The organism is Alcanivorax sp. VBW004 (assembly GCF_009718865.1).
In the GTDB taxonomy this organism is placed as follows: domain Bacteria; phylum Pseudomonadota; class Gammaproteobacteria; order Pseudomonadales; family Alcanivoracaceae; genus Alcanivorax.
Genome location: NZ_WNHC01000001.1, coordinates 1075327 through 1132997, shown reverse-complemented (window position 1 = coordinate 1132997; position 57671 = coordinate 1075327). Strand labels below are relative to the sequence as shown.

Annotated in this window: 54 protein-coding genes (2 of these 54 only partly in view); 24 read left to right on the top strand and 30 right to left on the bottom strand. The window is 59.0% G+C overall.

The genetic code is table 11. The features are described from left to right. Both speD and F1529_RS05070 read right to left on the bottom strand, forming a co-directional pair. Positions 1–705: the 5' portion of an adenosylmethionine decarboxylase gene (gene speD, locus F1529_RS05075; protein WP_007149942.1), read on the bottom strand. Its footprint begins 126 nt before the window's first position; only the first 705 of its 831 coding nucleotides appear in the window; its start codon is at positions 703–705; its stop codon lies off the left edge, out of view. A 124-nt stretch (positions 706–829) separates the two neighbouring features. Next, positions 830–1246 (bottom strand): OsmC family protein, encoded by a 417-nt coding sequence (locus F1529_RS05070; RefSeq protein WP_155132652.1) that lies wholly within the window; start codon positions 1244–1246, stop codon positions 830–832. A 325-nt stretch (positions 1247–1571) separates the two neighbouring features. On the opposite strand from F1529_RS05070, the gene crp reads away from it, so the two are divergent. Next, a complete protein-coding gene (crp, locus tag F1529_RS05065) occupies positions 1572–2201 on the top strand; it encodes a cAMP-activated global transcriptional regulator CRP (RefSeq protein WP_007151459.1) in 630 nt (209 codons plus the stop codon). Between the two features lie 262 nt (positions 2202–2463). Here crp and trpC read toward each other — a convergent pair whose 3' ends face one another. From trpC to trpE, 4 genes are read right to left on the bottom strand one after another with little or no spacing between them, the layout of a single operon-like run. After that, positions 2464–3258, bottom strand: coding sequence for an indole-3-glycerol phosphate synthase TrpC (gene trpC / locus F1529_RS05060; RefSeq protein ID WP_007148915.1), 795 nt, complete (start codon positions 3256–3258; stop codon positions 2464–2466). Positions 3259–3269: 11 nt separating this feature from the next. After that, entirely contained in the window at positions 3270–4322 is a 1053-nt protein-coding gene (gene trpD / locus F1529_RS05055) for an anthranilate phosphoribosyltransferase (RefSeq protein ID WP_155132649.1), read from the bottom strand. Then, positions 4319–4921 carry an aminodeoxychorismate/anthranilate synthase component II gene (locus F1529_RS05050; RefSeq protein WP_230457711.1) on the bottom strand — a complete coding sequence of 201 codons (603 nt, stop codon included), beginning with the start codon at positions 4919–4921 and terminating at the stop codon, positions 4319–4321. The genes trpD and F1529_RS05050 overlap by 4 nt, the downstream gene beginning before the upstream one ends. Next, complete coding sequence (gene trpE, locus F1529_RS05045) at positions 4921–6414, bottom strand: anthranilate synthase component I (protein WP_155132646.1); 1494 nt, start codon at positions 6412–6414, stop codon at positions 4921–4923. The genes F1529_RS05050 and trpE overlap by 1 nt, the downstream gene beginning before the upstream one ends. A gap of 329 nt (positions 6415–6743) precedes the next feature. Between trpE and F1529_RS05040 the strand changes: the two genes are divergently transcribed. From F1529_RS05040 to F1529_RS05030, 3 genes are all read left to right on the top strand, one after another. Continuing rightward, positions 6744–7211 (top strand): MOSC domain-containing protein, encoded by a 468-nt coding sequence (locus tag F1529_RS05040; RefSeq protein WP_155132643.1) that lies wholly within the window; start codon positions 6744–6746, stop codon positions 7209–7211. A 61-nt stretch (positions 7212–7272) separates the two neighbouring features. After that, on the top strand, positions 7273–7848 hold the full coding sequence (locus tag F1529_RS05035) for a DUF1415 domain-containing protein (protein WP_155132640.1): 576 nt from the start codon (positions 7273–7275) through the stop codon (positions 7846–7848). Next, the gene (locus tag F1529_RS05030) at positions 7845–8186 is read left to right on the top strand and encodes a DUF3301 domain-containing protein (protein ID WP_370456960.1); all 342 of its coding nucleotides are present in this window, start codon (positions 7845–7847) and stop codon (positions 8184–8186) included. The genes F1529_RS05035 and F1529_RS05030 overlap by 4 nt, the downstream gene beginning before the upstream one ends. 16 nt (positions 8187–8202) lie before the next feature. Here F1529_RS05030 and F1529_RS05025 read toward each other — a convergent pair whose 3' ends face one another. The 8 genes from F1529_RS05025 to cyoA all read right to left on the bottom strand — a co-directional run bounded on the left by F1529_RS05025 (position 8203) and on the right by cyoA (position 15700). Beyond that, a complete protein-coding gene (locus F1529_RS05025; protein WP_155132637.1) occupies positions 8203–8637 on the bottom strand; it encodes a VOC family protein in 435 nt (144 codons plus the stop codon). Positions 8638–8789: 152 nt separating this feature from the next. Continuing rightward, a complete protein-coding gene (locus tag F1529_RS05020) occupies positions 8790–9329 on the bottom strand; it encodes a response regulator transcription factor (protein WP_155137014.1) in 540 nt (179 codons plus the stop codon). Position 9330: 1 nt separating this feature from the next. Beyond that, positions 9331–10683: an ATP-binding protein gene (locus F1529_RS05015; protein WP_230457710.1), complete on the bottom strand. Its 1353-nt coding sequence runs from the start codon at positions 10681–10683 to the stop codon at positions 9331–9333. A 178-nt stretch (positions 10684–10861) separates the two neighbouring features. After that, positions 10862–11575 (bottom strand): SURF1 family protein, encoded by a 714-nt coding sequence (locus F1529_RS05010; protein ID WP_230457709.1) that lies wholly within the window; start codon positions 11573–11575, stop codon positions 10862–10864. A 100-nt stretch (positions 11576–11675) separates the two neighbouring features. Beyond that, a complete protein-coding gene (gene cyoD / locus F1529_RS05005) occupies positions 11676–12032 on the bottom strand; it encodes a cytochrome o ubiquinol oxidase subunit IV (protein WP_007150500.1) in 357 nt (118 codons plus the stop codon). After that, positions 12029–12667: a cytochrome o ubiquinol oxidase subunit III gene (gene cyoC / locus F1529_RS05000; RefSeq protein WP_155132628.1), complete on the bottom strand. Its 639-nt coding sequence runs from the start codon at positions 12665–12667 to the stop codon at positions 12029–12031. The genes cyoD and cyoC overlap by 4 nt, the downstream gene beginning before the upstream one ends. Further along, a complete protein-coding gene (gene cyoB, locus F1529_RS04995) occupies positions 12660–14660 on the bottom strand; it encodes a cytochrome o ubiquinol oxidase subunit I (protein ID WP_155132625.1) in 2001 nt (666 codons plus the stop codon). The genes cyoC and cyoB overlap by 8 nt, the downstream gene beginning before the upstream one ends. A gap of 35 nt (positions 14661–14695) precedes the next feature. Further along, positions 14696–15700, bottom strand: a complete 1005-nt coding sequence (gene cyoA / locus F1529_RS04990; protein WP_155132622.1) for a ubiquinol oxidase subunit II — start codon at positions 15698–15700, stop codon at positions 14696–14698. Between the two features lie 153 nt (positions 15701–15853). On the opposite strand from cyoA, the gene F1529_RS04985 reads away from it, so the two are divergent. Beyond that, the gene (locus F1529_RS04985; RefSeq protein ID WP_155132619.1) at positions 15854–17161 is read left to right on the top strand and encodes an MFS transporter; all 1308 of its coding nucleotides are present in this window, start codon (positions 15854–15856) and stop codon (positions 17159–17161) included. Between the two features lie 380 nt (positions 17162–17541). Here F1529_RS04985 and F1529_RS04980 read toward each other — a convergent pair whose 3' ends face one another. Beyond that, entirely contained in the window at positions 17542–18651 is a 1110-nt protein-coding gene (locus F1529_RS04980; RefSeq protein WP_155132616.1) for an NADH:flavin oxidoreductase, read from the bottom strand. A gap of 262 nt (positions 18652–18913) precedes the next feature. Between F1529_RS04980 and F1529_RS04975 the strand changes: the two genes are divergently transcribed. The 3 genes from F1529_RS04975 (at position 18914) to F1529_RS04965 (ending at position 21086) form a co-directional block, all read left to right on the top strand. Next, positions 18914–19375 carry a helix-turn-helix domain-containing protein gene (locus F1529_RS04975; protein WP_155132613.1) on the top strand — a complete coding sequence of 154 codons (462 nt, stop codon included), beginning with the start codon at positions 18914–18916 and terminating at the stop codon, positions 19373–19375. Further along, positions 19372–20004, top strand: a complete 633-nt coding sequence (locus tag F1529_RS04970; RefSeq protein ID WP_155132610.1) for an N-methyl-D-aspartate receptor NMDAR2C subunit — start codon at positions 19372–19374, stop codon at positions 20002–20004. The genes F1529_RS04975 and F1529_RS04970 overlap by 4 nt, the downstream gene beginning before the upstream one ends. Positions 20005–20225: 221 nt before the next feature. Then, a complete protein-coding gene (locus F1529_RS04965) occupies positions 20226–21086 on the top strand; it encodes an IS110 family transposase (protein ID WP_230457708.1) in 861 nt (286 codons plus the stop codon). A gap of 215 nt (positions 21087–21301) precedes the next feature. Here F1529_RS04965 and F1529_RS04960 read toward each other — a convergent pair whose 3' ends face one another. The 5 genes from F1529_RS04960 to F1529_RS04940 form a co-directional block, all read right to left on the bottom strand. Then, a complete protein-coding gene (locus F1529_RS04960; RefSeq protein WP_155132607.1) occupies positions 21302–22660 on the bottom strand; it encodes a hypothetical protein in 1359 nt (452 codons plus the stop codon). A 356-nt stretch (positions 22661–23016) separates the two neighbouring features. Further along, positions 23017–23538, bottom strand: coding sequence for an NlpC/P60 family protein (locus F1529_RS04955; protein WP_155132604.1), 522 nt, complete (start codon positions 23536–23538; stop codon positions 23017–23019). A 185-nt stretch (positions 23539–23723) separates the two neighbouring features. Next, entirely contained in the window at positions 23724–24398 is a 675-nt protein-coding gene (gene rpe, locus F1529_RS04950; RefSeq protein ID WP_155132601.1) for a ribulose-phosphate 3-epimerase, read from the bottom strand. 89 nt (positions 24399–24487) lie between these two features. Further along, positions 24488–25153 (bottom strand): N-acetylmuramate alpha-1-phosphate uridylyltransferase MurU, encoded by a 666-nt coding sequence (gene murU / locus F1529_RS04945; protein WP_370456959.1) that lies wholly within the window; start codon positions 25151–25153, stop codon positions 24488–24490. Then, positions 25150–26154 (bottom strand): aminoglycoside phosphotransferase family protein, encoded by a 1005-nt coding sequence (locus tag F1529_RS04940; protein ID WP_155132598.1) that lies wholly within the window; start codon positions 26152–26154, stop codon positions 25150–25152. Before F1529_RS04940 ends, murU begins: the two co-directional genes overlap by 4 nt. A gap of 90 nt (positions 26155–26244) precedes the next feature. Here F1529_RS04940 and F1529_RS04935 point away from each other — a divergent pair, with 90 nt between their 5' ends. From F1529_RS04935 to F1529_RS04895, 9 genes are all read left to right on the top strand, one after another. Next, positions 26245–28524 carry an LPS-assembly protein LptD gene (locus tag F1529_RS04935; protein ID WP_039926349.1) on the top strand — a complete coding sequence of 760 codons (2280 nt, stop codon included), beginning with the start codon at positions 26245–26247 and terminating at the stop codon, positions 28522–28524. Next, positions 28517–29845 carry a peptidylprolyl isomerase gene (locus F1529_RS04930; protein WP_155132595.1) on the top strand — a complete coding sequence of 443 codons (1329 nt, stop codon included), beginning with the start codon at positions 28517–28519 and terminating at the stop codon, positions 29843–29845. Before F1529_RS04935 ends, F1529_RS04930 begins: the two co-directional genes overlap by 8 nt. Positions 29846–30012: 167 nt before the next feature. Further along, entirely contained in the window at positions 30013–31020 is a 1008-nt protein-coding gene (pdxA, locus tag F1529_RS04925; protein WP_155132592.1) for a 4-hydroxythreonine-4-phosphate dehydrogenase PdxA, read from the top strand. Between the two features lie 69 nt (positions 31021–31089). After that, positions 31090–31902, top strand: a complete 813-nt coding sequence (rsmA, locus tag F1529_RS04920) for a 16S rRNA (adenine(1518)-N(6)/adenine(1519)-N(6))-dimethyltransferase RsmA (RefSeq protein ID WP_155132589.1) — start codon at positions 31090–31092, stop codon at positions 31900–31902. Continuing rightward, positions 31899–32315, top strand: a complete 417-nt coding sequence (gene apaG, locus F1529_RS04915; protein WP_155132586.1) for a Co2+/Mg2+ efflux protein ApaG — start codon at positions 31899–31901, stop codon at positions 32313–32315. Before rsmA ends, apaG begins: the two co-directional genes overlap by 4 nt. A gap of 96 nt (positions 32316–32411) precedes the next feature. Further along, positions 32412–33218 (top strand): symmetrical bis(5'-nucleosyl)-tetraphosphatase, encoded by an 807-nt coding sequence (locus F1529_RS04910; protein WP_370456958.1) that lies wholly within the window; start codon positions 32412–32414, stop codon positions 33216–33218. A 325-nt stretch (positions 33219–33543) separates the two neighbouring features. Then, positions 33544–35466 (top strand): PrkA family serine protein kinase, encoded by a 1923-nt coding sequence (locus F1529_RS04905; RefSeq protein ID WP_007148870.1) that lies wholly within the window; start codon positions 33544–33546, stop codon positions 35464–35466. Between the two features lie 171 nt (positions 35467–35637). Further along, complete coding sequence (locus F1529_RS04900; protein WP_155132583.1) at positions 35638–36918, top strand: YeaH/YhbH family protein; 1281 nt, start codon at positions 35638–35640, stop codon at positions 36916–36918. Positions 36919–36920: 2 nt separating this feature from the next. Next, positions 36921–38426 carry a SpoVR family protein gene (locus F1529_RS04895; RefSeq protein WP_155132580.1) on the top strand — a complete coding sequence of 502 codons (1506 nt, stop codon included), beginning with the start codon at positions 36921–36923 and terminating at the stop codon, positions 38424–38426. Positions 38427–38443: 17 nt separating this feature from the next. Here F1529_RS04895 and F1529_RS04890 read toward each other — a convergent pair whose 3' ends face one another. Then, entirely contained in the window at positions 38444–39388 is a 945-nt protein-coding gene (locus tag F1529_RS04890; protein WP_155132577.1) for a DMT family transporter, read from the bottom strand. 365 nt (positions 39389–39753) lie between these two features. Between F1529_RS04890 and F1529_RS04885 the strand changes: the two genes are divergently transcribed. From F1529_RS04885 to F1529_RS04870, 4 genes are read left to right on the top strand one after another with little or no spacing between them, the layout of a single operon-like run. Continuing rightward, positions 39754–40986, top strand: coding sequence for a multifunctional CCA addition/repair protein (locus F1529_RS04885; RefSeq protein WP_155132574.1), 1233 nt, complete (start codon positions 39754–39756; stop codon positions 40984–40986). Then, positions 40986–41723: a pteridine reductase gene (locus tag F1529_RS04880; RefSeq protein ID WP_155132571.1), complete on the top strand. Its 738-nt coding sequence runs from the start codon at positions 40986–40988 to the stop codon at positions 41721–41723. The genes F1529_RS04885 and F1529_RS04880 overlap by 1 nt, the downstream gene beginning before the upstream one ends. Positions 41724–41754: 31 nt before the next feature. After that, the gene (locus tag F1529_RS04875) at positions 41755–42195 is read left to right on the top strand and encodes a DUF4124 domain-containing protein (protein WP_007149469.1); all 441 of its coding nucleotides are present in this window, start codon (positions 41755–41757) and stop codon (positions 42193–42195) included. Further along, a complete protein-coding gene (locus F1529_RS04870) occupies positions 42183–43109 on the top strand; it encodes a DUF4124 domain-containing protein (protein WP_155132568.1) in 927 nt (308 codons plus the stop codon). Before F1529_RS04875 ends, F1529_RS04870 begins: the two co-directional genes overlap by 13 nt. 219 nt (positions 43110–43328) lie before the next feature. Here F1529_RS04870 and folK read toward each other — a convergent pair whose 3' ends face one another. After that, positions 43329–43850 (bottom strand): 2-amino-4-hydroxy-6-hydroxymethyldihydropteridine diphosphokinase, encoded by a 522-nt coding sequence (gene folK / locus F1529_RS04865; protein WP_007150764.1) that lies wholly within the window; start codon positions 43848–43850, stop codon positions 43329–43331. Further along, on the bottom strand, positions 43843–44205 hold the full coding sequence (gene folB / locus F1529_RS04860) for a dihydroneopterin aldolase (RefSeq protein ID WP_007150436.1): 363 nt from the start codon (positions 44203–44205) through the stop codon (positions 43843–43845). The genes folK and folB overlap by 8 nt, the downstream gene beginning before the upstream one ends. Positions 44206–44396: 191 nt before the next feature. Between folB and plsY the strand changes: the two genes are divergently transcribed. After that, positions 44397–45011 carry a glycerol-3-phosphate 1-O-acyltransferase PlsY gene (gene plsY, locus F1529_RS04855; RefSeq protein WP_370456957.1) on the top strand — a complete coding sequence of 205 codons (615 nt, stop codon included), beginning with the start codon at positions 44397–44399 and terminating at the stop codon, positions 45009–45011. 163 nt (positions 45012–45174) lie between these two features. Here plsY and tsaD read toward each other — a convergent pair whose 3' ends face one another. Further along, complete coding sequence (tsaD, locus tag F1529_RS04850; protein WP_155132565.1) at positions 45175–46200, bottom strand: tRNA (adenosine(37)-N6)-threonylcarbamoyltransferase complex transferase subunit TsaD; 1026 nt, start codon at positions 46198–46200, stop codon at positions 45175–45177. Between the two features lie 158 nt (positions 46201–46358). Between tsaD and rpsU the strand changes: the two genes are divergently transcribed. Both rpsU and F1529_RS04840 read left to right on the top strand, forming a co-directional pair. After that, positions 46359–46574, top strand: a complete 216-nt coding sequence (gene rpsU / locus F1529_RS04845) for a 30S ribosomal protein S21 (RefSeq protein WP_007148705.1) — start codon at positions 46359–46361, stop codon at positions 46572–46574. 14 nt (positions 46575–46588) lie between these two features. Then, positions 46589–47035 carry a GatB/YqeY domain-containing protein gene (locus F1529_RS04840; RefSeq protein ID WP_007149378.1) on the top strand — a complete coding sequence of 149 codons (447 nt, stop codon included), beginning with the start codon at positions 46589–46591 and terminating at the stop codon, positions 47033–47035. A gap of 162 nt (positions 47036–47197) precedes the next feature. On the opposite strand, the gene F1529_RS04835 is transcribed toward F1529_RS04840, so the two are convergent. The 6 genes in view from F1529_RS04835 to F1529_RS04810 are tightly spaced (at most 39 nt apart) and all read right to left on the bottom strand, a layout consistent with a single transcriptional unit that may run on beyond the window. Beyond that, positions 47198–47914, bottom strand: a complete 717-nt coding sequence (locus F1529_RS04835; protein WP_155132562.1) for a hypothetical protein — start codon at positions 47912–47914, stop codon at positions 47198–47200. Positions 47915–47940: 26 nt separating this feature from the next. Further along, complete coding sequence (locus F1529_RS04830) at positions 47941–48564, bottom strand: OmpA family protein (protein ID WP_155132559.1); 624 nt, start codon at positions 48562–48564, stop codon at positions 47941–47943. Beyond that, a complete protein-coding gene (locus F1529_RS04825) occupies positions 48564–49865 on the bottom strand; it encodes a TolC family outer membrane protein (RefSeq protein WP_196220371.1) in 1302 nt (433 codons plus the stop codon). The genes F1529_RS04830 and F1529_RS04825 overlap by 1 nt, the downstream gene beginning before the upstream one ends. Positions 49866–49904: 39 nt before the next feature. Beyond that, positions 49905–51206, bottom strand: coding sequence for an HlyD family type I secretion periplasmic adaptor subunit (locus F1529_RS04820; protein WP_007151027.1), 1302 nt, complete (start codon positions 51204–51206; stop codon positions 49905–49907). Next, the gene (locus F1529_RS04815) at positions 51203–53416 is read right to left on the bottom strand and encodes a type I secretion system permease/ATPase (RefSeq protein WP_155132553.1); all 2214 of its coding nucleotides are present in this window, start codon (positions 53414–53416) and stop codon (positions 51203–51205) included. Before F1529_RS04815 ends, F1529_RS04820 begins: the two co-directional genes overlap by 4 nt. Continuing rightward, positions 53416–57671 carry the 3' end of a type I secretion C-terminal target domain-containing protein gene (locus F1529_RS04810; RefSeq protein ID WP_155132550.1) on the bottom strand. Its footprint extends 8923 nt past the window's final position, so the window shows 4256 of its 13179 coding nt (coding positions 8924–13179); the start codon falls outside the window, past its right edge; its stop codon occupies positions 53416–53418. The genes F1529_RS04815 and F1529_RS04810 overlap by 1 nt, the downstream gene beginning before the upstream one ends.

Below are 57671 nucleotides of genomic sequence, written 5' to 3'. Positions count from 1 at the left end.
GTCTTTCAGCAGCATCTTGGTATGGAAGATGTTTTCCTGATACACATTCACGTCGATCATTTGATAGGCGTTTTGAGTGTCTTCCGTCAGGAAGTTCTGGATGGAATTGATATCGTGATCAATAAAATGCTTGGTGCCATCCAGGTCCCGGGTCATGCCACGCACCCGATAGTCCACGGTAACGATATCGGAATCGAAACTGTGGATCAGGTAGTTCAACGCGCGCAGCGGGGAAATCACGCCGCAGGTGGAAACATCCACATCCACGCGGAACGTGGAAATACCGTTATCCGGATGGGACTCCGGGTAGGTATGCACCGTCACGTGACTCTTGTCCAGGTGAGCGACTACCGTCTCCGGCAGCGGACCCGGCGCCTCTTCATCCCAGTCGGACCCATCCGGCGGGGTTTCGTGCTCGGCGATCAACATGGTGACGCTGGCACCCTGCGGATCGTAATCCTGGCGGGCCACATTCAGAATGTTGGCGCCAATGATCTTGGTCACGTTGGTGAGAATCTCGGTGAGACGCTCCGCGTTATACAGCTCGTCAATATATTCGATATATTCCTGACGATGCTGCTCGGTCTTCGCGTAAGCAATATCGAAAATATTGAAGCTCAAGGATTTGGTCAGGTTGTTGAAACCGTGAACCGTAATCTTGGGATTGGGATCTTTCACCACAGCCGTACCCCATGGGCGTTTCATCGCCACGTTAAGACAAACACACCACCGCACCCCGTGCGGCTACCTTGTTTGCAACATCCCGAAGGACGCCGCGAATCACCGGCCAGGCCGGCATATTGCGTTACCGAGGCGCCCGCCGGGCACCTCAGCTTTCAATGGTATAACTATGGGTGATCTCGACACCACCGCGTGTCAGCATAATGCTGGCAGAGCAGTATTTCTCTGCCGACAGCTCAACCGCCCGTTTCACATGGGCTTCCTTGAGGCTGTTACCGCTGACAATAAAGTGCAGGTGGATCTTGCTGAACACCGCCGGTACTTCATCGGCCCGCTCTGCGGTCAGCTCGCAGCGGCAATCGGTCACGTCCTGGCGGGATTTCTTGAGAATATGGATCACATCAAAGGAGGAACAGCCGCCCACGCCCAGTAACAGGGTTTCCATGGGGCGCGGCCCACGGTTCTGGCCACCGTGATCCGGCGGGCCATCCATCAGCACCTTGTGGCCGCTTTCTGTTTCCGCTTCATAGCAGGCTTCGCCCTGCCACTTAACCACTGCTTTCATGGTGATCTCCTGGTCTGTCACCCCATCTCAAACGCAGGCCGAACGCCTGATTGCGCCCACCCCGGAAGGGGGCGCAGAGTACCATAGCACGGGGTCTGCGCCACCCCTTTCAGGGTAGGTCGACGGGAATAATTTACCGATATATCACCAACCCGGAAAATCGGCGTATTTGGCCGAAAACCCGTTACTTAATCCGGGTTTAGCTACCGCCTGCCCTGTGAAAATCGAGAGTGAGAGCCAGTTCCCTTGGCATAACTCATAAAAACAGGCAATATCCATACGCTTATTGGCTAAGACATTTTTCTGGCTTCAAGACTGAGCGCCCATGACTGACGGCAACAAAATTATTCCAAATCTGGACCACTTCCTGGCCCATTGCCACCGCCGCAAATACCCGGCGAAAAGCACGATCATCTATGCCGGCGATGAATCGGATGCGCTGTATTACATCCTGAAAGGCTCTGTGACGGTCATGATCGAGGACGACGATGGTCGCGAGATGATCATGGCGTATCTCAATGAAGGGGATTTCTTCGGTGAAATGGGGCTGTTTGAAAACGACCCCTCTCGCTCCGCCTGGGTAAAAGCCAAGAGCGAGTGCGAAGTCGCGGAGGTGAGCTATGCCAAATTCCGGCAGCTGGCCCGCGAAGACGCCGACATCCTGTTCACGGTATCCGCCCAGATCGCTGGCCGCCTTCGCGCCACCACCCGCAAGGTGGGGGACCTGGCGTTCCTGGATGTGACAGGCCGTGTCGCAGGCACCCTGCTGGACCTGTGCAAGCAACCCGATGCCATGACGCACCCGGATGGCATGCAGATCAAGGTCACCCGCCAGGAAATCGGCCGCATTGTCGGCTGTTCCCGGGAAATGGTGGGCCGGGTACTCAAGAACCTGGAGGAGCAGGGTCTGGTATCCGTGAAAGGCAAGACCATGGTGGTTTACGGGACGCGGTAAAAAGCAGTTAACAGTTAATAATGAATAGTTAATAGCTGCGCGTCGAACACCATCAGATACTGAAAACCAAGAGGCCGCGCCCAGAGTCTGGGCGCGGCCTCTTGCATTTGAACGGTGAGATCCATCAGCGTTTCTGAAAGTGCTGTAGGTCGAATTAGCCTGAAAGGCGTAATCCGACAACCAGACCAACTCACCCAACGCGATTTGTCGGCTTACGCCGCTTCGCGGCTAAGCCGACCTACAAATATCGCCACCTTTGCGTTCAGAAGAACAACTTCTTGAGCTCAGCGCCCGGGTCTTCAGCACGCATGAAAGCCTCGCCGACCAGGAAACTGTGGATGCCGCTCTTGCGCATCAATTGCACGTCAGCGCTGCTGTGAATACCACTTTCAGTCACCACCATGCGATCACCGGGCACTTGCTGTGACAACGTCAGCGTGGTGTCCAGGCTGGTTTCGAAGGTGTGCAGGTTACGGTTATTGATACCGATCAGCTCGGCGTTCAAGGCCACCGCCCGGTGCAGCTCTTCTTCGGTATGGACTTCCACCAGCACATCGCAGCCAGCGCGCTGGGCCGCATGATACAGCTCATTCATCTGCGCATCGGACAGCGCCGCAGCAATCAGCAACACCGCATCCGCGCCCATGGCCCGGGACTCGAAAATCTGCCACGGGTCGATCATGAAATCCTTGCGCAGCACCGGCAGGTCCACCGCATTGCGGGCAGCACGCAGGTAATGCTCATCACCTTGAAAGAAGTCCTTGTCGGTAAGCACCGACAGGCAGGCTGCGCCGTTGGCTTCGTAGCTACGGGCAATCGACACCGGGTCGAAATCATCGCGGATCACCCCCTTGCTGGGGGAAGCCTTCTTGATTTCGGCAATCACCGCCGGCTGGTGGTCTCTCACCCGGGCGAACAGGCTGGCGATAAACCCACGCGACTGTCGCTGGTTCTCTGCCAGGGATTGCAGATCACCGAGGGTGTAATTGTTCTTGCCGACGGCAATCTCTTCCTGCTTGCGGGCGATAATCTTGTCGAGAATAGTGCCTGTGCTCATAACCTCGCTCCTTATTCTGATTCGTCGCCAACCTTGAGGGCCGTGCTGAACTGAGCCAGCTCACGCATGCGTTCTGCGGCCTCTCCATTGTGGATCAGGTCTTCCGCCATGCGTACCCCCTCTTTGTGAGTTCGGGTAATACCGCTGACATAAATGGCAGCGCCGGCGTTCAAGGCAATCATGTCCGCCGCCTTGTTGGCCGCTTCCGTGGTGCGCTTGCTGAAGGCGTCCTTGATCAGCGCCAGGGACGCCGCCGGGTCCGTCACGTCCAGGCCCACCAGGGAATCGGATTCCAGCCCCAGATCCTCCGGTGTCAGGTCGTACTCCTGGACTTCACCGTTCTTGAATTCCGCCACATGGGTCCGCGCGGCCAGGCTGATTTCATCCAGCCCATCCTTGCTGTGTACCACCATGATATGTTCGCCGCCCAACCGGCCCATGACTTCCGCCAGGGGACGACAGAGCTTTTCCGAAAACACTCCCATCACCAGGCGCTGTACACCGGCCGGGTTGGTCATCGGGCCGAGAATATTGAACAGGGTACGCATACCCAGTTCCTTACGCGGCCCCACGGCATATTTCATGGCCTTGTGGTGATTCGGCGCAAACATGAACCCCACACCCACATTATCGACACACTTACCAATCTGCGCCGGGTTCAGGTCCAGTGCAATACCGGCGGTTTCCAGCAGGTCCGCCGAGCCGCTCTGGGAGCTCACTGACCGCCCGCCGTGTTTGGCCACTCGGGCACCGGCTGCAGCGGCCACAAAACTGCTGGCGGTGGACACATTGAACAAGTTGGCGCCGTCACCACCGGTGCCGACGATATCGACCAGATACTGGCGGTTCTCCACGGTCACCCCGGTGACCAGCTCGCGCATCACCATGGCCGCACCGGTGATCTCATCCAGGGATTCGCTTTTCATCCGCAGGCCAACCATCAGCGCACCAATCTGCGCATCGGTGGCGCCACCGGTCATCACCTGGCTCATCACATCGCGCATTTCCTCGATGCTCAGATCGATATGGTCGACCACCTTGGCCAGCGCTTGCTGAATATTCATGCCGCGTCCCCCTGCTCGTTGTGCTTTAAAAAATTCTCAAGCAGGGCATGACCGTGCTCACTCAATATGGATTCAGGGTGATACTGAACCCCTTCAATAGGCAGCGTTTTGTGGCGCATGCCCATCACTTCATCCACGCTGCCATCATCCTTCTCGGTCCAGGCGGTCATTTCCAGGCAGTCGGGCAGGCTGTCTTTTTCCACCACCAGCGAGTGATAGCGGGTCGCCGTGTAGGGCGACGGCAAATCACGAAACACCCCCTGGCCACTGTGGTAGATCGGCGAGGTTTTGCCATGCATCACCTGCCGGGCACGCACCACCTGCCCACCAAAAGCCTGGCCGATGCTCTGGTGGCCCAGGCAAACGCCCAGAATCGGCAGCTTGCCGGCGAAGTGTTTGATCGCAGCGATGGAGATGCCCGCCTCGTTGGGCGTACAGGGGCCGGGGGAAATCATCAGGCGGTCCGGGTTGAGGGCTTCAATCTCTTCCAGACTGATCTGGTCGTTGCGATGCACCAGCACCTCGGCACCCAGCTCCTGCAGATACTGCACGATGTTGTAGGTAAAGCTGTCGTAGTTGTCGATCATCAGCACGCGCATTATCGCTGCCCTCCGTCTGCCAGGTTGAGACCACCCAATGCCATGTTCACTGCCCGGAATACCGCCCGGGCCTTGTTCATGGTCTCGTCCCATTCGGACTGCGGTACGGAGTCGGCGACGATGCCGGCACCGGCCTGCACATACAGGCGCTGATCCTTGATCACGGCGGTGCGGATGGCAATGGCCGTGTCCATGTCGCCGTTAAAACCGATATACCCCACCGCGCCGCCGTAGACGCCACGTTTGGTGGGCTCCAGCTCATCGATAATCTCCATGGCGCGAATCTTCGGCGCACCACTCAGCGTGCCGGCCGGGAAGGTCGCACGCAGCACATCCAGCGGCCCCAATTCTTCACGCAGCTCCCCTTCCACGTTGGAAACGATGTGCATGACGTGGGAGTACCGCTCCACCACCATCTGGTCGGAGACATCCACCTTGCCGGCCTTGGAGACCCGGCCGATATCATTGCGTCCCAGATCGATCAGCATCAGGTGCTCGGCGATTTCCTTGGGGTCCGCCAGCAGATCTTTTTCCAGTGCCTGGTCTTCCGCCTCATTGGCGCCACGTTTGCGGGTGCCGGCCAGTGGCCGCACGGTGATTCGACCCTGCTCGGCGCGGGCCAGAATTTCCGGTGACGACCCGGCGATATGGAAGTCGTCCAGATCCAGGTAGAACATGTAAGGCGATGGATTCAGATAGCGCAGGGCGCGGTACAAATCCAGTGCCGGCGCCTGGAACGGGCAACTCATACGCTGGGACGGCACCACCTGCATCACGTCGCCCGCCAGAATGTACTCGCGGATGGTTTCCACGCCGGCCTTGAAAGCCGCTTCCGGGAATTCATTGTGGAAATCGTTCTCGTCCACCGGCTCCCCGTAAACCGTGTGCTCCGGTTCCGGCAGCGGAGAACGCAGCTGGGTTTCCAACGCATCGAGGCGCTGCTCGGCGCGCATCAGTACACCCTCTTCGGTCGGGTCCACATGCACCACCAGGAACAGTGCCCCGCGCAGGTTATCGAAGACCACCACTTCCTCGGACCGCATCAGCAGGATATCGGGCACGCCCAGCACATCCTCGCCGGGCGCCGGTCCCAGGCGCGGCTCAAAGTAGCGCACGCTGTCGTAACCGAAGTAACCCACCAAGCCACCGTTGAAACGGGGCAAGCCGGGAAGATCCGGGCTACGGTAGGCCTGCCGGTACGTCTCGACCCAGGCGATGGGGTCCGCCACGTCTTCCTGCTGGTGCCCGTCCGGGCCATCCACCTGCACCTGCTGCCCGGTGATTCGCACCACCTCGGCGGCGGGCAGGCCGATAATCGAATAGCGCCCCCAGCGCTCGCCGCCCTGTACCGACTCAAACAGGTAGGTGTAAGGGCCAGACGCCAACTTGCGATAGGCTGACAACGGGGTATCCAGATCCGCCAGCACCTCGCGAACCACCGGCACCCGGGTATAGCCCTGCCGGGCCAATTGATCCAATTCTTGTGGTGACATGATTGTCCTTAGCATTTCGCTACGGCCCGACTCTCGGGCGGACCGCGATCAAGAGCAATAATTGTAGAGGAAAACGAGCAAAAAGACGTGTCAGTGCAGACACAGGGGGAGCATCACCATCGCCAGCTGGCGGGTGTGGGGAGGAAAAGCGGATTGTCGATCAGGGCACAGTCCAAGGGACGTCCTTTCTCAATCATTGTCGTTGCGGCAATTCTAGCTAATGAAAACGCCAGACGCCAGACGCTGAAAACCCGGAGGAAACTGCTAGACTGGCGTCTTCGATGTGCTCGCACTTTGGCTCAGGCATTTGCCATCAATCCGGGAGCTCCATGAAAATCCTCGCCCTTTACACCGCCAGCCAGTCTCGCGGCCCGGTGGAAAGCCAGCCAGCCGTGCAGCTGCGCGCCGGCTGCGGCATCGTTGGCGACCGCCATTACCGCCGCAACGCCAAACCGGAAGAGCAAATTACCCTGATCGAATCCGAGGCCATCGCCACCTATAACCGCGAGCATCAGCAGCAGGTCGAGCCGCACACCCTGCGCCGTAACGTGCTGACCGAAGGCGTGGATCTCAACGCCCTGGAAGGTCGGGAATTTCTGCTCGGCAACATTCGCCTGCGTGGTATCGAGCTGTGCGAGCCGTGTTCTGTGGTGGGACACCTGCTGGCCGGCGATCTGACCCCGCCGCAGGTCATCAAGGCCCTGCTGGGCCGGGGCGGCCTGCGCTGTGAAATTCTATCCAGTGGCGTGGTTCGCGTAGGCGATAACATTGCCACCCATGTGACCGAAACCCTGTAGGGCGGAGACCGGCTCGCGCCGGTGCCGCCCTGCACAACCTTACCCAGGAAGCCTGGCTCGAATGAACGACATGGAAAAGATGGAAGCGACGGACCCGATCAAGCAGACCCGCCAATGGCTCGAAGACGTGGTCATCGGCCTGAACCTGTGCCCGTTTGCGCGCAAACCCTTCAACGCCGGCCAGGTACGGCTCACCGTCAGCGACAGCCGTAATGTGGAAACCCTGCTGGGCGACCTGCACGAAGAACTCGACCGGATGGATCGCACCCCGGCAGACGACATCGACACCACCCTGCTGATCATTACCGATCAACTGGAAGACTTCCTCGATTATAACGACGTACTGGATCTGGCCGACGGCCTGCTGGAACAGCAAGGCTGGGAAGGCACCTACCAAATCGCCAGCTTCCACCCCGCGTACCAGTTCGCCGACACTGCGGTGGATGATCCGGAAAACTATACCAACCGGGCGCCCTACCCCATTCTGCACATTCTCCGTGAAGCCAGCCTGGACAAAGGACTGGCCAGCTACCCGAACCCGGAGCAGATTCCCGAACGCAATATGGACACCCTCAACGGGCTGACCGAGGCACAGTGGCTCGCCCTGTTTGGCGGCTTGCCGGGAGCCCGTCGGTGAATCTGGATCTTTCCGATATCTTGCTGGTCACGGTGCTGATCGTCATCGGCGCCCTGTTCTGGCGTTCCCACGGCATTCGCGAGCGGGCGCTGGTGGCTACCCGGCGCTTTTGCGAGCGAGAACAACTGGAATTTCTGGATGAGAGTGTGGGCCTGGAAAAGCTGACCCTGAGCAAAGACCACCACGGCAAACGCCGCATTACCCGCATTTACCGGTTTGAATTCACCGTCACCGGTGGAGAGCGTTACGAAGGGTGCACCGTGGTGCAGGGCGGCATTACCCAACGGGTAGAATTACCGCCCCACCGTTACACGCCGCCGCCGGAAGAATTGCACTGACAGGCAAGGCCCGGCCTCAAGTTTCGTAAGCGGCCTTGCTGCCATCAAAATTCACCATCCAGGGAATGCCGAAGCGGTCGTTACACATCCCGAAGCGTTCCGCCCAGGGCGTTTCTTCCATGGGCATTTTAATTTCGCCCCCTTGCGCCAGCGCCGCAAACAGGGTTTCCGCCTCTTTCACACTATCAGCCTGCACACTCAGCGTGGTCCCCTGGGCTTTTTCAAAATACTCTGGCGGGCAATCGGACCCCATCAGCACAATCCCATCACCCTGCAGACAAACATGACAGATATGGTGATGGGATTCCTTTGGCACCTCGTCCGCCATGGGCGACTCGCCCATGGTCAGCTGAAAAACGATATCCGCGTTCAGGCACTCGGCATAAAACGCGAACGCCTCACGGCAGGTGCCGGGGAAATTCAGGTAGGGGTTAAGACGGATCTTGGACATGGCATCTCTCCTTGAATGACATTAGCTTTCCCTGACTAATCGAACGAGACCACCGCTTTTCGACAGGCCGCCCTGTTTTTGCAGGAGCGTCGCTGGCGGCGCGATAACGACCTTATGGAATCGCGCCGCCAGCGACTCTCCTACGGGAAGGGCTACTTCACCCGCTGTTTTTCCAGCTTGCGGGCCAGGGTGCGGCGGTGCATGCCCAGGCGGCGGGCGGTTTCGGAGATATTAAACCCGGTTTCCGCCAACGTTTCGTGGATGCGTTCCCATTCCAGAGTTTTCAGATCCGTGGCACGGGCCGTTAGGGCCACATCGGTGGAGCCTTCCGCCCGGTTGAAGGCATCTTCGATATCGTCGGTATTGGAAGGCTTGGCCAGGTAATGGCAGGCCCCCAGCTTCACCGCTTCCACCGCCGTGGCGATACTGGCATAACCGGTCAACACCACAATCAGCATGTCTTCATCGTGTTCATGGAGCGTTTGCACACAGGCCAACCCGGACGATTCGCCCTTGAGCTTCAGGTCGACCACGGCATAGCCCGGCTGATGGTTTTTCAGCAGCGCCTGCATGGATTCCAGGCTGTCCGCATGAACCACCTGATAACCCCGACGCTCGAACGAGCGGGTCAGGGTGCGGGCAAAGGCGTCATCGTCTTCCACAATCAATAGCTGTCTTTCATCACCCAGCATTTCAGACACCGTTGGTTCCTCCTGTTCCCTGCTCCAGAGTGACCACTGATAACGGCAGGGACAAGGTCACCAGTGCGCCACCCTGGGCCAGATTGCTCGCTCTCAGGTTGCCGCCCAGGGTACGCAGCACGTTCATCACCAGAAACAACCCGAGACCACTGCCCGGCCGTCCCTTGCTGGACTGGTAAGGGCGCCCCAGATTATCGAGCATCGCCTGCGGGAAACCCGGTCCACGGTCTGTCACCGACACCAACAGGGTTTCTTCTTCGCGGTGCACCTCCAGCCGCACCCAATGGGGAGAGGCTTCCAGAGCGTTATCCAGAACGTTGTGAATACTCTGTCTGAGCGCAGAATCCGACACGATGCTCAGATCCTCACCAAAATCATTGCGATAGGCAAAGTCCTTCACCGGGCGGGTTTCGCGCCACTCGTCGACCAGATCATCGAGGAATTCGCGTACCGTGGTTTCCTCCGACGATTCTCCACGGGCCTCCCCGGCCGATAACAAAATGCCGCTGACAATCGACTTGCAGCGCAATACCTGAGTCTGCATTTCGGCAATTTCCTGGGCCATGTCCCCGTCGGTCTTGAACGGTTCCATGTGTTTCCAGTCCCCCAGAATGACCGACAGGGTCGCCAGCGGCGTACCCAGTTCATGGGCCGCGCCGGAGGCCAACAATCCCATGCGCACAATGTGTTCCTCTTCCGCCGCCCGCTGGCGCAGTTCTGCCAGGTGTTCATCGCGCTGGCGCCGATTGCGGGTAATGCGGTTAATGAAGATCACCAGCAAGCCGCCATTGAGCACGAAACAGATCATCATCCCTTCGATGTAGAGACTGAACAGCCCCTCGGAGTGATCCAGCGGCATGGGTAGCGGATGGCCGTACCAGGCCAGCCAGCCAAAACACAGGGTGGTGGTAATCAGGATGACCCAGGTAGACCAGACCTCCAGCAGCACCGCCCCCAGAATCACCTGCAACAGGTACAGGAACACGAACGGGTTGGACGCCCCGCCACTGAGCGCCAGCAACATGGTCAGCGTTGCCACATCGATCAGCAGGGACAGGAACAGCTCGGTATTACCAATCGGCTTCGGCAGCCGCAGGCGCAACACGCTGACCGCATTGAGCAACAACAGACCAAACAGCACCACCAGCATTTGTGACACGGGCAGCTTGATACCGAAGCCGTAGTTAACCACCAGAATGGTGGCGAACTGGCCGAACATGGCAATCCAGCGAAGCTGAATCAGCAACTGCAGGTTCTTGCGGCCGGTCAGGTCATCGCTACTGCGGCGCAGCGCAGAAAACAGCGAACCCGACAGAGAAGCCTTGGAGGGTGAGGACGACGACATGGTTTCCATAACCCCAGTTTAGTGTAGGTCGCCACTAATAATGCAACTTATGACGGCGCCTTTTTCCGCCACTCAGTGTTGCTTTTCTTTGACGTAGGCCCACTATGCCTGCAGAAAAGCGCCTTGATTGGCGAAAAAATGCACTCGACATAAGTCACACAATCAGCGGCGATCTACACTAGCGCGTTCGGCGTGAATCCCGCAGCACCAGCCAGGCCGCCAACAGCATGCCGAAGGCCAGGGCAAACCAGGTGATGGCGTAGACGCGATGATTATTGCGGAACTGAATAACGGTAAGCCCGCCCACCGGCAGTTCGCTGCCGGCGGCTTGCGCATCCACGAAATACGGCGCCACCGGCGACAGCCCCTGCTGCTCTGCCATGGCCTTCACATCCCGTGAGTACCAGCGATTCTCGGCGGGCACATTGTCCCGGAACACACCGCCACCGGGATGGCTGAGACGTAGCAATCCGGTGACGGTGACCGGCTCAGCCGGCGTATAGCCGCCCGACTGCGCCACCCCCCGTTTCTCCTGGGGCACAAACCCCTGGTTCACATAGACCCAGCTGCCGTCGGCCCGTTGCAACGGTGCCATCACCCAATAGCCCTGCCCCGCTTGCGTCGCCGCAGAAACCAGCGCAACGGCCCCGGGCCGATACTGGCCGCTCACACTGACATGGAGGTACTCATGACTGTCTTCACTGACAGAGGGCCAGTCAGGTTGCGACGGCGCGATCACCGCTTCGGCATGCACACGGGCATCCACCCGGGCAATCAGGTCTTCCTTCCAGGCCAGCCGTTTCACCTGCCAGACACCCAACGCCACAAAGCCGACGAAAGCGACTGCAGTCAACAGCAGAAACAGGAAAGTAAAAATACGCCGACGAGCCATGGTCATGCCTCTTCAAACGTGGGGAAAGGAAGGGAGGAGACCGGCAACGCCGATCTCCGTCTTACGCATGTTGCTTGAAGCATGTTGCGTGATGCGTCTCCTAATCCATCATCCCCGGCATCATGTTCACGTTCAGGTTATGCATTACCCACAGTGAACCGGCCAAGGTAATGAAGACCAGAATCAGCGTGAAGATCAGCGCCAGCATGTTCCAGCCCCCTTCCGAATGGAAGTTCATGTGCAGGAAGAACACCATGTGCACCACAATCTGCACCAGCGCAAAGCCCAGAATCACCATCACGGTGGTGGTGGAGCTTTCCAGCACATCACCCATCACCAGCCAGAACGGAATCACGGTAAGGATCACCGCCAGCACAAACCCGGTGGCATATTCCTTCAGGGAAACGTGGGGAATGTCCGCATCGTGATGATCATGATCGTGTGTATGCTCGCTCATGGCAGCACTCCCATCAGGTAAACGTAAGTGAACACGCCGATCCAGACCACGTCCAGGAAATGCCAGAACATGGACAGGCAGAACACCCGGCGCTTGTTTTCCGGAATCAGACCGTGTTTTTTCAGCTGGAACAGCAAGGTCACCAGCCACACAATGCCGAAGAACACGTGCAAACCGTGGGTGCCCACCAGCGCGAAGAAGGCAGTCCAGAAACCACTGGTTTGCGGCCCGGCGCCCACGCTAATCAGGTGATGGAACTCATACAATTCCAGGCTCAAAAAGCCCAGCCCCAGCAGGCCGGTAACGGCCAGCCAGAACATGGTGCCCTTCACCTTGTTGGCCTGCATATGCAGCATGGCGAAGCCATAGGTGATGGACGACACCAGCAACAACGACGTGTTGATGGCGATCAGGCTCAGATCGAACAGCTCCATGCCGGTGGGCCCGCCCGCATAGCTGCGCCCGAGCACCCCGTAGGTGGCAAACAGGGCAGCGAAGATCAGGCAGTCGCTCATCAGGTAAATCCAGAAACCCAGCAGGGTTCCGTTCTGGGGGTGATGATCCCCCTTCACCAGAAACTCCAGCTGGCCGTCCTGCGTGCTGTTCACATCAGCAGTCATGGTATTTTCAGACATTGGCAAGCACCCGTGTACGTTCTGCTTCAATCCGTTCTACTTCTTCCGCCGGAATGTAGTAGTCACGGTCGTAATTGAAGGTGTGGTAAATCGCGGTGCCGATCAGCGCCACGAAGGACACCCCGGCCACCAGCCACATATGCCAGATCAAGGCGAAGCCGATGACCACACTGATGCCCGAGAGCACGATGCCCGCCCAGGTACCCTTGGGCATGTGAATCGGGATAAAGCCGGACTCAGGACGCTGGAAGCCGTGCTGCTTCATCTGCCACCAGGCATCCAGATCGTGCACGCGTGGGGTGAACGCAAAGTTGTACGGCGGCGGCGGCGAGGAGGTAGACCATTCCAGGGTACGACCATCCCACGGGTCACCGGTCTCGTCGGCCAGCGCTTCGCGGCGACGGAAGCTGACAATCAGCTGGATGATGAAGGCAGCGATACCCACGGCAATCAGCACCGCACCGAAGGCGGCAATCTGGAACCAGATCTGCAGGGACTGATCCTCGAAGTGGCTGACACGACGAGTCACGCCCATCAGGCCGAGCACGTACAGCGGCATGAAAGCGAAGTAGAACCCGATCAGCCAGAACCAGAAGGACAGCTTGCCCCAGAATTCATCCAGCTTGTAACCGGTGGCCTTCGGGAACCAGTAGGTAATGCCCGCGAACAGACCGAACAGCACACCGCCGATGATTACGTTATGGAAATGCGCAATCAGGAACAGGCTGTTATGCAGCACGAAGTCCACCGGCGGCACCGCCAGCAACACCCCGGTCATACCACCGATCACGAAGGTGACCATAAAGCCCAGGGTCCACAGCATGGGCACATCGAACTTGATGCGGCCACGGAACATGGTGAACAACCAGTTGAAGATCTTCGCGCCTGTCGGGATCGAGATAATCATGGTGGTGATCCCGAAGAACGAGTTCACGCTGGCCCCCGAGCCCATGGTGAAGAAGTGGTGCAGCCACACCAGGTACGACAGCACGGTAATCACCACGGTGGCGTAGACCATGGAGGTGTAACCAAACAGCGGCTTGCGGCTGTAGGTGGCCACGATCTCGGAGAAGATACCGAACACCGGCAGGATCAGGATATACACCTCGGGGTGACCCCAGATCCAGATCAGGTTCACGTACATCATGGCGTTGCCGCCAAGATCATTGGTGAAAAAGGCGGTATCCAGGTAACGGTCCATGGTCAGCATGCCCAGCACCGCGGTCAGTACCGGGAACGCCGCTACAATCAGGATGTTGGTGCACAGGGAGGTCCAGGTGAACACCGGCATCTTCATCAGGCTCATGCCCGGGGCACGCATCTTGACGATGGTCACCAGCAGGTTCACCCCCGACAACAGCGTGCCCACCCCGGCAATCTGCAAGGCCCAAATATAGTAATCCACCCCCACCCCGGGACTCTGCAATATCCCCGATAATGGCGGGTAGGCCAGCCAGCCTGTCTTGGCGAACTCGCCAATAAACAGGGACACCATCATCAAGGCGGCACCACCGGTGGTCATCCAGAAACTGAAGTTGTTCAGGAACGGGAAGGCCACATCGCGGGTGCCGATCTGCAACGGAATCAGGTAGTTCATGATCCCGGTCACCAGCGGCATGGCCACGAAGAAGATCATGATCACGCCGTGGGCGGTAAAGATCTGGTCGTAGTGGTGCGGCGGCAGGTAGCCGGTGGAATCGCCAAAAGCCATGGCCTGATGCAGGCGCATCATGATGGCATCGGCAAAACCGCGCAGCAGCATCACCAGACCGAGAATGATGTACATGATGCCGATTTTCTTGTGGTCGATGGTGGTGAACCATTCGTTCCACAGGTAGCCCCACAGCTTGTAGCGGGTCAGGGCGGCGAGCAGTGCAATGCCGCCCAGCGCCACCACGGCAAAGGTGCCGAGGATGATCGGGTCATGGAAGGGAATCGCGTCCCAGGTGAGACGACCAAAGATCAGCTTGGTCAGGTCCAGGTTCTCAAACATGGGCGGCACCTACTGCGTTTGCGATCAGGAGAGAATTATTCATGGTGGCCTCCATGGGACTGATGGCCGGCATGATCTTGGTGATCCGCATGCTCAGCCTTGGCATCGCCATGGTGACCGGCGTGCTTGTCCATGCCGCCGTGGTACATCATGTCTTCCATACAGGTCTGGCCCGGCTCCACACAGCGGTTGAAAATGCCGTAGTAAAGCGTCGGATCCACCTGGCCGTAATAGCTCACCGGGTCGCCGATGCTCGGTTCTTCCAGTTGCAGGTACTCATCACGGCTGAGGTTGCCGTCGCTGGCTTTCACCTCCGCAACCCAGCTGGCGAAGTCCTCTTCGCTCAGCCCGTGGAAATCAAACTTCATCTGTGAATAACCGGCGCCACTGTAGTTGGCCGAAAAGCCCTTGTAGACGCCCGGCTCGTTGATCACCCCATGCAGCTTGGTCTCCATGCCCGCCATGGCATAGATCTGCCCGGCCATGGCCGGAATGAAGAAGGAATTCATCATGGTAGAGGCGGTGATCTTGAAGCGGATCGGGTGATTCACCGGCGCCGCCAGCTCATTGACGGTGGCAATGCCCTGCTCCGGGTAGATAAACAGCCACTTCCAGTCCAGCGCCACCACTTCCACGGTGAGCGGCTCCAGGCCCACCGGCACCGGGGTCTGCGCATCAATGCGGTCCAGCGGGCGGTACGGGTCCAGTTTGTGGGTACTCACCCAGGTCATGGCGCCCAGCGCGATGATGATCATCAGCGGAACAGACCAGATCACCAGTTCCAGCACGGTGGAATGGGTCCAGTCGGGCTTGTAGTTGGCCTCGGTGTTGCTTTCCCGGTAATGCCAGGCAAACCACAACGTCAGCACGATCACCGGCACAATGACCAGCAACATCAGTACGGTTGCCCAGACGAGCAAATCCCGCTGTTGCACGGCCACGTCACCAGAGGGGGACATCACGACTGCGTCACAGCCCGACAGCAAGGCAGCGACAAGCAACGTCAACGACGCTCCACGCAAGTATTTGAATAATTGCATTGGCGAATCTTCTGGTTGGCTTTTAGGTAGACAGGACTCTATCCAAGGGCATGAGTAGCCGGTATTGGACATTTTGTCCCATAGGCTTAAAGTCCTAACCATACTTGATGGACATCAAGGCACAAACAACAACTCTGGTGAAGAGCGCACAACATGTCGCAGACCTATCCGGCTTCCATGCCAAGCCAAAAAAGCCACGCCTCCGTGGCTCCCAACGAGATCGCCGTGGGCGTGGTCATCGGCCGTACCTCCGAGTATTTCGACTTCTTTGTATACGGCATCGCCTCCGTACTGATCTTTCCGCAGCTGTTTTTCCCCTTTACCGGCCAGCTGCAGGGCATGCTCTATTCTTTCATGCTGTTTGCCTTGGCTTTTGTGGCACGCCCCTTCGGCACCGCCCTGTTCATGTGGATCCAGCGCCAGTGGGGCCGCGGCATCAAGCTCACCGCCGCGCTGTTCCTGCTGGGCACCGCCACCGCGGGCATCGCCTTCCTCCCCGGCTATGAAAAACTGGGCGGCTACGCCATCGCCCTGCTCGCCCTGTTCCGGGTAATACAGGGCGTCGCATTCGGCGGCTCATGGGATGGCCTGCCTTCCCTGCTCGCCCTGAACGCCCCCAAGGAAAGCCGCAGCTGGTACACCATGATCGGCCAGCTGGGCGCACCACTGGGCTTTGTGATCGCCAGCGCCCTGTTCCTGTACCTCTATAACAGCCTGAGCGCCGCGGACTTCCTGGGCTGGGGCTGGCGTTACCCGTTCTTCGTGGCGTTCGCCATCAACGTGGTCGCCCTGTTTGCGCGCCTGCGCCTGGTGCTGGGTGAGGAATACACCGAAGCCATGCAGGAAAGTGAACTGGAACCCATCCGCACCAGCGAGATGGTGCGCGAGGAAGGCCACAATATTTTCATCGGCTCCTTCGCCGCCCTGGCCAGCTATGCGCTGTTCCATGTGGTGACCATCTTCCCGCTCTCCTGGATCGCCTTCCAGGGCAGCCAGACCACCGCCGAAGTACTCACCGTACAGGTGCTGGGGGGCTTCGTGGGCATCATGGCCACCATCGGCTCCGGCTGGATCGCCGCCCGCATCGGCAAGCGCACCACCGTGGGCGCCCTGGCGGCCATGATTGGCGTCTTCAGCCTGCTCACGCCGCTGTTGATGGGCGGCACCCCGGTCATGCAGGACACCTTTATCCTGCTGGGCTTTGCCCTGCTCGGGGTATCTTACGGCCAGGCCTCCGGCACGGTGACCGCCAACTTCGCCCCGCGCTTCCGCTACACCGGCGCCGCCCTCACCTCCGACTTCGCCTGGCTGTTCGGCGCCGCCTTCGCCCCCCTGGTAGCCCTGGGCCTGTCCGCCAAGTTCGGACTCATGTCGGTGACCGTGTACCTGCTGTCCGGCGTGATCTGCACCCTGCTGGCGCTGGCGGTGAACCAATCGCTGGAGGATCAGGGCGAGGACTAAGCTGCAAGCTACAAGCCTCAAGCTGCAACGCGGTTTGAGGCCACAGCGGACTGAGACACAGAGGCCGCGCCCAGACATTGGGCGCGGCCTCATTATTTCTGAAACCCTATTCGTAGGAGCGTCGCTGGGCGGCGCGATCACCAGCCTATGAAGCGAGTGACGAGTTTCGAGTTACGAAGACCAGGCTTCTGGATGGTTCAAGGTTGTGCCTTTCGAGCCTCGCTTCTCGTAACTCGCAACTATTTTGATCGCGCCGCCAGCGACGCTCCTACGGAAGACAAAAACAAAAGGCCGCGCCCAGACTCTGGACGCGGCCTTTATGTATCAGACCCGACAAACCCGGGCCCGTGTTGTAGCTTGCAGCTTGAAGCTTGTAGCTCTTAACTCAGAGAGCCCAACGCCGCCTTGGTAAACGGCGCAATCTCTTCTTCCTTGCCTTCGCGCATTTTCACCAGCCAGTTCGGGTCCTGCAGCAGGGCACGGCCCACGGCGATCATGTCGAACTCGTCGTTGTCCATGCGGCGCTCCAGTTCGTCCAGCCCTGCCGGGTTGGCGGTGCCTCCCATGCCGTCCGGGCTGTTGAGGAAGTCCCCGTCCAGGCCCACACTGCCCACGGAAATCACCGGCTTGCCGGTAATTTTCTTGGTCCAGCCCGCCAGGTTCAGGTCGGAGCCTTCAAATTCCGGCAGCCAGAAACGGCGAGTGGAGGCATGGAACACATCCACACCCGCGTCCACGAAGGGCATCAGGAAACGTTCCAGTTCTTCCGGATTCTGCGCCAGCTTCGCGTCGTAATCCTGCTGCTTCCACTGCGAGAAGCGCAGCACGATGGCAAAGTCTTCACCTACCGCTTCGCGCACCGCCTTGACGATTTCAATGCCGATACGGGCACGGTTCTCGATGGAACCACCGTATTCGTCATCACGCTGGTTGGTGCCTTCCCAGAAGAACTGATCGAGCAGGTAACCGTGGGCACCGTGAATCTCCACGCCATCAAAACCCACGGCTTTGGCGGCCTTGGCGGACTCGGCAAAGGCACGCACCACATCCTGGATATCTTCCTTGGTCATGGCATGGCCATTTTCCTTGCCCGGCTTGAACAGGCCGGACGGGGAATAACCGGGTACATCCTTGTCCGGGCCAATACCCGGCTTGCGTACCGAACCCACATGCCACAGCTGCGGAATAATCTGGCCGCCAGCAGCGTGCACCGCATCCACGACTTTCTTCCAGCCCGCCATGGCCTCGTCACCATAAATGGCCGGCACCCGCTCGTAACCGTTGGCAGCCTTGTGGCCCACAAAGGTCCCTTCGGTGATGATCAGACCCACCTCTCCCTCGGCACGGCGCTGGTAATACCCCACCACCTGATCGTTGGGCACATATCCCGGAGAAAACGTACGGGTCATGGGCGCCATGGCCACCCGGTTACGCATTTTCAGGGACTTGTGTTCAAAAGGACGCAGCAGGCTATCCAGGGAACTACTCATGGGGCTCTCCTAATCAGTCTTATCTATTCACTCTCTAGGCCGGGCCAGATACGGGCTCGGTTTGAGCATTCGGGGTAACAAAAAAGGGGCCAGCAATGGCAACCACCCTCGCAATGGCCCTTTCAGCAGCGCTTTCAGAAGCACTCGCTCAATAACAAACAGAATCAGCGCATCCGCCCTCACGGGCGGTCAATTCAATTTGGTTGCGTAATAAAACCTTATTTGGTTTCTTAATGCAACCTTTCTGATCTATACTGCCGCCATGACACGTAAACGCTTCGACGATATGGGCTGCTCGGTAGCCTGCGCCCTCAATGAGGTCGGTGACTGGTGGTCCCTGCTAGTGGTCAAGCAGGCCATGCTGGGCACCCGCCGCTTTGTGGATTTCCAGCACAGCCTGGGCATCGCCAAGAACATCCTCTGCAACCGCCTGTCGCGGTTGGTGGATAACGGCGTGATGGTGCGTGTGGACGTGGGCGAGCACGGCAAGCGCTACGAATACCGCCTCACCGACAAGGGCCGCGACCTGTTTACCGTGGTCACCGCCCTGCGCCAGTGGAGCGAGCGCTGGAACGGCGAGAAAGACACCATGCAACTGGTGGACGGCCAGAGCGGCGAGCCGCTGGCCCCGGTAGTGGTTAATAACCGGCAGGGCAAAGTGCTCACCGTGCGGGATGTGCGCTTTGTGGATGAGGATGGCAAACCCTGGGAGGACGTCGGGTGACTGCCGTGTCAGCGCTGCAAAAACGCTGGAACCGTGTCGTCGCTCCGCTACTGCCCAAGCCGCAAGCCACCTGGCAACAACTGGCCTCCCACTACAGCGAGCCCCATCGCCACTATCACACCCTGGATCACGTCGCCGCTTGCCTGAACTGGCTGGATCAATACCACCACCTCGCCGCAGACCCTCTATGCATTGAACTGGCCCTGTGGGCCCACGATGTGATCTACGATCCCCGCGCCAGCGACAACGAAGCCCGCAGCGCCGACTGGTTTGCCCAGCAGTTTGCCGATAGCACCCTGACCAACGCGCAACGCAATCGAGTACACGCACTCATCCTGGCCACCATCCACCCGCACCCACCCACGGACCCGGACATGGCACTGCTGCAGGATATCGACCTGAGTATTCTTGGGGCAGATGCGGAATTGTACGACCGGTATGAAGGGTGGATTCGGCTGGAATATGACTTTGTGCCGGAGGAGGCGTTTCGGAAAGGGCGTAGTGCGGTGTTGCAGAGTTTCCTGGATCCGGGGGTGATTTATCACACGGCTGAGTTGAGAGAGCGGCTGGGAGTGTCTGCGCTGAACAACCTTAGGCGCGCTCTGGCGAAGCTGTCCGAGGACTATTAGTACACGCTTTGGGAAATGTGTGGAAGACCTCGTATCTTGAAGATGCCGAGATAAAACAGGATGGTAACCCTGATGAATCGGCCGGGCCGATTGAGACTGGCAAGACTTTAGGCAATTAGCCTGTGGGTCAGATGAGTCCGTCGGTCCGTTGTCTCTTTCATCTATTTCGAAGGGTAACTTAGGTCGGGCAGCATGCCCAGAGCCTGGATACGAGGAAGATCATGATGAATGAGCATGCCGTTGGCATCGACGTGTCCAAGAAGAAACTCGATATTTGCGTTGTCTCTGCCAACAAGACCAAAACCAAAGTTCTTAAGAACACGCCAGCAGGTCATGGTGAATTGGAGAGATGGTTAAGACAGCTCGACCTGCCAAAAATAACGCCCGTTGTCCTTGAGGCTACAGGCCCTTACAGCGAAAGAGTCGCGATAATGCTCGCTGATGCTGGCTGGGCAGTAAGTGTCGTAAACCCAGCTCGCATAACGGGTTTCGCCCAAAGTGAATTAAACCGAAACAAGACAGACAAAGCGGATGCCAAACTCATTGCCCGCTTTGCACAGAAAGCAGAACTTCAACTCTGGCACCCCCCGAGCCTGGCTGTGCGGGAACTACGCGCCTTGGTTGACCGGCTACAAGCTTTGATAGATATGCGTCGGCAGGAGCTGAACAGGCTTGAGGCCATTGATCAGGGATCGGTAATCAGCGTTGAGGATATGGTTAGAGAGCATATTGATTGGCTGAATAGCGAAATCAAGAATGTACAATCTGAGATTGATGACCATATTGATGGCAACCCCGAGCTGAAACATGACGCCGAGCTGATGGAGAGCATTCCTGGTATCGGTAAGCGAGCTTCCGCCCAGTTCTTGGCTTATATCGGAGATGTCAGACGCTTTAAAAGCGCAAAGGCCCTAGCCGCGTTTATCGGTGTCACACCTCGACAGAAACAGTCAGGCACTTCCCTGAATGGACGGAGCAGCTTATCTAGGGCCGGACACACCGCTGCCAGAAAGGCGCTGTTCATGGCTGGCAGGTTGCTAAGCATCACAACCCCGTCATCATCGCCATGGCCCAACGCCTAGAACAACGTGGGCTGACCCCATTAATCGCTTAAGACCTCTGAGGAATTCCGGGTCAGATATTGCCTTTTTCTAGCTGCGTACTAGCTGGCGCACGGAGCAAGACCCACCCCCAAATTCCCCAGGAAATGGAAAGCCTCACGATCAGAGGAAACCGTGAGACTAACGGGTGGCTTTCTGTGGTTGTAGGATGGGGCTCGATTAGAATTTACATAGTATCAATCATTACGCTTCATCACGTAATTCCGAAAACCTCCTGAATTCGCATCTCGTGTGGTAAAGGAAAAATACTTCCCGTTTCGACTCGATAGCATCTGGCTACCCACTTCAGCAGCACCCGCATACAGAAAGGCTGGCATAGTGTATGTCGTTGCTGATACATCTACAGATTCTGGAAATTTAGCATCAACCAAGGCTGTAAGGGTTTCAAAAGAGTCTGTGTTGAAGTCATAGAAGTAGACACCAGGAGAACACTCAAACTCTGTGCACCCATTAATAAGCGCAGCAATTATTTCATGATCAAAATAGTGACTTGACATCACAACATATTCCGCGCCGTCAAAGGACAAAAAATCAGGACCAAAGCTACTTCTTTGCTGGCAACCACTCGAAAGGCTGCAGACTCCTTTCTGCGTTAATACATCTTGTCTAGAGTTAATCGCCAATGGCGCCACATACTCTCCTGTCTCAGGATCCATCCAATCAATTTCCACCGTGGACAAGAGTGGCAGAATAGGACCGTCAGGAAGTTCAACGCGATGAACTTTACCGGGAGAAACCGAGGCATCAGGCTCCATGATGAAATACGCTACGTCACTACCAAATTCGGACGTAAAAAAAGACAATTCCGCCTCAGGGCTAATTTCGCCAATGAGCTGAGGAAAAGATTCAAGAGGATTATCCACATCATCCAATACCATGGATACGGCATCGTTTTTATAATATGTAGCTTTCAAAGTACCATTACTACTCCCATTGCTATAAACAGCATCAGGCAAATCGAAAACGATTGTAGAGCCAGACTGATTGGTATAAACCCCGTTCCCCGCAACGTTCATCATAATACCAGCAAGAAAAAAACCTGCCCAATCTCCAGGGTCTACATTCTGATCGAGGTAATCATTATCAATCAGAGCACAACCTGGGTTGGTCCAAACACCACGAACAGCGTCTTCCACCAAGCCGGAAATCGGGCAGCGCCAAGTTTGCCAGCGCTTCCCGTTAGGGTGCAACTTTTTCCCTATATACACCTCATCACCTATAGAGGTAATTGCCATACCAGCTATTGGCTGAGCCAGATAGGTTCTGGTTTCGAGGTCATAAATATAACTTGCCTGCCCTGTCACCCCTAGAGTCCGATCACCGCCATCCGGGCTCCAGGTCAAACGCGTTCCTGCCATCAATCCAGCATTGTTGATGCTTGTAGGCATGAATTGCCGCACATCACCAACAGCATTGGTAAACTCGTCCCCCAAAGAAATGGGGAGACGACGGAGTTCATAATCGTCTATCCCGCTAATAGCCGAAGCAGACAGTGACAATAAGCCCACCTTTAAAACTGTTTGATACTTTGACATTTATCTTCCTTGATAGTTGTTGTTTTATCGTGCACCTTTTTTATGCAAAGCAGGTCTGGGGAGGGGCTGGGGATCAGGTCTTGCCCCGTGTCCCCAGAGAACCAAGCTAACCCCCCTCCCCTTAAACCGAAAGTTCACTTTATCTGAGCAACTTACAAAAATATGTAAGCCATATCCTACAAATTCAACTTACGCGCGGGTGAAAACGGGCAGGGATTCGATAAACGAAGAGGCCGGGGCAGGAGGCTTCTTGGCGGCAAGGATTGCCGCTTTTCTAGCGGGTTTCGCCTTGGTGCTGTGATTTCGGGAGACGCGGGGAATCCAGGTAATTTCTTAAGAGCAATACCGAACGGGCGCTACCGATTCACCAGCCGCCTGGCCTTCCAGTAGCGTTGCCTCCAATAGGGATTGTTGAGGGACGACTGCATGACGCCGCTACTCACCGACGCGTGCATAAATTCATCCTCACCCATATAGATTCCCACGTGGCGATTGCCCGGGCCGGTTTTGAAGAACACCAGGTCGCCCACTTCCAGTTCGTTGCGAGCCACGGGTTCGCCTTCCTGCATCAGGGCAGAAGTAGTGCGGGGGACTTTCATGTTCAGCTGCGAAAGGAAGGTGAGATAGACGAAGCCAGAACAGTCCACGCCTTGCGGGCTGAGGCCGCCGTATTGGTAAGGCACGCCCTGCCAGTCTTCTTTCTGGGCGAGCAAGCTGTCGAGGATCAGGGTCTGCCGGGGTGGCAGCTCCTGTGGGATTTCGGCTATTTCAGGTTGGGGAGATTGCCGCTCGGGGGGCACCAGGCTGCAGGCTGCCAGGCTGGTTAATACCAGGAGCAGGAAGGGAAGCCGGACAGGAATGGAGGTATAGCGGGGCATGGCGTGATAGTGATGGCTGACTTAAGGAGTCAGGCAGCCGGGCGGCGGGAAGGTTCCATAAGAACCATCTTGATGTAGGAGCGCCACTTGAGGCGCGAACCCGAGCCTTGGCGAGGGCATTCAACCGACCCTTCGCTTTAGCTCAGGTTCGCGCCTCAAGTGGCGCTCCTACAATGGGTTCGCTGCTAGGCTTCAGCCAGCTCGTCGCGCATTTGCTGGATGACGGCGGCGTAGTCGTCTTTGCCGAAGATAGCGGAGCCGGCCACGAAGGTGTCGGCGCCGGCGGCGGCAACTTCGCGGATGTTCTTCTCGGAGACGCCGCCATCCACTTCCAGACGGATATCGTAGCCGCTGGCGTCGATCAGTTGGCGCACGGCGCGGGTCTTGTCCAGCGTGGAAGGGATGAATTTCTGGCCGCCGTAGCCCGGGTTCACGCTCATCAGCAGGATCATGTCCAGCTTGTCCATAACGTATTCCAGGCAGTCCGGGCGGGTGGCCGGGTTGAGGACCAGGCCGGCCTTGCAGCCGTAGCTCTTGATCAGCTGCAGGGAGCGGTCCACGTGCTGGCTGGCTTCCGGGTGGAAGGTAATGTAGCTGGCGCCGGCTTCGGCGAACATACTGATCAGTTCATCCACCGGGCTGACCATCAGGTGCACGTCGATGGGGGCGGTGATGCCGTGGTCTCGCAGGGCCTTGCAGACCATGGGGCCGATGGTCAGGTTGGGCACGTAATGGTTGTCCATCACGTCGAAATGGATCACATCGGCGCCGGCCGCCAGCACCGCGTCGCACTCTTCCCCAAGACGGGCAAAGTTGGCGGCAAGGATGGAGGGGGCGATCAGATAGTCCTGCTTGGGCATGGGGCATCCTCAGTGTAAAGACAGTTGCGAGTGACGAGTTTCGAGTTGCGAATAACCGACGCTCCGACAAAACCATTTTCGGCGCTGGATCAGGTGCTCTTGAGTAACCGATCCAGTTCGTCCAGGCGCTCCGGGGTGCCGATATCCCACCACTGGCCGCGGTGGTGTTCACCGCTGGCGGCATCTTCCGCCATGGCCGCCCGCAATAGCGGCGCCAGTTTCGCTTCGCCGTCGGGCAGGCTGGCGAACACGGCGGGATCAAAGCGGCCAATGCCGGCATAGGTGAGCCTGGGCTCGGCATTATCGCGCAACCGACCGGCGTCTGTCAGATGAAAATCCCCTTGCGGGTGGTGCGCCGGGTTATCCGCCAGCACCAGATGCACCGGGTCCGGGCGATCCTCCACCAGCCGGGACAGATCAAAATCGGTCCAGATATCGCCGTTGACCAACGCAAAGGGCTGATCGCCCAGCAACGGCAGCGCGCGCCTGATGCCCCCGGCGGTTTCCAGCGGCGTGCCTTCGTGGGAGTAAACGATGGGAATGCCGTAGCGGGCACCGTCACCCAGCGTGGCCGCCAGCGTCTCGCCCAGCCAGCCGGTGTTGATGACCAGGGACTCGATGCCGGCGTCACGCAGCGCCTCGATGTGGTATTCAATCAGCGCCTTGCCCCCCGCCTGCAGCAGCGGCTTGGGGGTGTGATCGGTGAGTGGGCGCATGCGCTTGCCGTAGCCGGCGGCCAGGACCATGGCCTTCACGCATCGTCCTCCAGCTGATCAAGCACCCATTCCAAGTCCGCCAGCTCCGGGCGACGGGCAATCACCGTGCGCAGATAGGCAAAGAAACGGGGCACATCGCCCAGGTACTTGGGTTTGCCATCGCGATGGCAGATACGCGCAAAGATGCCGATAACCTTGAGATGGCGCTGGGCGCCCATCAGGTCGCAGTCGCGCAGGAAATCTTCAAACGCCACAGGGACCGGCAACCCGGCGGCCGTGGCCTTGTCGAAATATTCGCGCAGCCAGCTGAGAACGCGCTCTTCCGGCCAGCTCAGGAAGGCATCCTTGAACAGGCTGATCACGTCATAGCTGATCGGCCCGGCCACCGCATCCTGGAAATCGATCACCCCGGGATTCGGGTCGGAGACCATCAAATTGCGCGGCATGTAATCGCGGTGCACAAACACCTGGGGCTGCGCCAGGGCAGAACGCATCAGCACATCGAACACCCGGTCCAGCCGCTGACGCAGCTCCCCGGTGACCACCTTCTCGCGGTGGCGGAACAGGTACCACTGGGGAAACAGCTCCAGTTCCCGCTGCAACAACGCCTCATCGTACTCCGGCAAGCCGGTGGTATCGGTATGCAGTTGCTGGGTAATCAGGGCATCGATGGCGGCGCTGTACCAGTCGTTGGCATTGGCTTCGGTCAGGGCATTCAGCCAGGTCTGCGTGCCCATATCACTGAGCAGCAAAAAGCCCTGCTGCAAATCCTGATGGACAATGGCCGGCACGTGCAGGCCGGCCTGTTTCAGGCGCCCGGCGATGTCCACGAAGGGGCCGCAATCTTCCTGTTCCGGCGGGGCATCCATGGCCACCAGGCTGGTGCCACCCTGAAAATAACGGAAATAGCGACGAAAACTGGCATCCGCCGACGCGGGCTCACCGGTCACCGATTCACCCAGGTACGCACTGACCCACTGGTCCAGAGCGTGCTTTCTCGGGTCCGGGGTTACTCCGGATTTACTTTTATCAGGCTGCATTGCCTTCCTTGTTCGATTACACTGCCGCTTTTGGTGGACGGAAAGTCTCGCCCGCCATAAAGCGGCCTTTTTACCTGTTCTGAGCAGCTGATGCCACTGCCCATACCACGATTATTGATTCCTGCCCTGCTGCTTGCTTCAGGGGCCAGCCTTGCGGAAAACGACCTGAACTGGGTTGACCGCGAAGAGATGGCCACGTTCCCTGCCGTGCAGCAGCGCCCGATACCGGATTGGTGCGGCGGCATTTACTATAACCCCAGTATCGGCACCCCCGTAGCGGGCAGCGATACAGTGGTGACCGCCGATCACTCCACGCTTACCCAGGACGGCTTGATCAAACTGGACGGCGATGTGCTGATTGAACAGCCCGGCCGTCGCATTACCACCGACATTGCCGAGCTCGATCAAACCACCGGCAAATTCGAGCTGGAAAGTGGCATGCGCCTGGAAAGTGACCGCGCCACCTTTATTGCCGACAACATGAGCGGTCAGACTCGCCGCAAGGAAGGCAGCCTGCAAGGGGTGCGCTACTCCATGTTCGACAATGGCGCCCGCGGCAACGCCGATTATATCTTTCTGAACCAGAACACCACCACCATCACCAACGGCACCTATACCACCTGCGCCCCCGGTTCCAACGGCTGGGTCATGCAGGGGGATCGTATTTTTCTCGACCGGGACAAGGGCTGGGGTGAAGCCAACAACGTGGTGTTGAAGGTCAAGAGCATGCCGATCTTCTGGCTGCCCTGGATGACCTTCCCCATCGATGACCGGCGCAAGAGCGGCCTGCTGTTCCCGACGTTGTCCGTGGGTGACAGTGGCGGGCTGGATATCTCCCAGCCCATTTACCTGAACCTGCACCCGCAGTTCGACGCCACCATCGCCCCCCGCTATATCGATGGCCGTGGCAGCGGCGTGGACAGCGAATTCCGCTACCTGTCCCGCTGGGGTGAAGGCAGCCTCAGCTACGGCGTGCTGTTTAACGACCGCAAGTTCGACAACGAAAATCGCCAGGTGGGCCGCTGGACGCACAACGGCAACATCAACCGCTGGAGCCTGGAGACCGATTTCACCTATGTCTCCGATGACTTCTACTTCAAGGATCTGGATACCGGGCTGGAAATCAGCTCCCAGACCCACCTGCCCCGGCTGGCAGAAGCCCGCTACTACGGGCGCACCTGGCAGGTACTGGGCCGGCTGCAATCCTGGCAGACCATCGACCCCACCCTGGACGACGCTGACCTGCCCTACCGACGCCTGCCCCAGCTGCAATTGACCGGCGACCCGACACTCTACGGCCCGGTGAAAGGGTTGTGGCTGTCCGACGTTACCGCCTTCGACCGCAGTGACTCCGACGACAGCGGCAAAGCCACCGGCCTGCGTGGCCACATGGCCCCGGCCCTGAGCATGCGCCTGCAAAAACCCTGGGGCTACGTGGAACCCCGCACCCGGCTGTACCACACCCAATACCAGCTTGATAACGTGGACGCCAATGCCGAAGACAACCCGGACATGACCACCTGGGGCGCCAGCCTGGACTCCGGCCTGTTTTTCGAGCGCCCCGGCAACTGGTTCGGCTCTACCTATACCCAAACACTGGAACCGCGCCTGTTCCTCAACAAGGTGGCCTACGAAGACCAGAGCGAACTCCCCAACTTCGATTCCGGCGAGCTGACCTTCTCCTACAACTCGCTGTTCCGGGAAAACCGCTTCATCGGTTACGACCGTATTGGCGACGAAGAAAAATTGGCGGTAGGCCTGACCAGCCGCTTCCTGCATGATGGCACCGGCCGCGAGCAGCTACGCCTGCGCGTGGCCCAGGGCTTCTATTTTGAAGACCGCAAAGTGATCACCGATCGGGCCGTGGAAGACCCCACCGACGACCAGACCCCGGTTATCGGTGACGCCCGTTGGAACTTTGCACAGGATTGGTACCTCTACTCAGAAGCCCAGTGGGATACCGAAGAGAACAAGCGCGAACGGTCCAACTTCCAGATTGGCTATAACGACCGGGAGCGCCGCGTCGTCAACCTGGGCTATCACGACCGCCCGGCAGACGACATCCGCGAATCGGAAGTCAGTGCTATTCTGCCGGTTCACCGACACTGGCGGCTGGTTGGCCGCTGGATGTACGACCTGGACAACCAGCGCACACTGGAAACCATGGCCGGTGCCGAATACCGCAATTGCTGCTGGAAGCTGCGACTGCTCAGCCAGCGCGAGCTGGTAGATGACAACGGCGACGGCAACCTCGAGGCGGACAGCACCATCTGGTTCCAGATCCAGATGATCGGCCTGGGCGGCTTTGGCGGCCAGGTGGATTCCCTGCTGGAGCGCAGCATTCCGGGATACAGGAGACAGTATGATTGATAGAACGCTGCACGCTGCACGTCGCACGCTGCATGCCAGACACACCCTGCTTGGCCTGTTGGCCATGGCCGTGCTGATGGTGCCGGCCTGGAGCCAGGCCAAGGTGCAGATGCTTGACCGCATTGTCGCCGTGGTTAACGACGGCGCCATCATGGCCAGCGAGCTGGATGAGCGAATCAACACCATCGCCCTGCAGTTTCAGGAAAAAGGCCAGCAACTGCCGCCCCCGGCGGTGATGCGCGAGCAAGTGCTCGATCGCATGGTGCTGGAGCGCCTGCAGCTGCAACTGGCCGAACGGGGCGGTATCAAGGTCGACGACGCCAGCCTCAACCAGGCCCTGGCCGGCATCGCCCGCCAGAATGGCATGAGCCTGGAAGACTTTGCCGCCGCCCTGCGCCAGGACGGCTACGACTGGCCCCAGTTCCGCGAACAGATTCGCGAAGACATGGTGATCTCCCGCCTGCAACAACGCAGCGTGGCCTCGCGCATTCAGGTAACCGACCGGGAAGTGGATCGCTTTCTGAGCTCGGAACTGGGCAAGCAGATGTTCCAGGAAGACTTCCACCTGGGCCACATCCTGGTCCGCGTACCCGCTGAAGCCAGCCCGGAAGACGTCACCCAGGCCCGCAGCAAAGCCGAAAGCATCGTCAAAAAGCTCAATGACGGTGGCGACTTCCAGCAACTGGCGGTGGCCGAATCCGATGGCCCCAAAGCGTTGGAAGGCGGCGATCTGGGCTCACGCCCGGCGGCACAATGGCCCACCCTGTTTGCAGAAAACGCCATCAACCTGCAAAAAGGCGAGATTTCCGAACCACTACGCTCCGGCGCCGGCTTCCATATTCTCAAGATGATCGACCGCAAAGGCGGTTCCGAGAAAGTCGTTACCCAGTATCAGGTCCGCCATGTGCTGATTAAAACCGATGCCCTGACCAGCGCCGAGCAAGCCCACAAACAGGCGATACGACTCCACGACGAAATCGCCGCCGGCGAGCGACAGTTCAGCGACACCGCTGCCGAATTCTCCGACGACCCGGGCAGCGCCCGCAGCGGCGGCGAACTGGGCTGGGTCAACAAAGGGGAAATGGTCCCGGAATTCGAGGACATGATGCTCAACACCCCCGTGGGTGAGCTGTCCCCGGTGTTCGAAAGCCAGTTTGGCTGGCACTTCCTGCGCGTGGATGACGTGCGCGATGCGGACATGAGCGCCGAATTCCGCCGCATGCAGGCCACCCAGGCCCTGCAGAAACGCCGCTTTGAAGAAGAGCTGGAAACCTGGGTGCAGGAAAAACGCAGCGAATCCTATGTGGATATCAGGCTATGAAGGAACGCCTGACGCCTAACGCCGAATGCCTGACAACGCTTGGCCGTGCTAAAACGCAACGCCATTCCCTCCTGCACAAGGTAGAGGGTGCCCTCTCCCGTTTGCGGGAGAGGGACAGGGAGAGGGAATTGGCGTCCGGGGCCCGGCCTCAGGCATTCTGCTAACCCATGTCTCTCGCGCCGCCATCACCTATCGCCATCACCTATGGTGACCCGGCAGGGATCGGGCCGGATCTGGTCCTGACCCTGCCGGACGCCTTTGCCGATGCCCCGCTGGCGGTTATCGGCGATCGCCAGGTGCTGAGCGAACGGGCGCAACAACTGGGCCTGACGGTGCCACTGGGCGACTGGCAACCCGGCCAGCCACTCCCCACAGGCTGCCTGCCGGTCTGGCATACGCCCGCCGGCGCCAACGTCACCGCTGGCCAGCCGAACCCGGCCACCGCCACCGGCACACTCACCATGCTCACCCGCGCCGCCCAGGGCTGCCTTAACGGCACCTTCTCGGCCATGGTCACCGCGCCGGTGGCCAAGAATGTGATTTGTGAGGGCGCCGACCCGGCCTTCACCGGGCACACCGAGTTTCTCGCCGAACAGGCGGGGGTGGCGCAGGTGGTGATGATGCTCACCGCCCCGGACCGGACGCAGGATCTGCGGGTGGCCCTGGCCACCACTCACCTGCCCCTGAGCCAGGTTCCCGCGGCGATTACCCCGGCGGGCCTGATACGCACCCTGACCATTCTCCGTGACGATCTGATCGGCAAATACCGGATTGCCGAGCCTCGCATCATGGTACTGGGGCTCAACCCCCATGCCGGCGAAGGCGGCCATCTGGGGCGCGAAGAGCTGGATGTGATCATCCCCACCCTGGAGCAACTGCGCGCGCAGGGCATGGCCCTCACCGGCCCCCTGCCCGCCGACACCGCCTTCCAGCCGCACCTGCTGGAGCAGCACGATGCGGTGTTGGCCATGTATCATGACCAGGGCTTGCCGGTGCTCAAATACGCCGGTTTCGGCGAAGCCATCAATATCACCCTGGGGTTGCCGTTCATTCGCACCTCCGTGGACCATGGCACCGCCTTCGACCTGGCAGGCAGCGGCACCGCCAGCGCCAGCAGCCTGATCGCCGCCACGCGTCAGGCATTGGCGCTGGCCTCAGCGCAATGTGATGCCTGACGCTGCGCTGACTGCGCATTGATAAAACACGGATAAGACACACCACCCGGCCCCGACCTGAGACCCGCTATGACAGAACACCGCACCCGTAAACGCTTTGGCCAGCACTTCCTGCACGACCGCAATCTGGTCGACCGCATGATTCGCACCCTGGGCCTGCAAGCGGGCGACACCCTGGTGGAAATCGGCCCGGGCCGGGGCGCGCTGACGTACCCCTTGCTGGAAGAAATCCCGCATTTGCATGTGGTCGAGCTGGACCGGGACCTGATCGCCCTGCTGCGCCAGGAAAACACCCCCGACCGGCTGAGCATTCACGAAAGCGACGCCCTGCGTTTTGATTTCCGCGCCCTGAAACCGGCGGACAAGCCCCTGCGAGTCATCGGCAACCTGCCTTACAACATCTCCACCCCGCTGATCTTTCACCTGCTGGCCCAGGCTGACGCCATCAGCGACATGACCTTCATGCTGCAAAAGGAAGTTGTCGAACGGCTCACCGCCAGCCCCGGCACCCGCGACTGGGGGCGGCTGTCGATCATGGTGCAGTATCACTGTCAGGCGGATTACCTGTTCTTTGTACCCCCGGAGGCATTCAGCCCCCCTCCCCGGGTGGACTCCGCCGTGGTCCGGCTGATCCCCCACGCCAGCCCGCCGCATCCGGCGGATGACGAAGACCACCTGCGCAAACTGGTGGCCCAGGCCTTCACACAGCGGCGCAAGGCCATCCGTAATGGGTTAAAATCCTGGGTTAGCGCCGAGCAATTCGAAGCGCTTGGCATTGATGCCGGCCTGCGACCGGACCAGCTGTCCGTGGCCGATTATGTGGCACTGGCCAACATCAGCCGCCCGCACGCCGACGAAGACAAGGGAGAAAGCACGCCATGAGCGTCACCGAACAAGGCAACAGCGATACCGCCAACGGCGACTCCCGCCACGACATCCGGGTATCCGTGGAAACCGAATTCCTGCCAGACCAGAGCGACGCAGAAAGCGAACGCTGGGTCTTTGCTTACCACATCAGCATCCACAATCAGGGCGCCGTCAGCGCCCGCCTGCTGACCCGTCACTGGGTCATCACCGATGGCGAAGAGCGCGTACAGGAAGTCCATGGCGAAGGCGTTATCGGCGAACAGCCCCATATCGCCCCCGGCCAGACCTTCCGCTACACCAGCGGCGCCATACTGGAAACCGAAGTGGGCAGCATGCGTGGCAGTTACCAGATGATTGGCGAAGATGGCATCCACTTTGACGCACAAATCCCCGCCTTCACCCTTGCGGTACCGCATGCATTGCATTAACGCCGGCACGCATCACGCCGCACGCAACACGCAAACTGCGCCTTTGAGCGTGCCGCGTGTGGCGTGCTGCATGCAAGCGGGCGCCGGAGGCGCCTTGTGAGCGACTACGCCATTGGTGACCTGCAGGGCTGTCTGGGGGCGTTTGACTGTCTGTTGGAGAAAATCGGCTTCAACGCCGACCGTGACCGCCTGTTTCTCGCCGGGGATCTGGTCAATCGGGGGCCGGACTCGCTGGGCACCCTGCGCCGCGTTCACGCCCTGCGTGACAACGTGCATACCGTGCTGGGCAACCACGACCTGCACCTGCTGGCGGTGGCCAACGGCACCACCCACAGCAAACGCAAGGACACCCTCAGTGAGATCCTCGACGCACCGGATCGCGCTGAACTGCTGGGCTGGTTACAACAACAGCCCCTGCTGATTCCCCTGCCGGAACATAACGCGGTGATGACCCATGCCGGCATTCCGCCATTGTGGTCACTGGAGCAGGCCAGCCAGCGGGCGGCAGAAGTGGAAACGGTGCTCCGCAGCGACTCCGCCGACGCCTTCTTTACCCATATGTACGGCAACACCCCCGCCGGCTGGGACGAACAACTCAGCGGCACGGACCGCTGGCGCGTGATTACCAACCATTTCACCCGCATGCGCTTCGTGGATCAGGCCGGCGAGCTGGACCTGACCAGCAAAGGCGAGCCCGACCAGCCCCCCGTCGGGTTCATGCCCTGGTTCCAGCACCCCCGGCGGGTGCTCACCGACACCCGCGTCCTGTTCGGCCACTGGGCCGCACTGGAAGGTCACAGCGGGGTCGACAAAGTCGACGCACTGGATACCGGCTGCGTCTGGGGTGGCACTTTGACAGCATTGCGCCTGGACGATCAGGTGCGCATCCAGTGCGACTGCTAATCCGTCGTTAAGCACCACAAGCCGTTTCCCTCCTGCCATCTGGCAACCTTATACCTGCGGGGAAACCCGCCCCTGCAGCCCGGCAACACGCCTGATCAACGTTACCGACACCTCGTCATTTTTTAAAAAAAAGTTGCCCGCTTTTCTTTGACTTGTTCCGCCGTTTGGTTCCATGCTAAAGCCAAGACATGCGTTCAGGCGGCGATGACGCGCAGCCCGTTTCACCCTCTCTTAACGCCATAGCCGACTGACTTTTATCGATAAAGGAAAAACCCTGCATGTAGTTTTGTTGTGACAATGTGCGTTCCGCCAGGAGGAAGCAGGCATGAGTATAATCAGCCACTACCAGGCCCGGTTTGATGCGACCCAGCAAGAAGAAATGTCGCTGGAAGAGTACCTGGAACTGTGCAAGGACGACCCCAGCGCTTACGCCACTGCCGCTGAGCGCATGCTGATGGCCATCGGCGAACCGGAAATGGTCGATACCGCCCAGGACCCGCGCCTGTCACGCATCTTCTCCAACAAGATTATCCGTCGCTATCCCGCCTTCGACGAGTTCTACGGCCTCGAAGAAGTCATCGAAAACATCGTCAGTTATTACCGCCACGCAGCCCAGGGTCTGGAAGAAAAGAAACAGATTCTTTATCTACTTGGGCCGGTGGGTGGCGGCAAATCCTCCCTGGCCGAAAAACTCAAGGCACTGATGCAGAAAGTGCCCTTCTATGCCTTAAAAGGCTCGCCGGTAAACGACTCCCCCCTGACCCTGTTCAACCCGGAAGAAGACGGCCCCATCCTCGAAGAGGAATACGGCATTCCCCGCCGCTATATCCGCACCATCATGTCCCCCTGGGCGGTCAAGCGTTTGCATGAATTCGGCGGCGACCTGAGCCAGTTTCGCGTGGTAAAACGCTACCCCTCCATTCTCGACCAAGTCGCGGTGGCCAAAACCGAACCCGGTGATGAAAACAACCAGGACATTTCCGCCCTGGTGGGCAAGGTGGACATTCGCAAGCTGGAAGACTTCTCCCAAGATGACCCTGACGCCTACGCCTTTTCCGGGGGCCTGTGCCGGGCCAACCAGGGTCTGCTCGAATTCGTGGAAATGTTCAAGGCTCCGATCAAGGTGCTGCACCCATTGCTCACCGCCACCCAGGAAGGAAACTACAACGGCACCGAACACATGGGCGCCATCCCTTTCGATGGCATGGTGCTGGCGCATTCCAACGAAGCCGAGTGGCATACCTTCCGCAACAACAAGAACAACGAAGCCTTCATCGACCGGGTCTATATCGTCAAGGTGCCTTATTGCCTGCGCGTCACCGAAGAAATGCAGATCTATGACAAGCTGCTGCGCAACTCCAGCCTGCGCGATGCCCACTGCGCACCGGACACCCTTCACATGCTCGCGCAATTTTCCACACTCACCCGGCTGAAAGAACCGGAAAATTCCAGCATTTATTCAAAGATGCGCGTTTACGACGGCGAGAATCTGAAAGATGTGGACCCCCACGCCAAATCCATGCAGGAGTACCGCGATATGGCCGGCGTGGATGAAGGCATGGCCGGGCTCTCCACCCGCTTTGCTTTCAAGATTCTCTCCAAGGTATTCAACTATGACCACTCGGAGGTAGCAGCCAACCCGGTGCACCTGATTCATGTGCTGGAGCAGCGCATTGAACAGGAACAGTTCCCCCAGGAAAAATCGGAACAGTACCGCCGCTTCATCAAGGAATACCTGGTGCCCCGCTACGTAGAATTTATCGGCAAGGAAATCCAGACCGCTTATCTCGAATCTTACTCGGAATACGGCCAGAACATTTTCGACCGCTACGTAATCTATGCGGATTTCTGGATTCAGGATCAGGAGTTTCGCGACCCGGATACCGGTGAAATTTTCGACCGCCAGGCGCTCAATGAAGACCTGGAAAAAATCGAAAAACCGGCCGGCATTTCCAACCCCAAAGACTTCCGCAACGAAGTGGTCAACTTCGTCCTTCGCGCCCGCGCCAACAACCACGGCAAGAACCCCAGCTGGCTCAGCTACCAGAAACTGCGCGATGTGATCGAGAAAAAAATGTTCTCCAACACCGAGGACCTGCTGCCCGTCATTTCCTTCAACGCCAAAGGCAGCGAGGACGACCAGCGCAAACACAATAACTTTGTGCAGCGCATGGTATCGCGGGGCTACACGGAGAAGCAGGTAAGACTGTTATCCGAGTGGTACCTGCGGGTGAGAAAGGCGCAATAGGAGACGCAGCATGCTTCACGTAACACGCAACAACACGGCATAACGGTTTTAGCGTTACGCATTGCTCTCTCCGCGCCTGGCTCGATCGCGGAGACAACGTCAAAACCGCTCAAGCCCCACCCGTGTTGTTGCGACAAGCGTGTCGCGTGAAGCTGCTTCCGGAGGAAGCCCATGAGCTACATCATTGACCGTCGCCTGAACGATAAACGCAAAAGCACCGTGAACCGGCAGCGCTTCCTGCGCCGCTATCGTTCGCACATTCGCGATGCCGTCAACGATGCGGTCAGCCGCCGTTCCATCAAGGACATGGAGCAAGGCGAGCGGATAAGCATTCCCCGCAAGGACCTCTCTGAACCCATTTTCCATCACGGCCCCGGCGGGCAACGCAGCATCGTCCACCCGGGCAACCAGGAATTTCATCAGGGAGACCGTATTCGCCGCCCGGACGGTGGCGGCGGAGGCGGACCCGGCGATGGCCAGGCCAGTGACCAGGGCGAAGGCAATGACGAGTTCGCCTTCGAAATCGACAAACAGGAATTCCTGAATTTCCTGTTTGAAGACCTGGAGCTGCCCAATCTGCTCAAGCGTCACCTGGAAGGGGCACAGATCTTTCAACACCGTCATGGCGGCATCGTCAGCCAGGGCATGCCCGCCAAAATCAATATCGTCCGCTCCATGCGCCAGGCCTCCATGCGCCGCCGCGCCCTCACCGCCGCCACGCGCAAGAAAATACGCACCCTGAAAGCCGAGCGGGATGCACTGCTGGAACAGGATCAGTCGCCACAACGGCAAGCACGTTTGCACGAGCTGGATGAGCAGATCGCCCGGCTGGAACGCCGGGTGGAACGCATTCCTTTTCTGGACACGGTGGACCTGCGCTACAACCACCACGTCAAAGTCCCGGTACCCGTCAGCCGGGCGGTTATGTTCTGCATCATGGATGTGTCCGGCTCCATGAATCAGGACATGAAAGACCTGGCCAAACGCTTCTTTCTGCTTCTTTACCTGTTCCTTGAGCGTAACTACGAGCATATCGAGGTGGTCTTTATCCGCCACCACACCAGTGCCAAGGAAGTTAATGAAGAAGAATTTTTCTACTCCCGGGAAACTGGCGGCACCATCGTATCCAGCGCGCTGAAGCTGACCCGCGACATCATCGAGGAACGCTACCCGGTTGACGAATGGAACCTGTATGCCGCCCAGGCCTCGGACGGTGACAACTGGAACGATGACTCACCCGCCTGCGCCAAACTGATCGAAGACGAGCTGCTTCCCAAGCTGCAGTACTTTTCCTACGTCGAGGTCATGCCACGGGCCCACCAGGCACTCTGGGACCACTACCAGAACATTATGCAGCGGCACCCGTCTGCCTTTTCCATGGCCCAGATTGATGAGCCCGGGGAGATTTATCCGGTATTTCGCGAGCTGTTCAAAAAACGCATGGAGACCTGAGCATGTTTCTTTCAGAGGGCTCTGACTGGGATTTTGAATTACTGGCCCGCTACGATGAAGCCATTGCGGATCTGGCCCATAACAAATATGGCCTCGACACCTACCCCAACCAGATCGAGGTCATTTCGTCCGAGCAAATGATGGATGCCTATTCTTCCGTGGGCATGCCGGTAGGCTACAACCACTGGTCATTCGGCAAACAGTTCGTGGAAGTCGAGGGGCGTTACCGGCGCGGGCATATGGGCCTGGCCTATGAAATCGTGATCAACTCCGACCCCTGCATCGCCTACCTGATGGAGGAAAACAACATCACCATGCAGGCGCTGGTCATCGCCCATGCCAGCTATGGGCATAATTCATTCTTCAAGAACAACTATCTTTTCAAAACCTGGACGGATGCCTCGTCCATCATCGATTACCTGGTGTTCGCCCGAAACTATATTGCGGACTGTGAGCAACGCCATGGCGTCAAGGCCGTGGAGGAAACCCTGGATTCCTGCCATGCGCTGATGAACTACGGGGTGGACCGCTACAAGCGCCCTTCGCCCATTTCCGCCGTGGAGGAAAAACGCCGGCAACGGGAACGGGAAGCCTCACTGCAGAAACAGATTTCTGAACTCTGGCGCACTTTTCCGCAGTTACAGCCTGCCGTTCAATTACGCGAGGAGCCCCCGAACTTTCCGGCGGAGCCCCAGGAAAACCTGCTCTACTTCCTCGAAAAAAACGCCCCCTTGCTGGCGCCCTGGCAGCGGGAAATTATCCGTATCGTGCGCAAAATGGCCCAATACTTTTACCCCCAGCGCCAGACCAAGGTAATGAACGAAGGCTGGGCCTGCCTGTGGCACTACACCTTGCTCAATGACCTGTACGACCAGGGGAAAGTCACCGACGGCTTCATGCTGGAATTTCTGCAGAACCATAGCCAGGTCATTTACCAGCCGCCGTTCACTGCGCCCTTCTACAGCGGCATGAACCCCTACGCCCTGGGCTTCAACATGTTCCAGGACATCCGCCGCATCTGCGAAAACCCGGACGACGAAGACCGGGAATGGTTCCCGGACATTGCCGGCTCCGACTGGCTGAGTACGGTGAAATTCGCCATGGAAAGCTTCAAGGACGAGAGCTTTATTCAGCAGTTCCTGTCACCACGCCTGATCCGCTATTTCAAGTTTTTTCAGATCGCCGACGATGACCGTAACGACTACGTGGAAGTGGGCGCCATTCATAACGAACAGGGTTACCGCAAGGTCCGTGATGCGCTGGCCGAGCAATACAACCTGAGTATTCAGGAACCCAACATCCAGGTGGTCAACGCCAATGTGCACGGCGACCGCACGCTGACCTTGCGCCACCAACGCAGCAGCGGCCGGCCACTGGATGAAAACAGTGCCCGGGAGGTGCTACGCCATCTGCACCGCTTGTGGAAGTTCGAGGTCCGCCTGGAGAGTGTTGAGCACGGCAGCGTACTGAACGAATTCAGCATGCCACCGCCCACCGTTATTTCCTGATCCGGGCCAGGCTGACATCACGGCACCGGATCCGGGGTACTTGCTGTCTCTGAATCTGCCATTTGCTTCAGCTGGCGGCGCACCTTGTGATCCCCCAGCAAGAAAAGCGACAACGCGAGCACAATCAATGCGGCGCCTGCCAGCACCAGGGCACCAAGGCTTTCGCCGTTGAACAGGCTACCCAGCGACAGCGCCAACACCGGTGTTATCAGCGTCACCAGCGCCACGGTGGCCGCAGGCAAGCGCGCCAGTACCTGGTAGTAGCAGTAAAAACCCAACAGCGAGCCAAACACCGCCAGATACAGGATGGCGGACAAGCCCCGATAGTCACCGCTAAAACTCAACGTCTGCCCGGTAATCAACATACCGGCGGCATAGCAGGGTAACGACAACAGCAAGCCGCCCACGGTTTGCTGCATGGGCTGCAGCCCGGCGGCCACACGTTGCACGGCGATGCCACTGCCGGCAAACAGGGTCACCGCGCTGAGCATCCACAGCAAGCCGACGCCCCGGTCCCCCATGCCTTGCCCGGCGACCAGCACCTGCAGGCTGTCATCAAATACCAGTGCCAATCCGGCCAGGCCGATCAGGCAGGCACTCCAATGCCAGCGGTTGAGCCGTACCCCACCCGGCAAGCCTTGCAGCATTAGCCCGGAAAGTAACGGCGCCAGGCCAAAGATCACCGAGATCAACCCGGAAGGCAGGTGCGCCGCCGCCATATAGCTACAGCCCATGGCACCGAAAATACCCGGCAGGGACGCCAGATAGCTGAGCCGCGCCCGGCGATGCAACGGCAACGGCTGACGTTTCATCCACAACCAGCCCAGGCCCAGCAGCGCAGCGATGCCCATACGCACACCGGCTGCCGCCAGCGGCGCCATGGCCTCACCACTCCATTTAATCCCCAACGGCGTGGTTGCCCACACCGCCACCACGATCAAATACGCTGCCAGGGTTGGCATGATTTTCTCCGCTTCAAGCTACACGCAACACGCAACACGCATCAACGCGCTCATCGTTGCCTTTTGATTTGCCACCTCAGCGCCCGCGCTCAAACATTTGTGCGCGGGCAGTGCCTCAGGACTCCGGCTTGCGTTGATTCGCGTTGTTGCATGGAGCCTGTTGCGTGAAGCGGCCCCATAAAAAAAGGCCGCAGGTCGGGGGACGCTGCGGCCTTTTTTGATAACTGAAACTTTCAGTCACACAGCCGTCGTCCCTGCGCACGCCATTTGCGTGCACAGCGGTCGACGACCAGCATCAAAGAGTTCAGTTTCAGTACGATAGAAAGCATGCGACCATTCTGCTCAAGAACTCACAGGTAAACAAGATGAAAGTGTATCTGGTGGGCGGTGCGGTGCGGGACTCCTTGCTCGGCCTCCCCGTGACAGAAAAGGACTGGGTCGTGGTTGGCGCCACGCCGGAAGAAATGGAAGCCAACGAATTCCGCCCCGTGGGCAAGGATTTCCCGGTATTCCTGCATCCCGAGACCCAGGAAGAATACGCCCTGGCCCGCACCGAGCGAAAATCCGGCCATGGCTACGGGGGCTTTACCTTCCATGCCGCCAGCGACGTCTCCCTGGAAGAAGACCTGATTCGCCGCGACCTGACCATCAATGCCATGGCGCGTTCAGAAGGTGGCGAGGTAGTCGACCCTTTCCACGGCAAGATCGATCTAAAAGCCCGCTTGCTACGGCATGTTTCACCCGCTTTTGCCGAGGACCCGCTGCGGGTATTGCGCGTGGCACGATTCGCCGCCCGTTATCACTGGCTCGGCTTCCGCGTCGCAGACGACACCCTGACACTGATGCGCCAGCTCAGTGATAGCGGCGAACTGGATTACCTGGTGCCCGAGCGGGTCTGGAAAGAAACCAGCCGGGCACTCATGGAACCCGCTCCCCAGGTTTTTTTCCAGGTCCTGCATGCCTGTGGCGCGCTGGAAAAACTGTTCCCCGAATTGGCCGCACTGGATGGCGTTCCCCAACCGGAAGTCCACCACCCGGAAGTCGATACCCTGGTGCACCAATGGCTATGCCTGGAAATGGCCGCCAAACTCAAGCTGCCGTTGACGGCCCGTTACGCCGTGCTGTGCCACGATCTGGGTAAAGCCAAAACACCACAGGCAGAGTGGCCCCGGCATATCGCCCACGAAATTCGCAGTGCCCGACTGTCACGCACCCTGTCGAAACGTCTGCGGGTTCCCCGTGACGCCGCTGACACCGCTGCGCTGGTGGCCGAATACCACACCCACTGCCACCGCGCTCTGGAGCTGAAACCGCAGACCGTGTGGAAACTGTTCAAGGCACTGGATGTGATCCGCCGGCCCGAACGGTTGGAAGATTTTCTGGGCGCCTGCGAAGCCGATGCCCGTGGCCGTACTGGCTTCGAAGACCGCGACTACCCCCAGGCAAATTACCTGCGCGGTGCGGCCCAGGCGCTCCAGTGTGTGGACGTGGCCGCCTTGCGCGCTCAGGGTATTGAAGGGCCCGCCCTGGGCGACGCCATCGAAAAAGCCCGCATCCAGGCCATCACCACTTTCAAACAACAGGAGCTCAATCCCTGATGACAGCCCCCGTCGCCCTGGTTACCGGCAGCGCCCGCCGTATCGGCGCCCAGATCGTTCGTACCCTGCACCACCGCGGCATGCGGGTCATCATCCATTACCGTGGCAGCCAGCAGGAAGCCGAAAGCCTGGCCGCGGTTCTCAATCAGACCCGCCCGAACAGTGCCGCCTTGCTACAAGCCGATCTGGACCAGCCGGCGGCCGTACGCCAGCTGGCCAGCGATGCACTGGCCTGTTTCGGCCAACTGGACCTGCTGGTGAACAATGCCTCCAGTTTTTACCCCACGCCCATTGATCAGGCCGACGACGCCGACTGGGAAAAATTAATTCACAGCAACCTGCGCGCCCCCTTTATTCTCAGCCAGCAACTGACGCCGGCCCTGCGCCAACAGCACGGCTGCATTATCAACATTGTCGATGTCTACGCAGAAAAACCGCTGCAGACCCACACCCTGTATTGCATGGCCAAGGCAGGACTTGCGATGATGACAAAAAGCCTGGCGCGGGAGCTAGGCCCGGAAATTCGCGTCAACGGCGTGTCGCCGGGGCCGATCCTGTGGCCGGAGGCGGGGCAAATGAACCAGCAGGCCATTCAGGATGCCACCGCGCTCAAGCGCAGCGGCGAACCGGATGACATCGCCAACACTGTTTACTGGCTGGCCACAGCCGCGCCGTTTATAACAGGTCAGATACTGGCCGTGGACGGGGGACGTTCACTGGCCTTGCAGGGAAGCTAAACCACACAACACGAGACGGATACTCGGGGGAATGATGAGATTAATCGGGGGAATAATTCTGTTACTGACGGTCATGTCTGCCAGTGCAGAAATCTATCGCTGGAAAGACGCCAACGGAAACTGGCAATTCGGGGACAAGGCGCCCAAAGAGCAACATGACACTCTCGACGTGAAAGCTCCCCCCAAAATTGGTCAGGAGGATGCACGCGATATTCATGCCCGCACCCAGCGCCTGCTGGAAAGCCAGCGCACCCAGGCCCGGGAAAAAGCCCAGGCTGAAGAAGCCGCCCGAAGACAACACCAGGAACGTTTTGCCAAACCCTGCGCGGAAGCACAAGACCGCCTGAAAATGCTCAAAGGCCCTTTCGAATACATTGAAGAAGACGGCTCACGGCGTGGCGCAACGGCAGACGAAGTTGCCGCTGACCAGAAAAAAACCCGCAAATGGATTGATGAACATTGCGATTTCTAGCGCTTGCTCTCACCCTCAGCCTCCTGCTCGGCGGCACCGCCCGGGCAGAAATTTTCCAGTGGCGTGACGCCAACGGCAAATTGCATTTCGGTGACCGCCCGCCGGAAGATGCACAAACCCAAACCGTCACCCCCGATATCAGCCCGCAACTCAAAGAACTCGAGATCAACGTCAAACGTCAGGACTTCACCCTGTCTGGCGACTTGCAGCAACAAACGCTGGATAACATTAGCAACATCTACCAGCGCTACCGCCGGGACTTCGGCCTGGACCTGCATGGCACCGCGGAAGTCAACCTGTACCTGATTGAGAAACAGGACGACTTTCAACAATGGATGGTTGACCGGATTGGCACCAGCAGCCGCCATTATGCGGGCGTCTTTATTCCTGCCACCAATGAAGTGGCGGTGTGGCAATGGGCCGATAATGAACGGCAAGTTGCCCAGACTATCCTGCATGAATCCAGCCACGTTCTGCTCTACCAGTTATCTCCCTCGGCCCCGGTCTGGCTGCAGGAAGGCCTGGCACAGTATTTTCAGACCCTGGAGACGCAACCGGACGGCCGCCTGAAAATCAGTGCGCTGCCGGATGCCCAGCAGCGGGTTCAGACCTGGATCGAACAACAGCGCCTGATTACTCTGCGGCAGTATCTGTCCCTGGACGATGCGCAATGGCGAAAAATGGCCCACCAGCTCAACGCCATTCCCTATACGGTTGCCTGGGCCACCACCGCTTTTCTCATGTCCAAACCCGTGGGCCGCGCCACCCTGCGACAAATGCTCCAGGACCTGGAAAAAACCCACCAGCGTCCAACATTACAGCGTATCGAGCACCTCTATCCGGGTGGTATTTCGCGGCTGGAATACGATTTCTTTCGTTGGGCCCAAAGCGATATGGCACCGCATTGGTATTAAGAGAGACGCAACACGCTTCACGCTACACGCTACAAGCTGCAACGCAAGCCAGGTAACCCCTGAAAAACTCCCTGCATCACTGATTTTCTGTGGGAAGAGATGCTTGCATCACGAATAACGACGGTGCGCTACGCGCTACAGGCACTTTCTCGATGCGAGCATCGCTTCCCACAGTGGCGCTGGAACTCCTTGGGAGAGACGGCATATTAAAAACCGCCGTTATTCATCCTCGAACGGCACCACCCACAAATTCTGCCCACTGAAATCTGCTGCTTTCAGCAATGCCTGATAAGACGTTTTTGTTTCGGGATGCAGCGCATCCGGGGCCAGATCCACCAGGGGTTTCAACACAAAAGCATGTTTGAGGATTTCATCGCGGGGCAGCTGGACGCCATCCACTTCCCCCACACAGTCGTCGTAGGTAAGGATATCGATATCCAGGGTTCGGCTGGAAAACTTTTTCTCGCCTCGCACCCGGCCATGGTCTTTTTCGATGTCCTTCAGGCAAGCCGCCAGGTCCCCGACACTCAGACTCGTCTTCAGCCCCACCACCAGGTTATAAAAAGCATCGCCGTCGAAACCCACCGCTTCACTTTCGTACACCGGACTGATTGCCAGCGGCGAAAATACCCGGGCCAGCGCTTTCAGCCCAGAGCGGATATTGTGCTCACGATCGATATTGGAGCCCAGGCTAAGGAATACCTGAGCCTGAGACGCGTCACCTTCCAGCGCTTCACCCATCGGGACGTTCACCCCGCTCAATGATCACACCCACATCCCGTGCCCCACGCAGGGCGCCCGGTTTGCTGAGCCGCAGCTTCAGCCACGGCACCTGAAATTCCTTGAGGACCAGCTGCGCCACGTTCTCGGCCAGCGTCTCAACCAGCTGAAACTCGCTGCTTTCGATAAAGGCAATCAACCGCTTGCCGATAGCCTTGTAGTCCAGGGCATCGTCGATGTGATCCGATGCTGCCCCTCTGCGAATGTCCGCCGCCATTTCCAAGTCCAGACTGACGGTCTGGCGAATACGGCGCTCCCAGTCAAAAATGCCGATCACGGTATCCACTTTCAAATCATTGATATAAACAATATCCATACTCGATCTCTTGGCGTGGCATTCACCGGCACCTACGCTGACACAGGGCCTCTGGCGGATGAATCCCATTTCAGGTAATCAGATGTTACGCTTGCAGCGCAGGCAATAACGCCCTGCTGTGTACAATGTCACCCCATGTATTACAGGGCGCAAATTTCGCTGCCTCAGCGATTGAAGGGAGATTATAGCCGGTGCAAGCAGGGACATTACAGGACGTCTGGTTTTGGCTGCTGCCATTGTGCGTAGCCGGCTATCTGATGGGCTCCATTTCCAGTGCCATTCTGGTGTGCCGACTGTTCGGCTACCCGGACCCGCGCACCGAGGGCTCCAACAACCCCGGGGCCACCAATGTGCTGCGCATTGGCGGTAAACCGGCGGCCGCGCTCACCTTGCTCGGTGATGTACTCAAAGGGGTCATCCCCGTGGTGCTGGCCCGCTCTCTGGATATGGGGCCCTTTGTCGCCGCCCTGGTGGGTACCTTCGCCTTTCTCGGTCACTTGTACCCGGTGTTCTTCCATTTTCAGGGTGGCAAGGGCGTGGCCACGGCTTTCGGGCTGTTATTCGCCCTACACTGGCCCAGCGGGCTGCTTGCCGGTGGCATCTGGCTGCTGGTTTTTGCCCTCAACCGCATTTCTTCCATCGCCTCACTCAGCGCCTTTGTGGTGGCACCGGCGTGTATCTTTGCCTGGCTACCCCAGGCCTTCTGGCCCATGCTGGCCCTGTCACTGGTGATGATCGCCCGGCACCGCAGCAACCTGCAGAAAATCCTGCGCGGGGAAGAACTGGGGTTCAGAAAGAAGGATTGATTCGCAGTTTAAAGTTCAAAGTTCAAAGTTGAAAAGCGCGTCTAGCAGCCTCGGGCTTGGGCAGGCCGTGCCCGCGACATTACCGTTAATCGCGTGCAGAGCATGGCAAAACTGGTCAGCTTGGTCCGCGTTTAAACTTTGAACTTTAAACTTTCAACTGGGTTTACAGCGCCGCCAACTCCGTCAACGGCCAGCGCGGGCGGATCTTGATGGGCAGGGCGGCTTGCTCACCGGCCTGCAATCGCAAGGCACCGGCAAAGGCGATCATGGCGCCATTATCGGTGCAGTACTGGGGAGCCGGGTAGTAGACGTCCACGCCACGCTTCTTCATCTGCTCCGCCAGCTTCGCGCGCAACGACTGATTGGCACTGACGCCACCCGCCATCACTAACCGTTTGTGTCCGGTCTGCTCCACCGCGCGGCGGCATTTGATCACCAGGGTATCCACCGCTGCTTCCTCGAAAGCACGGGCAATATCGGCCCGGTCCTGCTCGCCCAGCGCATCCTTGCCGCCCAGATCATTGATGGTGTTCAGGGTGAAGGTCTTAAGCCCGGAAAAGCTCATATCCAGCCCCGGGCGATCCGTCATCGGGCGGGGAAAACGAAACCGCCCCACCGTGCCCTGCTGGGCCAGCGCAGCAATGCGTGGCCCCCCCGGATAACCCAGACCCATCATTTTCGCGGCCTTGTCGAACGCTTCACCGGCAGCATCATCCACCGATTCGCCCAGAATGGCGTAGTCTCCCAGCCCCTGGGCATCCAGCAGCAGGGTATGCCCGCCACTGACCAGCAGGGCCACAAACGGAAACGCCGGCGCATTGGGTTCCAGCAACGGCGCCAGCAGGTGTCCTTCCATATGATGCACCGCCACCGCAGGCAGATCCCAGCCGAAGGCCAGTGAACGGGCCACGCCGGCGCCTACCAGCAAGGCGCCGGCCAGCCCTGGTCCGGCGGTATAGGCGATACCATCCAGCTGCTCTGGGCGGGTATCGGCCTCCCCCATCACTTCACGCACCAGCGGCAGAACCCGCTGCACGTGGTCACGGCTGGCCAGCTCTGGCACCACCCCGCCATAACGGGCATGCATCTCCACCTGACTATAGAGCGCCTGGCCCAGCAGGCCCTGCTCGGTGTCATAGATGGCCACGCCGGTCTCGTCGCAGCTTGATTCAATACCCAATACGCGCATGGTGCTCAACCCTGTGAAATTGCGGCGCCATGATAGCGCCAGACGCCCGGATTTGCATTTATTCCCCACTCAGGTAGAATCCCCGCCTCGCCGCACCCCGGGACCACCTGAGCCCGCGGCGAACCCATAAACTCTAATTTCTAGGAAGGTGATTCTTCATGCCTCAGGTGAAGGTGAAAGAAGGCGAACCGTTTGATGTGGCCCTGCGCCGTTTCAAGCGTGGCTGTGAAAAAGCGGGTATTCTCTCTGAAGTGCGTCGTCGCGAGCAGTACGAGAAGCCCACACAAGAGCGTAAGCGCAAGCGTGCCGCAGCCGTCAAGCGTCACCTTAAAAAACTGCAGCGTGAGCAACTCGCACGCAAACGTTTGTACTAAGGTATAGACGTCTGATGAGTGCGCTCAAAGAGCAGCTCACTGCAGCCATGAAAGACGCCATGCGTGCCAAAGAAAAGGCACGTCTTGGCGTTTTTCGTATGGCGCTGGCAGCGATCAAGCAAATCGAAGTGGACGAGCGCATCGAACCCGATGATGCCCGTGTACTGGCGTTGCTCGACAAGCTGATCAAGCAGCGCAAGGATTCAGCCACACAATACCGTGATGCGGACCGCCCTGAACTGGCGGAAACCGAAGAAGCGGAAATTGTGGTACTCCAGGAATTCCTCCCCACCCAGCTCAGCGATGCCGAAATCGATTCCCTTATCGATGACGCCATGGCGCAAACCGGTGCGTCCGGTATGCAGGATATGGGCAAGGTGATGGGCATTCTCAAGCCGCAATTGCAGGGTCGTGCCGATATGGGCGCCGCCAGCGGCAAGGTTCGCGCCAAACTGGGCTGAGCCAGACTCCAGCAACAACACCTAGGCCTCCCCCCCCCCTTATTCCGTCCATTGACGACGAACGCTGTTTCCCTGCGTCTACGATACGCACAAACACCGCAGCCTACCTCGATGCACCGTAGGTCGGCTTAGGCCGAAGGCCGTAAGCCGACAAGCAGCAATTTAACGGTAACCGCCAGCAAAGACCGGCTCCGCCACGCCAGCGGCAACCGCATTGGCCTGCATCACCTGAGGAGACGGCAACACCAACAAGCCGCTATCGAACTCACGGATTGCCGTGGGCCGGTTCTGCTCAGTGGTGGCATCAGCCAGGCGGACGACAGCACTGTCATCTGTGTCTTCCTCCCGGGCCTCATCCTCTTCCGGCGGGTAGGCAATAAAGCCCTGCAGAAGATGTTTGTCTGCCAGCTCCTGGCGGTGCTCCGCCAGCAGATAGAACCGCACCAGCTGAGCCCCCTCGATCTGCCCCGAATAAGCCTGTCGCAGTACCGTTTCCTCATCCAGGTAGGTTTTGCCCGGGTCCTTCTCCTGATCCTCGTCGTCCCCGTTATCCAGCGCCACATCCGGCAACCAGACTCCCAGCGTCAGCGAGAAAGGGCGCGCTTTTGCTTTTTCGGACAAGAAGCCCATCCCCAGATCATCCAGGCTGGACAGGGTAAGAATGCCGTTGGATTTACCGTTAATGAACATCCCCGCCGGCTGCTCCACCAACACCACGGTAAAGTCACTGATATCGTCTTGATACAGGTCATAGAGCCCCTGAGACGTGGCAATGCGCAGATCTGTGGCTGGCTCGCTGGTTTGAGCCTCGTCGGCACTGGCCACTGCTGCGACGCTCAGACTGGCCAGCAACAACATATGTTTAAACATTGCAGTCATCTTGATTCCTTTCATCACAGCCTTCATCACTTCACCGCCTTGCGGGTTGCCGCTTCATCCTGCAACTGCTCCGCGTGATAGATATCCCATTGCCTTACCGACTCGTACTGAGGCGGCCGGGTCACCTGCACAATGGTTCTGCGCTGACGCTTGAACAGGCGGTGACGAACCAGTTCATCCGTAAAGATGTAGTCCTTGAGCTGTTCACCGTGAACACCCCGCTGCAGCAGTTCACCGGAAATGGCTTCCGCCCGGCGCTCACCCAGCCGCTGGTTATACTGGATGGTCCCTTCCGGGCTGGTGTCCCCGACAATCGCCACCTGGCTGTCCGGTGAGCTCAGCACATCACGGGCAATCTCATCCATCACTTCCTGCTGGTCCTCACGAATCAGCGATTTGTCGAAATCGAAAAACACAAAATACAGCTGTTCATACCCTTTCCATTCCCATTCCGTGCAGCCTTGTGCATCGGCAGTGACACCGGCCGGAGAATTGGCGCACAAATCCCGGGCATCCACCACACCGTCGCCATCAGCATCGGCCAGCTTGAATGGTTGCGAACGTTCCAGTGTCAGGGTTTCCGGTACCGAGGAGCTGCAACCCGCCAGCACCAGCACGACACTCAGCATCATCATTCCGCGCATGCTCATCAGTCTTCCCCTCTCACAAAACCTTCCGGATACGCGACACGCAGCGCATAGCCCAGCTGCCCGGTGGCGTTCATCAGTCGGTAGGATGAAATCAGCTGATCGTAATTGGCGGCCAGGTAGTTCTTGCGGGCCAGGAACAGCTCCACTTTTGCGTTCAATACATCCAGCAGGGTGCGACGCCCCAACTCATATTGACGGATATAGCCTTCCTCTGCGGCAGTCGCAGCATCCACGGAGGTACGCAGCACGTCCTTCTGGCTGGCCAGCACCGCACGGGCCCGCCAGGCCAGCTCTACCTCATCCTTGACCTGACGCAGCGTGCCTGAGCGCACCGCCTTGGCTTCGTGCAGACGCCACTGGGACGATGCAGAACGGGCAGTATCGCGGCCGCCGGCATAGAGGTCATATTCCATCACCAGCAACAGACGGGCGTCTTCATCGCGCCCTTCAAAACCGCCGATGTCATGGCCTTGCACCGCATCGGCTTCAATGGAAAAACGCGGCCAATAACCCGCCTTGTTCACCACCACTTCCTGCTCGGCTGCCTGAATGTCCGCTTTCGCTGCATCCAGCTCAGGGTGATTATCAAACGCCCGCTGCAGCGCCAGCTTCGGCGTTGCCGGAATCACGCTTTCATCCGGCACCGGTTGCACCAGAGTATCGATATCGTGACCGACCAGAGAGCGCAGCTGGGTACGCTGATCTTCCAGGTTATTGGTCGCGGCCAAAAGCGAGCTACGCGCATTGGCCAGGCGTGCCGCCACCTGGGCAATATCCGATTCACTGGCCAGCCCCCGCTCAGTGCGGCTGGTAATGAATTCCAGAATATTTTCATGGTCCTGAACGTTGTTGAATGTAAGCTCGGCAATGTCCTTGGCCTTGAGGGTTTCCAGATACACACTGGCCACATCCAGCGCCAGGTTTTCTGCTTCACTGATCAGCCCCAGCCGCTCGGCTTCCGCTTCCCGATCCAGGCGCTTCATGTTGGCACTGGTGCGAAAGCCGTCAAAAATAAGCTGCGACAACCGCACACCGATTTCATCCTGGGTCAGTTGCTCATCAATTTCCTGACCGGTCCGGTAATTGGTCCACTCCTCGCCCACTTGCCCGCGAATGGAAAGCTGGGGCAAATAATCCGCCGTGGCCGCACGCTGATCCCGGTCCACGGACTGGTAACGGGCAAACCGTTCCTGAATTCTGGGGTGGGTATCGATAGCCTCGGCCACCGCCTGTTCCAGCGACAACGCGCTGACCGACAACGGTGCGCATAAAAGCGATACAGCAAGCCAAACCGTTCTCATTCTTCCTCTCCTTGAAGGCAACAACGTTTTTTCCATCTTCTAAGGCTCCCGCATGGCAGTCTGTCTGGCGCGCAACAGCGGCTTGAGCCAATAGCTCATCACCGTCCGTTTGCCCGTCATAATATCGATAGTGACCTGCATCCCCGGCATGATCGGCTGATCAGGCTGACTCAATCCCTGCAGCGCCACCTTGACCCGGTAATAGGGGTTATCCTCTTCGTCACGCAGCACATCCGCACTGACATATTCCACCTGCCCAGGCATCCCCCCGTGGCTGGTAAAGTCATAAGCGGAGAATTTCACCTGCGTGTCCAGCCCGGCTTTTACCCAGGCAATGTCTTTCGGGCTGACCCGTGCTTCGGCGATCAACGCATCCTCAACCGGCACAATTTCCATGATCGCCTCCCCCGGGCGAATCACTCCGCCCAGGGAACGAAAAGCGATGTTTTTCACGATGCCACGCAGCGGTGCGACCATGGTGGTACGGGTTAACTGATCCTGCAGGGCCGGCTGCTTTTCCTGGGCCTGAGCCAACCGAGTTTCCACCTCAATCAGTTCCGCCTGGGACTCGGCCCGGAATTCCGCGGCGATACTGCGACGCTCTGCGATGGCTTGCTGCAGCGCAGCGCCATACTGAGCGATTTGCAATGAGGCGCGATCCACCTCGCCCTTGAGCGCCACCTGATCCCGCTTCGCCTGACGGAATTCGGAGATCGGCAGCACCCCATCATTCACCGCCGATTCCAGTGCCTGCAGGTCCTGGCGCTGCAGCGCCAGGCTTTGTTGCTGGGTACGCAGGTTGCGCTGGGCTTCCTGCTGAATCTGGCGCTGCTGCTCTACCCGACGATCAGCTTGAAACAAGCGGCCTTGCAAGGACGCCAGGCGGCCCGCCAACGCAGCCCGCTCCGACTCCCAGCCCGGCGATGGCGTCGCCGGTTCTGCCATGGGAACCGGGCTCACCAATACATCACCGTTATCAATAGCCACGCTGGCCAACTCGGCCTGCAGGCGTGCCTGGGCAGCCTCCAACCCCCGAATGCTTTGCCCCGCCTCTTCAACACTGGCCCGAAAGCGGGTGTCGTCCAGTTCCAGCAGGGGCTGGCCCGCTTCCACCATCTGCCCCTCTTCCACCAGCATGCTTTTCAGAATGCCGCCCTCCAGCGACTGAATTTTCTGAACCGTGCGTGTCGGGATCATCTGCCCCTGGGCCACCACCACCTGGTCCAGTTGCGCGAACACCGCCCACACCAGGACACACACGATCAAACCACTGGCCAGCCAGGTAACCTGCCGGGCTCGCCAGGCTTTGCGCAAACGTTCGGTGGGGCTCAATTCGCTCATTCGCTCCCCTCCCCGTCTTTATTCGCCGGGTCGCCGGTCTTGTCACCGCGGCTTTCATTTCCTTTGCGCAAGGTAACCCGTGACGCTCTGGCGGCAGAGGCCTTGCCGGCACGGGCCGCACCGTCGGCCTGTATCCTGCCCTGATCGAGCATGATGACCCGGTCACACAAGCCCAGTAATGCCGGGCGATGACTGGCGATTACCACGGTGGCATCGGCGGGGAGACGTGCCAGCCCTTTCACGACTTGCTGCTCCAGGGTCTGATCCATGGCACTGCTGGGCTCATCCAGCAAATAGACACGGGCCGGCTTGAGCAGCGTACGGGCCAGCACCACGGCCTGACGCTGCCCCCCAGACAAGTGCTGACCAAACTCCCCCACCTGGCATTGCAGGCCGTTTTCAATGCGATCCAGGAAGCTTTCAACGCCACTGTCACGTAACACGCGCAGCAAGGTTTTTTCATCCAGTTGCGACTGCCCGGCAACGATATTTTCCAACAGGCTACCCCAGAACAATCCCGGCGTTTGCCCACAGCAGGCAATCGATTCACGCAAACGCGGCATGGGCCACAGATTACGCTCCACCCCGGAAAACAGGACCCGGCCACTATCCGGTTCCATCTGCCCCGCCAGCAACGACAGCAAGGTGGATTTACCGCTACCGGACGCGCCACACAGTGCCACCCGCTCTCCCGGACGGATTTGCAGGTCCACGTCCCGCAATGCGGGCGATTGCGCTTCTGGCCAATGAAAGGTCACGTTCTGCAGGCGCATATTGCCGTCGAACCGCTGGGCGCCAAACTCGGTGGCCAGTTGTCGCTCCTGCGGCAGCGCCATGATGGTATCCAGCGCCGACAGCGCCGTTTTCATGTGCTGGCCGCGCAGTAGCAGCATGGACACCTGATTCACCGTGCCGCCCATCCGACCGGACAACATGACCACCGCAATCAAACCGCCCATGCTCAAGTCACCAGCGGCGATGCGATAGACACCGAAGACAATTAACAGGACGGTAACCAGCCCCTGGGTCGAGCTGATGGCATGGGAAAGTGCATTGATCGCTTCCCGGGAGTCGATACTGTTATCTGCCAGCGAGGCCACCAGATTGCGCCAGCGACGCTTGTGGCTGGCCTGCATGTTGGTTTGCTTGATGTCCGGCAGATTTTGCAGGGTTTCCATCAACATGGCCTGTCGCTGGGAGCTGAACCGTGCGCCATTTTCGATGGCAATGGCCACCCGCTTGCGTAGCACCCAGGCATAGGCCGTCAGCAGCAACATGGCCCCCAGTGGCACCAGAAACAGCGGCCCGCCCAGCCAGGCGATCAGTGCGATAAACAGAATACTGAACGGCAGATCCACCAGTGCCACCATGGTCGCACTGGTAAGAAAATCCCGCACCGAATCGAATTCCTGCACCTGTTTGGCAAACACCGCCGCGGATTGCGGCCGGTTACGCAGCTCCATGCCCAACAGCTTCTCGAACAGGCGCTGGGACACGGTGATATCGATTTCCCGCCCGGCATAATCGGTAATCCGGGCACGGGCGCCGCGCAGCAGCCAGTCGAACAGCAACACGATCAGCACCACGGACACCAACACCCACAGGGTTTCAATGGCCTGGTTAGGCACCACGCGGTCGTAGACATTCATGGTAAACAGCGGCACCACCAGCCCCAGCACATTCACCAGCACCGACGCCAACAGCAGATCCCGGTACCAGCGACGCTGCCCTGTGAGTAAGCCCCACAGCCAGTGACGTCCCTTGCCCGCATGCAGTTCTTCGGCTCGCCGGTCGGCCGGATCAAGCACCTGAACATTCCATAACTGCGCGATCTGCTCACGCGGCAGCGTAGCCGACTGCGCCTCATCACCCTGCGGCGGCAACAGGCCAGTCTCAGCGGTGAACCCCACCAACACATGGGGCTGACCGGCGTTATCCACGACCAGAAAAATACCGCTATGGGTGGCCGCTTTTTCACAACGCGGCGCATCGGTTTCCGTGAGCTGTACACCACGCTCCGCCAACAACGCGGCCAGCGCAGGCGCGTTCAACGAGGTCTCACCCGTCTCGGCCCTGACAGAGACAAAATCCTCGCAAGGCAGATCCGGCAGAGGACAGGCGAGCTCCCTGGCCAGCGCGGCAATCGCCTGCTGCCAGGGGGCCAGCGGTGACGGCGCAACGCCGGGGATGTCTTTCGGTTTTGCAGTCATCAGGTAATCAGCACCTGGTTATCCAGCAATTGTTGAAGCATTTCCGCCTCGGTGAGACCACTCACATCACCACCAAACAACTCGGTTTCCGAAGTGTTATCCAGGGTAACGATCTGGGACACCGCCTGGCCGTCCGGGGAGATAGTGAACACCACACTGGTGCCGTTATCCTGAATGTCGATCACCGCATCCAGTTCCGTCCCGTTCGTGGCAGGCGTGCCCGCCAGCAAGTCACTCAGATCCAGGCGATCATTATCCGTGACGGAAAAGTCCGTAATGGTGTCAGAGGCATCGTTGCCTGCACCGAGCAAATCGGCCTGGCGGAACACAAAACTGTCCGCCCCGGCACCGCCGGTGAGGGTGTCATCGCCATCACCACCAGCGATCCAGTCGTTCTGGGCCGTTCCGGTAATTACCGTGGCACCGGCTCCGTGCACGCTCACATCCAGCGTCTGCGGGTCACCCTCTGCGGCCTCCCCATCCAGCTCGGAACGACCATAGACTGTCAATGTGAAGTCCGAGACGGTGCCCGGATTCACCAGTGCCAGCCCGGGCACCTGATCCGCCGGCACTTCCCAATGGCCATCCACCTGGGTACCGGCGCTGAGCTGTATATTGTCGGGAACACCCTCAACAATAAGCGTGGCCTCTTCACCCGGTGCCGGGTTCAGCGCTTCCATATCGATGGCAAGCGGCACATCGCCGGCACCGGCTTCCACATAAAAATTATCAAAGCCCAGGTCCACATCCGGCGCATCCGGCAAGGCAGTGAGTTGCACACTCACTTGCTGGAGCTGCGGCGGGCTGATGGCATTGACGGTCTCTCCGTTCACCACCGCCTGATCCGTGCTGGCGATACGGATATTCAGGTCCAGATTGCCGAACGCCAACTGACCGGTGAGCAGCTCGAAGGAATCCAGTACACGGCCATCCGCCAGCTCCGCCGCGGACAGCGCCATAATCGCCACGGTCACGCCCCCCACCTGCTGGAAAGACACCGTGCGCTCGCCTACGCGAATACCCTGCAAGCCCAACAGCGCCGTCGCCTGGGAGGTATCCGCCACCTGCACGGTCAGCACCATCCCTTCATTGCCATCACGGGGGTGGCCATCGGTGACGTAATCCGGCTCTAGGGTTTTTGCATTCACCTCAATGGTGACGTCATCGCCTTCCTGGCCACTGGCAGACACATCCGCCCCGTTGAACTCCACACCATCTCCCACCGGATTAACGAACACGGTGAAATCCTGGGACGCGGTACGCACGTCGTTGGTCCCGGTCTCGAGGGTTACGGCTTGCAGGGTTAGCGGAATATCGCCACTGAAATTGGCCGGCGGACGAATCACCGCATTGGCCAGATCCGCCTGGGGCAGACTCCACTGGAACGTCGGTTCGCCAAACAGGCTGCCGCCATCCGGGCCGTTGTTGGCCACCGGCACACCATCCACCAGAATCACCGCATCTTTGGGCACCCCTTGCAGCACCACGGTGAGCGTTTCGGAACCGTCCTGGTCCACCAGTTCCGCCTGCAGATCACCAAGGGGAATGTCAGAATCTTCCGCCCCGGTAATATCCGCCGCTGTCACCGTTCCCGGATCGGTCACCGGTTCGATTTCAATCTCGATGCTGCCGGGCACGGTCTGGGTGTCAGTATTGCTGACCACCGTCAGGGCGCCGGACACTTCATCCAGAATGGTCAGCTCCATGTCCACATTGAACGTGCCGGACAGATGCTGGGGAGGCAGGAAATAAATATCGCTGATACGTGAAGGGTCAGACAGGGTAAAGGTGCCGTCGCCGTTGTCGGCAAGCAGGCCTTCCGGATCCACGAAAGAGCCTTCCGGCAGCGCCAGGAAGGTAATGCTCTGGACACTCTCGAGCCCCTCGGCGTCATCGGTGGAACGGTCCGCCAGCAACGCGTCCAGATCCACGTCCAGTGACGTGGCCACGTCTTCCAGCCCACTGATACCCGGAATCCCGTTGACCTCGTCCACCACCGGCGCCAGCTCAATGTCCAGGCTGTCCTGGGTGGTGACGGTATCGCCGGAAGGGTCGGTAGAAACGCTGGTCACCGGAATGGAAATCACCCCGGCAATGTCTTCGTCGATGCCAACCACGGTCAGGTCATTGAGGGTTGCCTGGGTGAAGACGTATTCCACCACGGTCTTGCCGTCGCTGCCATGCAGCACCCGAATATCGGTACCGGCCAGCGATGCCCCCGGGGGCAAATCCGCCGCATCCACCCGGAACGACACCTGATCATTGGCATCCCCGGCGGCACCGGTGTTGAGGTGGCCGGCAGTGTCCACCGTCTCCCCTTCCTGGCCGTCGATGATGGAATCCTGGATTGGGTCCACCGCCTGGGCGGTACCGGCGGCGCCACCGGTGAATTCCACATCCACTTCGGCACTGATCATTTCGGCGTCGCTGCCATCCAGTGCACGCGCCTGAACCAGAATGGTTTCCACTCCGGTGGCGGTTTCCGAATAAATGGTGACACCGGCCAGCAGGTCCAGACCATTTTCCACCGCGGTGTCACTGGTCAGGCCGGCAGCCGGAATCAGCCAGTTGCCATTACCATCGTGAACAGCACCGTCCGGGTGCTCCACAAACCAGCCATCGGCGGCGGGCATGCGAATAACGATGTAGTCCAGGGTTTCCGAGCCGTCGATATCGTCTTCAACAAACAGCACCGAGCCGCTCAGGTCGAGCCCGGAACCATCATTGGTCAGCACCGTATCCGGGCCTTCCAGCCGGGTCAGGTCGGGCAGGTCTTCACCGTCCACATCCACCTGTGCGGACACATCCACCTGCAGGTTGCCGGTGTAATCGGCTACTGCCGTTTCACCGGTTTCCGAGGTATCGGTGATCTGGTAAGTCACCGGCACACTGAAGGTGCCACTGGCATCTTCCGGCGGCAGCCAGGTAAGCCGGCCACTGTTGGCGAGCTCCATCAGGGTGAGGCCTTCATCCGAGGCCAGCTGCCCCAGATCCAGACCGCCGAGAGGAACGCTGATCGTTTCCCCGTCGAACATGAGCTGGCCCGCCCCCTGGCCGGTAATCACCAGCTCAGTGAGGGTTTCACTGCCGTCACTGTCCAGCAGGTTCGGTAGCAGATTGAGCGTAACGACTTCGTCTTCCACGCCACTGCTGACAATATTCTCGCCATCCGGGGTATCCACCACCGGCAAGTTATCCAGCATCACGTCATGGCTGAAGCTTTCACTGTCACCGTCCGGTTCGGAAATGACCTGGCGAATGGAAAAGGCGGGCTCGGCACCGCTGAAATCCGCCTGTGGGCGCAGATAGATATTGGCCAGCTGGCTGGCCGAGACCTGGTAGATCAAGCCATCGCCGTTCTCACCCACTACCTGCAGGGCAATTGGATCACCGTTCATGTCTACCAGGTCGACATTCGGGTTCAGGTTACCGATCACCAGGTCCGACCGCTCACTGCCGTCGTCATCACTGGAGCCCAGCATAAAGCTCAATGACAGCAGGCTGTCCTCATCCAGGGTGCCGGTGAGGACACTGTTATCCACGTCGCCGTTCCAGGTCCAGGCGCCATCCTGATCCGGCGTAAACTGTGGATCGTCCACCACACCGGTCAGCTTGATATTCACTGTGGCCGTGTTGGATGTCGCCGTTTCCGGATCCGGGTCCAGGCCATCCTGTGTACTTTCCGTGGCCACCGCTGTCAGGTTGACCTGGAACAGGCCGCCGGGGACAGACACCGAACTGATGTCTTCCTTGGGAATCAGCAGCACATTGCCCGCTTCCACATCGGTCATGTCCGCCAGATAACGGCCGGTTTGCGGATTGCTGACCACCGCCCCGTTCTGGCCGATCACGCTCCAGCCTTCCGGCACGTCCAGCCGCAATTGCAGGGATTCAGAACCGTCCACATCGTTGAGCGACGCGCTGACCAGCCGGGACACGTCAATCTGGGCATCTTCCAGCTCGTTCAGGGTGCCGGTGGGGCGCAGGTTCGGCGGATCGGCCACCGGGGTCACCGCCACATTCACGGTATGCGCGGTTTCCGCCGTGTCGCCATTTTCCTGTTCGGTGGAAATCGCGGTGACATCAAACTGGTAATTGCCGGCCACGCCATCCTCGGCGCGCACGGTAAGGTTGGCAAAGTCGGCCCCGCTCAGTGTGGCACCCGCGCTCAGCACGCTGCCATTGAGCTCCAGAATCAGCTCATCATCGAAAGAATCCAGACGGTAACTGAGGGTTTCCGAGCCATCCGTGTCGA

Coding starts and splice junctions, on each gene's coding strand:
- F1529_RS05025 (WP_155132637.1), bottom strand. CDS start 8,637: ATGTCCAAGATCCGTCTTAACCCCTACCTGAATTTCCCCGGCACCTGC.
- F1529_RS04880 (WP_155132571.1), top strand. CDS start 40,986: ATGACAGCCCCCGTCGCCCTGGTTACCGGCAGCGCCCGCCGTATCGGC.
- cyoB (WP_155132625.1), bottom strand. CDS start 14,660: ATGTTTGAGAACCTGGACCTGACCAAGCTGATCTTTGGTCGTCTCACC.
- F1529_RS04890 (WP_155132577.1), bottom strand. CDS start 39,388: ATGCCAACCCTGGCAGCGTATTTGATCGTGGTGGCGGTGTGGGCAACC.
- tsaD (WP_155132565.1), bottom strand. CDS start 46,200: ATGCGCGTATTGGGTATTGAATCAAGCTGCGACGAGACCGGCGTGGCC.
- F1529_RS05070 (WP_155132652.1), bottom strand. CDS start 1,246: ATGAAAGCAGTGGTTAAGTGGCAGGGCGAAGCCTGCTATGAAGCGGAA.
- cyoA (WP_155132622.1), bottom strand. CDS start 15,700: ATGCAATTATTCAAATACTTGCGTGGAGCGTCGTTGACGTTGCTTGTC.
- F1529_RS05035 (WP_155132640.1), top strand. CDS start 7,273: ATGAACGACATGGAAAAGATGGAAGCGACGGACCCGATCAAGCAGACC.
- cyoD (WP_007150500.1), bottom strand. CDS start 12,032: ATGAGCGAGCATACACACGATCATGATCATCACGATGCGGACATTCCC.
- F1529_RS04985 (WP_155132619.1), top strand. CDS start 15,854: ATGTCGCAGACCTATCCGGCTTCCATGCCAAGCCAAAAAAGCCACGCC.
- trpC (WP_007148915.1), bottom strand. CDS start 3,258: ATGAGCACAGGCACTATTCTCGACAAGATTATCGCCCGCAAGCAGGAA.
- F1529_RS04820 (WP_007151027.1), bottom strand. CDS start 51,206: ATGAGCGAATTGAGCCCCACCGAACGTTTGCGCAAAGCCTGGCGAGCC.
- F1529_RS05015 (WP_230457710.1), bottom strand. CDS start 10,683: ATGTCGTCGTCCTCACCCTCCAAGGCTTCTCTGTCGGGTTCGCTGTTT.
- F1529_RS05040 (WP_155132643.1), top strand. CDS start 6,744: ATGAAAATCCTCGCCCTTTACACCGCCAGCCAGTCTCGCGGCCCGGTG.
- F1529_RS05010 (WP_230457709.1), bottom strand. CDS start 11,575: ATGGCTCGTCGGCGTATTTTTACTTTCCTGTTTCTGCTGTTGACTGCA.
- folB (WP_007150436.1), bottom strand. CDS start 44,205: ATGGATATTGTTTATATCAATGATTTGAAAGTGGATACCGTGATCGGC.
- rsmA (WP_155132589.1), top strand. CDS start 31,090: ATGACAGAACACCGCACCCGTAAACGCTTTGGCCAGCACTTCCTGCAC.
- F1529_RS04840 (WP_007149378.1), top strand. CDS start 46,589: ATGAGTGCGCTCAAAGAGCAGCTCACTGCAGCCATGAAAGACGCCATG.
- F1529_RS04940 (WP_155132598.1), bottom strand. CDS start 26,154: ATGCAGCCTGATAAAAGTAAATCCGGAGTAACCCCGGACCCGAGAAAG.
- rpe (WP_155132601.1), bottom strand. CDS start 24,398: ATGCCCAAGCAGGACTATCTGATCGCCCCCTCCATCCTTGCCGCCAAC.
- F1529_RS04825 (WP_196220371.1), bottom strand. CDS start 49,865: ATGAGAACGGTTTGGCTTGCTGTATCGCTTTTATGCGCACCGTTGTCG.
- F1529_RS04935 (WP_039926349.1), top strand. CDS start 26,245: ATGCCACTGCCCATACCACGATTATTGATTCCTGCCCTGCTGCTTGCT.
- F1529_RS05020 (WP_155137014.1), bottom strand. CDS start 9,329: ATGCTGGGTGATGAAAGACAGCTATTGATTGTGGAAGACGATGACGCC.
- F1529_RS04905 (WP_007148870.1), top strand. CDS start 33,544: ATGAGTATAATCAGCCACTACCAGGCCCGGTTTGATGCGACCCAGCAA.
- F1529_RS04955 (WP_155132604.1), bottom strand. CDS start 23,538: ATGCCCCGCTATACCTCCATTCCTGTCCGGCTTCCCTTCCTGCTCCTG.
- crp (WP_007151459.1), top strand. CDS start 1,572: ATGACTGACGGCAACAAAATTATTCCAAATCTGGACCACTTCCTGGCC.
- trpD (WP_155132649.1), bottom strand. CDS start 4,322: ATGAATATTCAGCAAGCGCTGGCCAAGGTGGTCGACCATATCGATCTG.
- F1529_RS04965 (WP_230457708.1), top strand. CDS start 20,226: ATGATGAATGAGCATGCCGTTGGCATCGACGTGTCCAAGAAGAAACTC.
- F1529_RS04875 (WP_007149469.1), top strand. CDS start 41,755: ATGATGAGATTAATCGGGGGAATAATTCTGTTACTGACGGTCATGTCT.
- F1529_RS04835 (WP_155132562.1), bottom strand. CDS start 47,914: ATGACTGCAATGTTTAAACATATGTTGTTGCTGGCCAGTCTGAGCGTC.
- apaG (WP_155132586.1), top strand. CDS start 31,899: ATGAGCGTCACCGAACAAGGCAACAGCGATACCGCCAACGGCGACTCC.
- F1529_RS04815 (WP_155132553.1), bottom strand. CDS start 53,416: ATGACTGCAAAACCGAAAGACATCCCCGGCGTTGCGCCGTCACCGCTG.
- F1529_RS04895 (WP_155132580.1), top strand. CDS start 36,921: ATGTTTCTTTCAGAGGGCTCTGACTGGGATTTTGAATTACTGGCCCGC.
- trpE (WP_155132646.1), bottom strand. CDS start 6,414: ATGTCACCACAAGAATTGGATCAATTGGCCCGGCAGGGCTATACCCGG.
- F1529_RS04930 (WP_155132595.1), top strand. CDS start 28,517: ATGATTGATAGAACGCTGCACGCTGCACGTCGCACGCTGCATGCCAGA.
- rpsU (WP_007148705.1), top strand. CDS start 46,359: ATGCCTCAGGTGAAGGTGAAAGAAGGCGAACCGTTTGATGTGGCCCTG.
- F1529_RS04975 (WP_155132613.1), top strand. CDS start 18,914: ATGACACGTAAACGCTTCGACGATATGGGCTGCTCGGTAGCCTGCGCC.
- F1529_RS04900 (WP_155132583.1), top strand. CDS start 35,638: ATGAGCTACATCATTGACCGTCGCCTGAACGATAAACGCAAAAGCACC.
- pdxA (WP_155132592.1), top strand. CDS start 30,013: ATGTCTCTCGCGCCGCCATCACCTATCGCCATCACCTATGGTGACCCG.
- F1529_RS04980 (WP_155132616.1), bottom strand. CDS start 18,651: ATGAGTAGTTCCCTGGATAGCCTGCTGCGTCCTTTTGAACACAAGTCC.
- F1529_RS04960 (WP_155132607.1), bottom strand. CDS start 22,660: ATGTCAAAGTATCAAACAGTTTTAAAGGTGGGCTTATTGTCACTGTCT.
- F1529_RS04885 (WP_155132574.1), top strand. CDS start 39,754: ATGAAAGTGTATCTGGTGGGCGGTGCGGTGCGGGACTCCTTGCTCGGC.
- F1529_RS05050 (WP_230457711.1), bottom strand. CDS start 4,921: ATGCGCGTGCTGATGATCGACAACTACGACAGCTTTACCTACAACATC.
- cyoC (WP_155132628.1), bottom strand. CDS start 12,667: ATGTCTGAAAATACCATGACTGCTGATGTGAACAGCACGCAGGACGGC.
- folK (WP_007150764.1), bottom strand. CDS start 43,850: ATGGGTGAAGCGCTGGAAGGTGACGCGTCTCAGGCTCAGGTATTCCTT.
- F1529_RS04830 (WP_155132559.1), bottom strand. CDS start 48,564: ATGAGCATGCGCGGAATGATGATGCTGAGTGTCGTGCTGGTGCTGGCG.